Below are 55,778 nucleotides of genomic sequence, written 5' to 3'. Positions count from 1 at the left end.
GCTCCCCGCGCTACGGCCTCTACGGGATCGAGGGGGTCGTCCGGCAGGCCGTCGGCGGCGAGCTCGTCGTCGCGGACGTCTTCCTCGGCACGGGGACCGAGATCCAGAGCATCGCCCTGGCTCCGGACGCCGACGAGGTCGGCGGGGAGCGCTCGGCCGAGGGACTCGAGCACGGGGATCCGGTGCGCGTGGCGTTCTCGACTCCGGCGCTCGGGTCGTTCACGATCACGGGCCCGCTGACGGCCGGCGGCCGCGACGGGTTCCTCCTCGTCGGCAGCTGGATCGTCGCGGACGGCGGCGAGCCAGGCCGCCACGTCGACCGCATCGAGCGCCTGACGGACGTCGGCGTCCACGAGAAGCACGTCCCCGGGCGCCGCTCCGCGGTCGAGGAGTAGCCCCTCAGCTCTGGCAGTGCGGGCACCAGTAGGTGACCCGCAGCTGCAGCTCGTCGTCGCCGAGCTCACCGCGCTCGATCGGAGTGCCGCAGCGCCGGCACGGCTTGCGGTCGCGGCCGTAGACCCAGAGCTGCTGGCCCGGGCGCAGGTTGCCGGTCGTCGTGCGCTCGATCCGCTCGCGGTTCACGGTGATGAGCCGCTTCGCGAGCGCGATGGTGCGCACGAGGTCGCCGCTCCCGCCGACCGGGCGCGTGGGCAGCACGCCGCGCAGGAAGCACAGCTCGGCGCGGTAGACGTTGCCGAGTCCGGCCATGATCCGCTGGTCGAGCAGCGCGAGCCCGATCGGCCGCTCCGGATCGGCGGACAGGCGTCGCAGCGCCTCGTCCGCGTCCCAGTCGGCGCCGAGCAGATCGGGGCCGAGATAGCCGACCACGTCCTCCTCGGCCGAGCGCGGGACGATCTCGAGGAGCCCGAGCTCGAAGCCGACCGCCTGCCAGTCCTCGGTCTCGAGGACGATCCGGGCCTGGAACGCCGGCCGGTGCCACTTCGGCCGCTCGCCCTCGCCGCGGGAGTAGAGGTGCCAGCTCCCCTCCATCTTGAGGTGGGAGTGGATCAGCGCGTCGCCGACCCGCATCAGCAGGTGCTTGCCGCGGGGGACGACCTCGTCGATCGTCTCGCCGGTGAGGTCGACCGTCGCGTACTTCGGCACGCGGACGTCGCATCGGGTGAGGACCTCGCCGTCCAGCGCCTCGGCGAGGTTGTGGGCGGATCGGTAGACGGTGTCACCCTCGGGCACGCGGGCTCCCTCCGGCGCTCACGAGCGCATCCTCAGGCCGCGCGGATTCGCGACGAAGCCGGCGGCGACGAGGGCGTCGCCGAAGGGCGTGCCGAGCGCGAAGACGCCGTCGATCTTCTCGACGGTCAGCTTCTCGACCCCGCGGGAGCGGACCAGCTGCGAGAGGGAGGCGGCCGCGTCGGCGAGGGCCGCCTCGTCGGCGGTGAAGGTGAGGGCGGTCTTGCCGCCGCGCTCGAGGTAGACCGCGAGCGCTCCGTCGACGACGGCGACCAGCGCGCCGGCCTTCCGACCGGGGCGGTGCCCCTCGCCCTGCGGCCACGGCAGAGCGGCGCCGAACGGATTGGCGGGGTCGGTCGCCGCCAGCGCGAGCACCGGGCGTGAGCGCTCCTGCGCCTCGTCCTGCGGGGCGAACGTGCGGAGCCGGTCGACGCTGCCGGCTGTGCCGAACTGCGCTGCTCCCAGCTTCTCGATGAAGTAGCCCCTCCGGGCGCGGCCCTGCTGCTCGAAGCCGCTCAGCACCTTGTAGGCGAGGGCGAAGCCGCCCAGGACGCCCTCGGCCTGCACGGAGCCGCGGGTGACGATCCCGTACCGCTCGAGCAGCGTCTCGCCGAGCGCGTGCCCGCGGATCGTCGCGTCCGACTCCGCGAGCGGCACGATCGACCAGCGGCCGCCGGCGGTCGGCGGCCCCACGCGGGTGGCCATCGTGGGGCGGGCGGTCATCCGGCCCCGGGGCGCGCGGGCGCGGGCGGGGGCGCGCGGCTGGCGGTGGGCGCCGCCGGTCGAGCCGACGAGGGTGCGCAGCGGCGCCAGGGTGTCGTTCGTGACGAGCCCGGCCCAGACCAGCTCCCACAGGGCCTCGACGAGGCCCGCGTCGTCGGTGGAGCCGACCGCGTCGGAGAGCTGGCGGAAGAAGTAGCCGCCGCCCGAGCCGAGCACGCCGACGATCTCCTGCTGGAGCTCGGTCAGGGTCACGGACTCGGCGGCGGGGACGGGGAGGGTCAGCCCTGCCGTGTCGGCGAGATGGAGGCTCACCCAGCCGTCGTTGCCGGGCAGGGTGCCCGCGCCGGCCCAGAGGACCTCGCCGGTCGCGGTGAGCTCGTCGAGCATCGCGGGGGAGTAGTCGCGCACCCGGGCGGGCAGGATCAGCGACTCCCAGGCGGACGCGGGGATGGGCGCGCCGGCCAGCTGGTCGATCACGGAGGCCACGCCGTCGATACCGCGGAGCGAGCCGCCGACGTGCTGCCAGGCGGGGAGGAAGCGGGCGTACGCGGCCGCGTCCACCGGCTCCACCTCCTTGCGGAGCGCGGCGAGAGAGCGGCTGCGCAGGCGGCGCAGCACCTCGGCATCGCACCACTCGGTCCCGGTGCCGGTGGGGCGGAACTCGCCCTCCGAGACGCGGCGCTCGCCCGCGAGGCGGCGCAGGGTGTCGGTGACGACCGCGACTCCGAGGCCCAGGCGGGTGGCGACGGCGGCGGCGGTGAAGGGGCCGTGGGTGCGCGCGTAGCGGGCGACGAGGTCGCCGAGCGGATCGCGGACCGGGTCGATGAAGGCGACGGGGACGCCGATCGGCAGGGGCACGCCGAGAGCGTCGCGGAGCCGGGAGGCGTCCTCCATCGCGGCGTACCGCTGCTCACCGCCGAGGCCCACGGGCAGGACGCGCTTGGCCTTCACGAGCGCGGCCACGTCGGCCTCGAGCACCGCGCGCTCGATCGCGGGCGCCTTCGCGACGTCCGCCGAGGCGACCGACTCGTCGACCAGGCGCTCCCCGAGCTCGTCGAGCGTCAGCGGGCCGAGCAGCCGGAGCAGGTCGGCGGCGCCCTCGAGCCCGCGGAGGCGGCGCTCGGGCTCGACGCGCTGCAGCTCGCGCTCGATCTGCGCGAGGACGGCCGGGTCGAGCAGCTCGCGCAGCTCCGCCCGGCCGAGCAGCTCGCCGAGGAGCGTCGCGTCGACCGAGAGCGCCGCCGCGCGGCGCTCGGCGAGCGGGCTGTCGCCCTCGTACATGAAGGCAGCGACGTAGCCGAAGAGCATGGACCGCGCGAACGGACTGGCGGTCGGCGTCTCGACCTCGAGGATCCGCAGCTCGCGCCCGTCCAGCCGTGCGGCGAGCCGGAGCAGGGCGGGCAGGTCGTAGACGTCCTGGAGGCACTCGCGGACGGTCTCGAGGATGATCGGGAAGGTCGGGTAGGTGCGGGCGACGTCGAGGAGCTGCGCCGCCCGCTGCCGCTGCTGCCAGAGCGGGGAGCGCTTGCCCGGGTTGTACCTCGGGAGCAGGAGCGCCCGCGCCGCGCACTCGCGGAACCGGGCGGCGAAGAGGGCGGAGCCGCCGACCTCGCTCGTGACCAGCTGCTCCAGCTCCTCGCGCTCGAACAGGAACAGCTCGGAGCCCGGCGGCTCCGACTCGGTGTCGGGGATCCGCACGACGATGCCGTCGTCCCCGGCCATCGCCGCTCCGTCGACGCCGTGCCGCTCGCGGACGCGGGCGCCGATGGCGAGCGCCCACGGCGAGTGCACCTGCATCCCGTACGGGGAGTGCAGCACCAGCCGCCAGTCGCCCAGCTCGTCGCGGAAGCGCTCGAGCACGAGGGTGCGGTCGTCCGGGATCTGCCCGGTGGCCAGGCGCTGCTCGTCGAGGAAGGAGAGGAGGTTGTTGGTCGCGTACTCGTCGAGCCCGGCCGCCGTGCAGCGCTCGCGCGCCGTCTCGGGGGCGGCGGCGCCCACCTCGCGGGTGAACGCCCCGATCGCCTCGCCGAGCTCGGCGGGGCGCCCCTGCGAGTCGCCCTTCCAGAACGGGAGGCGCCCGGGCTCGCCGAACGCCGGCGTCACGATCACGCGGTCGTAGGTGATCTCCTGGATGCGCCAGCTGGTGGCTCCGAGCGCGAAGACGTCGCCGACGCGGGACTCGTAGACCATCTCCTCGTCAAGCTCTCCGACGCGGTTGCCGGTCGAGCCCGGCTCGCCGACCATGAATACGCCGAAGAGCCCGCGGTCGGGGATGGTGCCGCCGCTGGTGACGGCGAGGCGCTGGGCGCCGGGCCGGCCGGTGAGCGTGTTCGCGTCGCGGTCCCAGACGAGGCGCGGCCGCAGCTCCGCGAACTGGTCGGAGGGGTAGCGGCCCGAGAGGAGGTCGAGGGTCGCCTCGTAGGCGGAGCGGGGCAGGGACACGAAGGGGGCGCTGCGGCGGACGGTGTCGAACCAGTCGTCCACGTCGAGGCTCTCGAGGGCGGTCGCGGCGACGGTCTGCTGCGCGAGGATGTCGAGCGGGTTCGCGGGGACGGCGATCGCCTCGATCAGGCCCGAGCGCATCCGCTCCGTCGTCACGGCGGAGTGGAGAAGGTCGGCCCGGTGCTTGGGGTAGAAGGACCCGCGCGAGACCTCGCCGACCTGGTGGCCGGCTCGACCCACGCGCTGCAGGGCGCTCGCGACCGAGGGCGGCGTCTCGACCTGGACGACGAGGTCGACGGCGCCCATGTCGATCCCCAGCTCGAGGCTCGAGGTCGCGACCACGCAGCGCAGGCGGCCGGACTTCAGGTCGTCCTCGATGATCGCGCGCTGCTCCTTGCTCACCGAGCCGTGGTGGGCGCGGGCGAGCAGCGGCTCCTCGTCGGGCGCGGACTGCCCGCTGCCGCTCGTGCCCCCGGCCGCTCCCATCGCCTCGGCCGGGGAGCGGCGGACGGAGGAGGAGGCCGCCTCGGCGAGCAGGGCCCCGACGGCGACGGGCTCGCCCGCCTCGCGCGCCCGCTCCGCGGCGAGCTCGCGGCGCTCGGCGTAGATCTCGTTGAGCCGGGCGGTCAGCCGCTCGGCGAGACGGCGGGAGTTCGCGAAGACGATGGAGGAGGTGTGCGCGAGGACCCGGTCGACGATCGACTCCTCGACGTGCGGCCAGATCGACCCGCTCTGCGGACCGGTGGCCCCCATCGTCGATCCGTCCTGCGGAGCCGCCGTCCCCAGCTCGGACATGTCCTCGACCGGGACGACGACGCTGAGGTCCCACTGCTTCTCGGACGCCGGAGCCACGATCGCGACCGGGGAGCGGCCGGCGAGGAACCGGGCCACCTCCTCGCGCGGGCGCACCGTCGCCGAGAGGCCGATGCGCTGCACCGGCTTCGGGAGCAGGGCGTCGAGCCGCTCGAGGGAGACGGCGAGGTGCGCCCCGCGCTTGGTCGACGCGACCGCGTGGACCTCGTCGACGATGACCGTCTCGACGCCGCGGAGCGACTCGCGCGCCGCCGAGGTGAGCATGAGGTAGAGCGACTCGGGGGTCGTGATCAGGATGTCCGGCGGCGTCTTCTGCAGCACGCGCCGCTCGGCGGCGGGCGTGTCTCCCGACCGCACCCCGACGGTGACCGTGGCCGGCGCGCTGCCGATGCCCTCGGCGCTCAGCCGCAGCGCCGTCTGGGTGACGCCGACGAGCGGCGAGCGGAGGTTGCGCTCGACGTCGACGCCGAGAGCCTTCAGCGGCGAGACGTAGAGCACGCGCGTGCGGTGCTGCGGATCCTCCGGCGGCGGGCCCTGCACGAGCCGGTCGATCGCCCAGAGGAAGGCCGAGAGCGTCTTGCCGGAGCCGGTGGGAGCGACCACGAGGGCGTGCGCTCCGCTCGAGATGGCCGACCAGGCGCCCTCCTGGGCGGCGGTCGGCGCCGGGAACGCGCCCTCGAACCACGCGCGCGTGGCGGGGGAGAAGCGCTCGAGGACGTCCGGCATGCACCCATCCTCCCTGCCACCTCCGACATTGCCGGGGCCGCGGCCCGGGGGCGAGCCCTTGACGCGGGGGAGTCCGCCCGTCAGGCGAAGCCGAGACGCACGAACGTGCTGATGTCGGCGAGCTCGTCCTGCCCGACTCCATGGGCGACGCCCTCGTAGACCCGGGCGTCGAGCGCCGTGTGCTCCGGGAACCAGGCCGCCGCGTCCCGCACGAGCTCCTCCGGGATCACCGTGTCGAGCGTCCCGCGGCCCCAGAACACCGGCGGACGCTCGCGGGCGAGCCGCTCGTCCGCGTCGTCGCCCTCGGCGAGCGGGACCACGAACCCGGACAGGGCGACCGCGAAGGCGAAGCGGCCAGGCGCGCGCCGCAGCAGCTGCACCGCCAGCGCGGCGCCCTGGGAGAAGCCCAGCAGCCCCACCGGACCCGGGTGCTCCAAAGCGTCGAGCCACTCGATCACGCCCGCCGCCGCCGCCTCGACGGCCTCGGGATCGGCCCGCGGCTCGTCAGGCACCAGCGGCACCCGGAGGGGCCACCACGCGTTCGCCCCGCCGCCCAGGGCGAGAGGCGCCCGGAGGGACGCGAGGACCGGCTCCAGCGGCAGGTAGGCGCCGAGCGAGAACAGGTCCCCCTCGTGCGAGCCGTAGCCGTGCAGCAGCACCAGGAGGGGCCTGCCGACGCGGTCGCGCTCGGAGGAGGACCACAGCACCGCGTTCGCGTCGATTCCCATCGCACCATCATCCCCCTGAGTGCGGGATCGCCGCCGCCGGTCGGAACACCAGCCGCGAAGGGTGAGAATGGCTGCATGAGCGTGCGCACCCCTGACCCGAACTCCGGGTGGCTGTCCGACGACGAACTCGCCGAGATCCGCCGGCGGCTCCCGCTGCTGTACGTGGAGGCCGTGCCCGTCCGGGTCGACGGGCTCGGGCAGGTCACCGAGGTCGGTGTGCTCCTGCGCGCGACCCCCTCCGGCCAGATCACCCGCACGATCGTCTCGGGCCGCGTGATGTACGGCGAGACGCTGCGCGACGCGCTGTTCCGCCACCTCGAGAAGGATCTCGGCCCCATGGCCTTCCCCCTCCTCCCCGCGAGCCCGCTCCCCTTCCACGTCGCCGAGTACTTCCCGATGCCCGGCATGGGACCGTTCACCGACGACCGCCAGCACGCGGTCTCCCTCGCCTACGTCGTTCCCGTCACCGGCACCTGCGACCCCCGCCAGGACGCCCTCGAGCTCACCTGGATGACCCCCGACGAGGCCTGCTCCGACGCGATCTCCGCCGAGATGGAGGGCGGGCGGGGCGCGCTGATCCGCGCCGCGCTCGCTTCCGTCGGCCGCCTGTCCTAGCGGCGCGGATCGGCCGCGGCGCTCCCTTCTGCGCGCCGATAGCGGCGCGCCGCGGTCGGCTCGCAAGCATGGCGGGCCGGCTGGAGCGTCGGGCGTACGCCTGGATTCGCCGGCATGCGGCTCGGCCGACCGGCTCGCGCCACGGGACCTTCGTGACCGGGCGAGGCGAGGCGGCGCCCCTGCCCGATGACGGCGCAGCAGGCAATCGCCTGATCAGGACGCGGCGAGGACTTCCGGAGCTCCCTGCGCGGGACTCCGCTCGAAGAGGTGAAGCGTGAACGACGAAGGGCCGGGGCCCGCGACCAGTAGTCGCGGGCCCCGGCCCTTCGTGATGTCGGCGTCCTGATCAGGACGAGCGTTGGCGTGCGATCACCGAACGCTCAGCCCCCGGTCGCGACATGCTCTGCGTATCGCAACCGTGCTTGAAGCCGACTGCGGTGCGCCGCTCCGCGGCGCACAATCGGACTCAGCCCTGCGCGCGGCGGCCGCCGCGGCGGGCGCCGCCGCCGGCGGACTCGCGGGCGGGAGCGGCCGAGGCCGCTCCGCCGGTCGCGGTGCTGTAGAACGAGCGCGATCCGCCCGAGGTCGAGGGGGCGCCGGCGGCCGAGCGGCTGCGGCCTCCGCGGGCGCCGCCGCGGGCGGGTCCCTCGGCGGCGGTGCGGTCGCGGCGGGGGCGGTCGCCTCCGCCGGTCGCGGCACCCGTCGAGCGTCCGCCGCGGGGTGCGGCGGTGCCCTCGGTGCGGGCCGCGCGCTTGCGCTGCGCGTTGGCGCCCTGCGAGCGTCCGCCCTGCGACTGGCCGCGGACGGGCTCGACGGCGGCGCTGGGGGTGACGTACGGAGCGACGTCGCCGACGAGCTTCGCGACGGCGGCCGAGTCGGCCGTCACCTGCTGGGGCGCGACCTGGATCGCGGCCTTGCGGAGGAGGGTCTTCACGTCGCTGCGCTGCGTGGGCAGGACGACGGTGACGACGTCTCCCTCGCTGCCGGCGCGGGCGGTGCGGCCCGAGCGGTGCAGGTACGCCTTGTGCTCCATCGGCGGGTCGACGTGGATGACGAGCTCGACGTCGTCGACGTGCACGCCGCGGGCTGCGACGTCGGTGGCGACGAGGACCTTGACGGTGCCGGCGCCGAACGCGGCGAGGTTCCGGTCGCGGGCGACCTGCGAGAGGTTGCCGTGCAGGTCGACCGCGGGGATGCCCTGGCCGGTGAGCTGCTTGGCGAGCTTCTTCGCGTGGTGCTTGGTGCGCATGAAGAGGATGCGGCGGCCGGTGCCGGACGCGAGGGTCTTCACGAGCGCGTTCTTGGCGTCGAGGCCGTCGACCTCGAACACGTGGTGGGTCATCAGCGCGACGGGGGAGTTGGCCTCGTCGACCGAGTGGAGCACCTCGTTCTGGAGGTACTTCTTGACCAGCTTGTCCACGCCGTTGTCGAGCGTCGCGGAGAACAGCAGGCGCTGGCCGCCGCGGGGGGTCTTGTCGAGGATGCGCGTGACGACCGGCAGGAAGCCGAGGTCGGCCATGTGGTCGGCCTCGTCGAGGACGGTGATCTCGACGGCGTCGAGGTTCACGAAGCCCTGCTTCATCAGGTCCTCGAGGCGGCCCGGGCAGGCCACGACGATGTCGACGCCCTGCTTGAGCGCGGCGACCTGGCGCTGCTGCGAGACGCCTCCGAAGATCGTGGTGGTGACGATGCCGTACGCGTCGGCGAGGGGCTGCATCGCGGCGGTGATCTGCGTGGCGAGCTCGCGGGTCGGCGCGAGGACGAGTCCGAGCGGGCGGCCGGGGCGGCGGCGTCCGCCGGCGAGCGAGCCGCCGAGTCGGGCGATCATCGGGATGGAGAAGGCGAGGGTCTTGCCGGAGCCGGTCTTGCCGCGGCCGAGGACGTCGCGTCCGCCGAGGGTGTCGGGCAGCGTGTCGACCTGGATCGGGAAGGGCTCGGCGATGCCGCTCGCGGTGAGCGCGGCCACGAGGGGGGCCGGCACGCCGAGGGCGCTGAAGGAGAGGGGGGTGTTCGACATGAAGTGGTGCCTTTCGGGGGCATCATGCCGATCGAGGACGCGCGGGCGGTGGCCGGGGCGCGGGTGATCGGCGTTCGGGCGAAGGTGACGGTGGTCACATCCGTTCGCCGTACGATTCGGTGCGCGCGGCCGGGGGCCTCATGCACGTGCGCCAGATGGTCGGGACGGATCCTCGACGGTCAGAGTCCTAGGGGACAAGGGGCGTTCTACGACGCGGGGGAGCGCAGTCGCTGCGCTCGCACCATCCCACTCTAGTGGATGCCGATCCATCCGCGCATCGCGGCCTGCACGCGGGAGCCGTCGCGGTCGCTCAGCTTGGTCCCGACGAAGTCGCCCGCCCAGTCCGAGGTCTGCACGCGGAAGGCCGGCTCCGGGTCGCGCAGGGTCTTCAGGATGACAGCGGCGACGTCGGACGGGTCCTGCGCGTGGGTCGAGGAGAAGGACGACGCGGCGCGGTCGAGGTAGGCGCCGAGCGCCGGCGAGTAGGGGCCGGCCTGCGCGAGCATCGCCGCCGCGTCGATGCCGACGTTCTCGACGAAGCTGCTGCGGACCGCTCCCGGCTCGATCAGCGACACGTGGACGCCGACGGAGGCGGCGACCGGGGCGAGCGCCTCGAAGAACCCCTCGACCGCGAACTTCGCCGCGCAGTAGTCCTCGTTGAACGGCTGCCCGATCGCGCCGCCGACGCTCGAGACGGTGACGATGCGACCGCGGGACGAGCGCAGCATCGGCATCGCGGCGCGGGTGACCGCGACGGTGCCGAAGAAGTTGACCTCCATCACGCGGCGCAGCTCCTCCGGATCCTCCAGCTCGAGGGTGCCGAGGTGGCCGGCTCCGGCGTTGTTCACGAGGGCGTCGAGACCGCCGAGCTCCTCCTCCACGGCGCGGAGGCAGCCGGCGACGGAGTCCGCGTCGGTCACGTCGAGCGCTCGCAGGTCGAGCTCGACGCGTGCCTCGGCGGCGGCGGCGCGCAGGCCCTCCGCCCGCTCCGGATCCCGCACGGTGGCGACCACCCGCCAGCCCGCGCGCGCGGCCTCGATCGCGGTGGCGCGGCCGATGCCGGTGGAGGTTCCGGTGACGAGGAGGACGGGACGGGGCATGCGGCTTTCCTGCTTTCCGGCGCACGACGGCGCCGCCCGGAGGCTATCGGCCGCCCCTCCGAGAACGTCCAGGGTCGGTGTCAGCCCCGGTAGCGCTCGCCGACCGGCACCTCGACCGGCAGCCGGTTGCCCGCCTGGGCGAGCGGGCAGGCCCAGGCCGGGTCGTAGGCGCAGGAGGGGTTGTAGGCGAAGTTGAAGTCGAGGACCAGCGTCCCCGGGGCGGAGCCCGGGCCGAGGTCGGCGCCCTTCACGGTGTCCAGGAGGTAGCGGCCGCCGCCGTAGGTGCCGCCGGGTGTCCCCGCGAGGGCGTCCTTGACCGGCAGGAACAGTCCTCCTCCGTAGGACGCGAGGCGCCAGACGTCGAGGCTGCCGGCGTCCGGCACCTCGACCGTGCCGATCAGCTCGAAGGGGACGGTGCCGTCGGTGCCGGTCTCCACGTCCATCCGCCGCGCCTCCTCGGCCGGAGCCACCTCGAGCTCGAAGCGCCAGGCCGCGTCGTAGGGCGCGATCGGCAGCGAGCGGAAGTGCGCGCGGTCGGCCGGGAGGAGGGGGGTGGAGGGGTGCTGCGCGAAGAGCGCGTTGCGCCCGCGGATCCAGGACGCGTGCGCGGCGAGCAGGTCCACGTTCGAGAGCCGGCGCACCTCCGCGTAGAGGGCCTGGACGTGGCGGCGCCAGTCCGACACCTCGACCGCGGTCGTGAGGCGGCGGCGGGGCGAGACGCCGTCGTCGTCCTGCTCCTCCTCGTCGGCGGAGGGCCACTGGAGGCGCAGGAGCTCCGAGCGCGACAGCTCGGTCTCCTCCTCGGCGACGCCGTCGGGGCTCATGCGGCGGACTCCCCGCGCGGGCGGGTGTCGGCACCGAGATCGTGGCGCCAGGACGGGGCGAGGGAGCGGATGCGGATGCCGCGCCACTGCCAGAACGCCCACATCGACGGCCAGAGCGCGGCCGAGGCGAGGCCCGCCGAGAACTCGAGGCGGTCGCGGAAGAGCGTGCGCCCGTCAGGGAGCGGGGCCACGGCCATGCGGTGGTCCCACGCGGTGATGAGGCGGAGGGAGCCGGTGAGGGGCCCGCCGCTGTCGCGCAGGATCCGCACGTCGGGCATCGAGGGGACGCGGCGGTAGGAGAGGTCGATCTCCTGCGCGCCCATCGGCACGATCCCGAGGGCATCCATCGCGACCTCGTGGGAGCCGAGCCCCCAGGTCGGGCGGAAGCCGCCCTCGTCCAGCGACGCGGCGGTCAGGAGCGGGGACATCACCTCCCGGAACACGGCCGGACTCTGCAGGGCGCGCCAGGCGGAGTCGGCGTCGGTGTCGAGCACGTGCTTGAGCATCACCTTCACGAGGGACATCCTCCTCCGCCCGCCCCTGCGCGGGAACCGGGTGCGCGCGGAGCCCCGGACGTGTATGCGCCTCCGGGGCTCGCTACCGTGTCAGGGTGACCGCTCCCGCCGCCTCCGTCGACCAGTCGACCTACCAGATCCGCTTCGAGTGGGGGGCCCGCGCCCTCCGCGTGCTCGCCCCCGCCCACGTCACGGTGCTCGTCGACGCTCTGCCCGGAGGCGAGAGCCCCGACCTCGGGGGAGTGGAGGGCCGCGTCGTCCGCGCGGGCCTGACCGACCGCTCGGCCGTCGCCCGCTGGATCCTGGAGCGCCAGCACGAGAACGGCGGGCGCACCAGCGTCAACGTGATCGCACTCGGCGACGTCGACGACAGCGGAGCGGCGCGGTTCGCGATGGAGGACCAGCTGGCGGCCGGCGCCGTCGTCGACGCGCTCATCGGGCTGGGCATCGACCACGTCTCGCCCGAGGCCGCGGTGGCCTGCGCGTCCTACGAGGGCCTGCGCCGGGCGTGCGCGCATCTGCTCACCGCGTCCGAGTCCGGCCGCCTGCTCGCCGCCGAGGGGCGGGCGGACGAGGTCCGCGCCGCCGCCCGGGTCGACACCGTCGACGAGGTGTCGGTCCTCCGCTGACCCGCCGCTCCGGCGGGCGCGGCCTCCGAGCGGTGCAGGGCGTCCGCGGAGCGCACAAGCCCCTGCGGATCCGAGCCGCCGCCTCGACCACTCGCCCGCCCCCGGCGTAGCGTTCGGCGGAGGCGGTCCCTCCGCCCCCCGCCCCGACCGAAAGCTGGCCCGCATGAAAGCCGTCCTCAACGACGTCGTCCTCGCCGACGCCCCCGACTCCGACCTGATCTCGATCGAGGGCAACTGGTACTTCCCGCCGTCGAGCATCGCCGAGGGCGTGCTCGTCGAGAGCCCCACGCCCTACACCTGCCCGTGGAAGGGCGAGTGCCAGTACTTCTCGGTGCAGACCGGCGACGGCCTGCAGAAGGACAAGGCCTGGTCGTACCCGCACCCCTACCCGACGGCGTTCGACCGCGTCGGCAAGGACTTCTCGGGCTACGTCGCCTTCGACCGCTCGGTCCGCGTCTCCGACTGACCCGTCCCGCCGCGGCGCCGCTCCCGGTGCCGCGGCGGTGCGTCAGCCGCGCGGGGCGGCGGCGCGCGCGCGGTAGGCCCGGACCTTCGACCGGTTCCCGCAGCGCTGCATCGAGCACCAGCGGCGCGACCCGGCTCGGGACGTGTCGAGGTAGAGCATCCGGCACTCCGGATCCGCGCAGCGCCGCAGCCGTCCGGTCGCGGCCGGACCCAGCAGCCCCACGGCCTCCCGGGCGATGGACGCGAGCGCCTGCCTGCCCGCCGCGTGGAGCCGTCCTGCCTGCCGCGATCCGCCGCTCAGCACCGGCGGGATATCGGGCATCGCCGCGACCAGGTTGACCACGTCGACGTCGCGCGGGTCGGGCGCGGTGCCGGCCTCGGCCGCGACGGCCAGCCGGGCGATCGCGCCCCGGAGCATCAGCGCGTCGTCGAGGCGCGCGTCCCGGCTCTCGGGGCCGACCGCCTCGAAGCGCTCGGCGAGCCAGGCGGCCAGGGCGGCGTCGGAGTCGAGGTGCTCGGCCGCTCCCGGAGGCAGTGCTCCGGTCGTGGCGAAGTCGAGTGCGAGGCTTCCGGAGTCGAACCACCAGCGCCGGCCGTCGGCCTCGGGGAGCCACTGCCCGGTGACCGGCGTGCGCCCGCCGTGCGGGGCCTCGTCCGGGGTCACGGCGCCGGGACCGGTCGGCGCCGCCACTGGATCGCGTTCGCGGCCTCGAACCGGCGCGCGCAGCGGCCGCAGGCCAGGGGCCGGGTGGGCCGGCGATGGCGGTAGAAGAGGTGTCCGCCCGGGCAGGTGCCGACCCACGGCGCGAGCTCGTCCGCGGTCGGGTTGCTGTGGGTGCGCGATCCCGTGTACCCGAGCCGCGCCGCGATCCGCCGCCACTGCGGTCCGTGCCCGGCGTCGGGCCCCGCGAGCGCGTGAGCGACCTCGTGCAGGAGTGTCTGCCGGACCTCCTCGTCGCTCCAGCGGGCTGCGAGGTGGCGCGAGACCGTGATCCGGCGGCGCGTCCAGTGGCAGGCGCCGCCGCGGGTGCGCGCGTGGTCGAGCGCGAAGGACCAGGAGGGGTCGAGGTGCTCCTCGATCAGCGCGTCGGCCCAGCGGGCCACGTCCTCGAGGTCGGCCACCGGTGGCGCTGCCTAGGACTCGTCGCCGTCGGCGCGGCGTCGGCCGCGGGCGGTGCCGTCGGTGCGGGCTTCGCGGTCGGTCCCGTCCTGGAACTCGGAGGCGGCGGCGTAGCCCAGGCGCGCGACCTCGAGCTCCTCCTCGGGGACCCCGACGCGCTCGCCGAGGGCGGTCGCGGCGTCGAAGTCGCGCATGGCCCGGCCGTACTCGCCCAGCTCGAAGAAGGTGAGGCCGCGGTGCTTGAGCGCGAAGGAGTGCTCGAGGTGCCACTCGTGCGTGCGCGCCTCCTCGACGCAGAGCGCGAGCTCCGAGAGGGCCTCGTCGGTGCGGCCCCGCAGCTGCATGAGGCGGGCGCGGCGGACGCGGGCGGTGAGCAGCTCGGCGCGGTCGCCGGAGAAGCGGGTGCGGCGGACGGCCTCGTTCGCGAGGTCCCACGCCTCGTCGACGCGCCCGAGCAGGCGCAGCAGCTCCGCCTTCTCGGTGAGCGCGGCGAGGCTGCGCAGCGCGCCGATCTCCTCCAGGCGCTCCTGGGCGGCGTCGACGTCGATCTCCTCGTGGAGGGTCGCGGGGTCGTGGCGGATGATGATGCTCAGGGCGATGCTTCCTCGTGGAGTGCGGATCCGGATCGTCGCGCGCGGCGGACGAGAGGACGGTCGGGGTCGCTGACCCCGGCGTCGAGTGTACCGGCGGGTCCCCGGACGGCGCCCCGACGCGCGGCCCGGGTCAGCCCCGTCGCACCTGGAAGACGCTCCGCGCCGGCAGCGGCGACGGGGTGGCGGTCTCGTCCGTGACGACGAGGGCGCCGGCGATGAAGTTCTCGAGCTCCCGCCCCTGCACCAGCTTGGAGGGCGCGGGGTCGGAGGCGAGGCGCCGCGGCAGGCCGTCGAGCGGCAGCGGATCGGCCGAGGCGAGCATCACCACGTTCCCGAAGCGCTTGGCCTTGAGCATCTGGGTGTCGGTCATGATCGCGGTGTGCGCGAAGACGGAGGCGAGCGTCGCGGCCTGGGCGCGGGCGAAGGCGAGCGCGCCGCCGTCGGCCACGTTCACCGCGACCAGGCCGCCGGGGGCGAGCAGCGGCGCGATCGCCCCGTAGAACTCGGCGCTGGTCACGTGCGCGGGAGTGCGCGCGCCCGAGAAGATGTCGACGACGACCACGTCGACCGTGCCGCGCAGCCCGGGCGGCAGCTTGCCGAGCACCTCGCGGGCGTCGCCCTGGCGGATGCGGATCTGCGCCCCGCGGGGGAGCGGGAGCGCCTCGCGCACCAGCTCGACCAGAGCGCCCTCGATCTCGACGACCTGCTGGCGCGAGCCCGGCCGGGTCGCGGCGACGTAGCGGGGGAGGGTCAGCGCTCCGGCGCCCAGGTGGAGCGCCGTGACGCTCTCGCCCTCGGGGGCGACGAGGTCGATCGCGTGGCCGATCCGGCGGACGTACTCGAACGAGAGGTGCGTCGGATCCGCGAGGTCGACGTGCGACTGCGGAGTGCCGTCGACGACCAGGGTCGCCGCCTCGGGCGAGTGGCGGTCGGGCTCGATCCGCGCGGTGTACCCGCTGGCGAGCACGGCGCGGGGGTGCTCGGAGTCGTCTCCGCGTCGGCGGCCGGTGCGTTCCTGCATCCGACCAGTCTGCCGCGGCGGCGGGACGGCGGGGCTCCGCGCCCGGCCCGGTCGGATCGATCCGGGAGGCCGTGGCCTCGTATACCGGACCCCGCGGGGCGGCGCAAGCATCCGCACTTGCGCGGCGTGGCGCGATGCGGCTATATTCGTACTTTGCGCTCCCGAGTACCCATGCCCTCATATCGCGGTCGGCAGGTCACCGGAACCCGGCATCAGATGGTGGATGCCGTTGCCACACTCTAGCCCCGCCCCCAAGACCGAGTCGCCTCGGTCCGCACGGCGTGCGGGCAGGGGTGGCGGCCCGTCCGGCGGGAGCCCACTCCACACATCCCACAGATTGAGACCCGCGAGGGTCTACGGAGGTTCCTTCCTTGGCTGCTGCGTCCACCGCGACCACCACCTCACCCAAGAACGGACGCGGAGCTTCGCGTCTCTCGTTCGCCAAGATCAGCGACACCCTGACCGTTCCGGATCTGCTCGCGCTGCAGACCGAGAGCTTCGACTGGCTCGTCGGCTCGGAGGCGTGGAAGACCCGCGTCGCCGAGGCGAAGGCCGCCGGCCGGGAGGACCTCCCCGCCAACTCCGGCCTCGACGAGATCTTCGAGGAGATCTCCCCGATCGAGGACCTCAGCGAGACGATGCAGCTGAGCTTCACGAACCCGTACCTCGAGCCCGAGAAGTACACGATCGAGGAGTGCAAGGAGCGCGGCAAGACCTACGCCGCTCCGCTGTACGTCGAGGCCGAGTTCATGAACCACCTCACGGGTGAGATCAAGACCCAGACGGTCTTCATGGGCGACTTCCCGCTGATGACCGAGAAGGGCACGTTCATCATCAACGGCACCGAGCGTGTCGTCGTGTCCCAGCTCGTGCGAAGCCCCGGCGTCTACTTCGAGCGCCAGCAGGAGAAGACGTCCGACAAGGACATCTACTCCGCCCGCGTCATCCCGAGCCGCGGCGCCTGGCTCGAGTTCGAGATCGACAAGCGCGACCAGGTCGGCGTGCGCATCGACCGCAAGCGCAAGCAGTCGGTCACCGTGTTCCTCAAGGCCCTCGGCCTGACGAGCGAGGAGATCCTCGAGCAGTTCGCCGGCTACGAGTCGATCGAGCTGACCCTCGAGAAGGACAACATCCTCACCAAGGAGGACGCACTCCGCGACATCTACCGCAAGCTCCGTCCGGGCGAGCAGGTCGCCGCCGAGGCCGCCCGCGCGCTGCTGGACAACTTCTACTTCAACTCCAAGCGCTACGACCTCGCGAAGGTCGGCCGCTACAAGATCAACCGCAAGCTCGGCATCGACAAGGCGCTGTCCGACTCGGTGCTCACGGTCGAGGACATCATCGCGACCATCAAGTACCTGGTCGCCCTGCACGACGGCCGCACCGCCCTCCCCGGCGTGCGCGACGGCGAGTCGGTCGAGCTGCGTCTCGACGTCGACGACATCGACCACTTCGGCAACCGCCGCATCCGCGCGGTCGGCGAGCTGATCCAGAACCAGGTCCGCACCGGACTGTCCCGCATGGAGCGCGTCGTCCGCGAGCGCATGACCACGCAGGACATCGAGGCGATCACCCCGCAGACCCTGATCAACGTGCGCCCCGTCGTCGCCGCGATCAAGGAGTTCTTCGGAACCAGCCAGCTGTCGCAGTTCATGGACCAGAACAACCCGCTCGCGGGTCTGACCCACAAGCGCCGCCTGTCGGCGCTCGGCCCCGGCGGACTCTCCCGCGAGCGCGCCGGCGTCGAGGTCCGCGACGTCCACCCCTCGCACTACGGCCGCATGTGCCCGATCGAGACCCCGGAAGGCCCGAACATCGGCCTGATCGGATCGCTCGCGTCCTTCGCGCGCATCAACTCGTTCGGCTTCATCGAGACCCCGTACCGCAAGGTCGTCGACGGCACCGTCACCTCGCAGATCGACTACCTCACCGCGTCCGAGGAGGACGAGTACCTGGTCGCCCAGGCGAACGCCCCCCTCACGAAGGACTTCCGCTTCGCGGAGGGCAAGGTCCTGGTCCGCCCCAAGGGCGGAGAGGTCGAGCTCGTCGACGCCGAGCGCGTCCACTACATGGACGTCTCGCCGCGCCAGATGGTCTCGGTCGCGACCTCGCTGATCCCGTTCCTCGAGCACGACGACGCGAACCGCGCGCTCATGGGCGCGAACATGCAGCGTCAGGCCGTCCCGCTGCTGCGCAGCGAGTCGCCCGTCGTCGGAACCGGCATGGAGGGCTTCGCGGCCATCGACGCCGGCGACGTCATCACCGCCGAGAAGGCCGGTGTCGTCCAGGAGGTCTCCGCCGACTCCGTCACCGTCCAGCTGGACGAGGGCGGCACGCAGACCTACTTCCTCCGCAAGTTCGACCGCTCCAACCAGGGCACCTCGTACAACAACCGCGTGGTCGTCTCGGCCGGCGAGCGCATCGAGGTCGGCGAGGTCGTCGCCGACGGCCCCGCCACCGAGAACGGCGAGCTCGCGCTGGGCAAGAACCTGCTCGTCGCGTTCATGCCGTGGGAGGGCCACAACTTCGAGGACGCGATCATCCTCAGCCAGAACCTGGTGAAGGACGACGTCCTCTCCTCGATCCACATCGAGGAGTACGAGGTCGACGCCCGCGACACCAAGCTCGGCAAGGAGGAGATCACCCGCGACCTCCCCAACGTCAGCCCGGAGCTCCTGGCCGACCTGGACGAGCGCGGCATCATCCGCATCGGCGCCGAGGTCCGCCCCGGCGACATCCTCGTCGGCAAGGTCACGCCCAAGGGCGAGACCGAGCTCTCGGCCGAGGAGCGCCTGCTCCGCGCGATCTTCAACGAGAAGAGCCGCGAGGTCCGCGACACGTCGCTGAAGGTGCCCCACGGCGAGCAGGGCACGATCATCGGCGTCAAGGTGTTCGACGCGCAGGACGGCGACGACGAGCTCGGCTCGGGCGTCAATCAGCGCGTGGTCGTCTACATCGCCCAGAAGCGCAAGATCACCGAGGGCGACAAGCTCGCCGGCCGCCACGGCAACAAGGGCGTCATCTCGAAGATCCTGCCGGTCGAGGACATGCCGTTCCTCGCCGACGGCACCCCGGTCGACATCGTCCTCAACCCGCTCGGCGTCCCCGGCCGCATGAACTTCGGCCAGGTCCTCGAGATCCACCTCGGCTGGATCGCGAAGCAGGGCTGGAAGGTCGAGGGCCAGCCGGAGTGGGCCGCGCGCCTGCCCGAGCACGCCCGTGAGGCGGCGCCCGGCACCAAGGTCGCGACCCCCGTCTTCGACGGCGCGGCGGAGGAGGAGCTCGCAGGGCTCCTCGACTCCACCACCCCGACCCGCGACGGAGAGCGCCTGATCGGCTCGTCCGGCAAGACGCAGCTGTTCGACGGCCGCTCCGGGGAGCCCTTCCCGGACCCGGTCTCGGTCGGCTACATGTACATCCTGAAGCTGCACCACCTCGTCGACGACAAGATCCACGCGCGCTCGACGGGCCCGTACTCGATGATCACCCAGCAGCCGCTCGGTGGTAAGGCACAGTTCGGCGGACAGCGCTTCGGCGAGATGGAGGTGTGGGCCCTCGAGGCCTACGGCGCCGCCTACGCCCTCCAGGAGCTCCTCACCATCAAGTCGGACGACATCCTCGGCCGCGTGAAGGTGTACGAGGCCATCGTCAAGGGCGAGAACATCCAGGAGCCCGGCATCCCGGAGTCCTTCAAGGTCCTCATCAAGGAGATGCAGTCCCTGTGCCTGAACGTCGAGGTCCTCTCGGCCGACGGCACCGCGGTCAGCCTGCGCGACACCGATGACGAGGTCTACCGCGCCGCGGAAGAGCTCGGCATCAACATCTCCTCCCGGTTCGAGTCGTCCTCCGTCGACGACATCTGATCCGCGCCAGCATCTGACGACCTCCCGTCTCTGACGAGACACCCTGTTTTCCGACAAGGAGAAAACATTGCTCGACGTAACCACTTTCGATGAGCTGCGCATCGGCCTCGCAACGGCCGATGACATCCGTCGCTGGTCGCACGGTGAAGTGAAGAAGCCCGAGACCATCAACTACCGCACCCTGAAGCCCGAGAAGGACGGCCTGTTCGGCGAGCAGATCTTCGGACCCTCTCGCGACTGGGAGTGCTCCTGCGGCAAGTACAAGCGAGTCCGCTTCAAGGGCATCGTCTGCGAGCGCTGCGGCGTCGAGGTCACCAAGTCCTCGGTCCGCCGCGAGCGGATGGGCCACATCGAGCTCGCCGCCCCCGTCACCCACATCTGGTACTTCAAGGGCGTCCCCTCGCGCCTCGGATACCTGCTGGACATGGCGCCGAAGGACCTCGAGAAGGTCATCTACTTCGCGGCGTACATGATCATCGACGTGGACGACGACGGCCGTCACGCCGACATGCCCGGGCTCGAGAACGAGCTCCGGCTCGAGATCAAGACCCTCTCGGACCAGCGCGACTCCCGCATCGCGGACCGCCTGGCGCGCCTGGAGACCGACCTCGCCGCCCTGGAGGCGGAGGGCGCCAAGAGCGACCAGAAGCGCCGCACCAAGGACGGCGCCGAGAAGGAGATGGGCCAGATCCGCAAGTCCTTCGACGAGGACATCGCGCGGCTCGAGAGCGTGTGGGAGCAGTTCCGCACCCTCAAGGTCGGCGACCTCAAGCCCGAGGACGCGGTCTTCAACGAGCTCGTCGACCGGTACGGCGTCTACTTCGAGGCCTACATGGGCGCCGAGGCGATCAAGAAGCGCCTCGAGCAGTTCGACCTCCAGGCCGAGGCCGAGACGCTGCACCTGCAGATCGCCGAGGGCAAGGGTCAGAAGAAGATCCGCGCCATCAAGCGCCTGCGCGTCGTCAACTCGTTCCTCGCCACCGGCAACTCGCCGGCCGCGATGGTCCTCGACGTCGTCCCGGTCATCCCGCCGGAGCTGCGCCCGATGGTGCAGCTCGACGGAGGCCGGTTCGCGACCAGCGACCTGAACGACCTCTACCGTCGCGTGATCAACCGCAACAACCGACTCCGCCGCCTGCTCGACCTCGGTGCCCCCGAGATCATCGTGAACAACGAGAAGCGCATGCTCCAGGAGGCGGTCGACGCCCTCTTCGACAACGGCCGCCGCGGCCGCCCCGTCACCGGAACCGGCAACCGCGCCCTGAAGTCCCTGAGCGACATGCTCAAGGGAAAGCAGGGTCGCTTCCGCCAGAACCTGCTGGGCAAGCGCGTCGACTACTCGGGCCGCTCGGTCATCATCGTCGGCCCGCAGCTCAAGCTGCACCAGTGCGGTCTGCCCAAGCAGATGGCGCTGGAGCTGTTCAAGCCGTTCGTGATCAAGCGCCTGATCGACCTGTCGCACGCGCAGAACATCAAGGCCGCCAAGCGCATGGTGGAGCGCTCGCGCCCGCAGGTGTGGGACGTGCTCGAGGAGATCATCCGCGAGCGCCCCGTCCTACTGAACCGCGCGCCCACGCTGCACCGTCTCGGCATCCAGGCCTTCGAGCCCCAGCTGGTCGAGGGCAAGGCGATCCAGCTGCACCCGCTCGTCTGCGCCGCGTTCAACGCGGACTTCGACGGCGACCAGATGGCCGTCCACCTGCCGCTGTCCGTCGAGGCCCAGGCCGAGGCGCGCATCCTGATGCTCGCGTCGAACAACATCCTCAAGCCCTCGGACGGCCGTCCGGTCACCCTGCCCACGCAGGACATGATCATCGGCCTCCACCACCTGACGACGATCCGCGAGGGCGCCGCCGGCGAGGGCCGCGCGTTCTCCTCCGTCTCGGAGGCGATCCTCGCGAAGGACCAGGGCTCGCTGCACCTGAACTCGAAGGTCAGGATCCGCATGTCGGACGTGTACTTCGCGCAGGGTCAGGCACCCGAGGGCGTCGAGATCGACGAGAACGGCAAGGTCACCGCGCCGGTCCTCCTCGAGACCACGCTCGGCCGCGCCCTCTTCAACGAGGCGCTGCCGGTCGACTATCCCTACTTCGAGCAGGTCGCCGACAAGACGACCATCTCCGGGATCGTCAACGACCTCGCGGAGCGCTACCCGAAGGTGGAGGTCGCCGCCTCCCTCGACCGGATCAAGGACGCCGGCTTCTACTGGGCCACCCGCTCGGGTGTCACCGTGGCGCTGTCCGACATCCTCACGCCTCCGTCGAAGCCCGAGATCATCGCGGGCTACGAGAAGAAGGCCGCGAAGGTCGAGTCCGAGTACGACAAGGGTCTGACCACTCAGGCCGAGCGCCGCCAGGAGCTCGTGAAGATCTGGACCGAGGCGACCGACGAGGTCGCCAAGGCCATGCGCGCGAACTTCCCGACGGACAACACCATCAACCGCATGGTCACCTCCGGTGCCCGCGGCAACTGGCTGCAGGTGCGCAACATCGCCGGCATGCGAGGCCTGGTGAACAACCCGAAGGGCGAGATCATCGCCCGACCGATCATCTCCTCGTACCGCGAGGGCCTGTCGGTCGCCGAGTACTTCATCGCCACGCACGGTGCCCGCAAGGGCCTGGCCGACACCGCGCTCCGCACCGCGGACTCGGGCTACCTGACGCGTCGACTCGTCGACGTCTCGCAGGACGTCATCATCCGCGAGGAGGACTGCGGCACCTCGAAGGGCCTCGACCTGCCGATCATGCTCCAGGACGCCACCGGCGCCTGGATCAAGGACTCCAACGTCGAGAACTCCGTCTACGCCCGTTCGCTCGCCACCCCGGCGTCGAACGAGGCCGGCGAGCTCGTCGCCGAGGCCGGCGAGGACGTGGGCGACGTGCTCATCGAGAAGCTGGTCGGAGCGGGCGTGCGCCACATCAAGGTGCGCTCCGTCCTGACCTGCGAGTCCGCCGTCGGCGTCTGCGCGGCCTGCTACGGCCGCTCGCTCGCCACCGGCAAGCTCGTCGACATCGGAGAGGCCGTCGGCATCATCGCGGCCCAGTCGATCGGCGAGCCCGGCACGCAGCTCACGATGCGCACCTTCCACACCGGTGGATCGGCCTCGGCCGACGACATCACGCAGGGTCTTCCCCGCGTGCAGGAGCTCTTCGAGGCCCGCACCCCCAAGGGCGCGTCGCCGATCGCGGAGGCCGCCGGCCGGATCACCATCGAGGACACCGACCGTGCCCGCCGCGTCATCCTCCAGCCGGACAACGGCGACGAGGCGGTCATCTACCCGGTGCTCAAGCGCTCGCAGCTCCTCATCGAGGACGGCCAGCACGTCGAGCTCGGGCAGCAGCTGCACGTCGGAACGGTCGACCCCAAGGAGGTCCTGCGCGTGCTGGGCGTCCGCGAGGTCCAGAAGCACCTGGTGGGCGGCGTCCAGGGCGTCTACCGCTCGCAGGGTGTGCCGATCCACGACAAGCACATCGAGGTCATCGTGCGTCAGATGCTCCGCAAGGTCACCGTGGTCGACCACGGCGACACGGAGCTGCTGCCGGGCGAGCTCGTCGACCGCTCGCGCTACAGCGAGGTCAACCGTGCGGCTCTGACCGAGGGCAAGCGGACCGCGTCCGCCCGCCAGGAGGTCATGGGCATCACCAAAGCCTCGCTCGCGACCGAGTCGTGGCTGTCGGCCGCGTCCTTCCAGGAGACCACCCGCGTCCTCACGCAGGCGGCCATGGAGGGCAAGCGCGACCCGCTGATGGGCCTGAAGGAGAACGTGATCATCGGAAAGCTGATCCCGGCGGGAACCGGTCTGCCCAAGTACCGGAACGTGTCGGTCGAGGCGACCGAGGAGGCGAAGGCCGAGCGGTACCCCAACCGCATCTTCGCCGACGACGCCGCGTTCAGCGACGCCGACCTCTCGTTCGTCGACTTCGACTCGTTCTCGAGCGACGGCTACGAGCCGGGCAACTACAGCTGATCCAGGTGAGCTGAACGATCGAAGGCCCCGTCGGGACACCGGCGGGGCCTTCGTCGTGCCCGGCCCGCGGTCACCCGCACGGGGGGGCCGCCCGTTCGCGACGAGCGTCCTCCCCCGCAGGAGCGGGGTGATTGACTCGATGCGTGCTCGTCGGGTCGAGCCTGTACCCGTTCCCCGTCCTGGTCGCGGCACGTGAGGAAACGCGCGGATGAGACTCGTGATCGTCGTGCTGGCCGCACTGCTCGTGGTGGTCGGCGTCGTCGTGGTGCCCGCGGGGCGGGCGGAGGCGGCAGAGGCGGTCGCACCCTCGTCCTGCGGCGTCGCGGAGCTGGCTCCCGTGCTCGCGGGCGACGACGTCCGGCCGCGCTCCGCCGCCGCGCTGGTCCCCATCGTGATGCTGCACGGCTGGCTGGGCACGGCGACGCACGACGCCGACCGCACAGGGGCCTTCTCCCATCTCGTCGACATGGTGTCGTCGGAGTCGGCGACCGCTCCACTCGACGCTCCCGAGCCGTCCCTCCTCGGCCGGCTGCAGCAGATCGACGGCGCCGCGGTCTACACCTTCGACTACCGCCGGCTCGCCGCGCGCTGGGTCACCGACCCGGGGATCAGCGACGCGCTCGCCTCCTCGATCGCCTGTCTCGTCTCCGCGACCGGGCACCGCGCCGTCGTCGTCGCGCACTCGATGGGAGGGCTCGCCGCCCGCCAGGCGCTGAGCGGCTCGGTCGACGGGACCGCCGTCGCCTCGATGGTCTCGTCCGTCCTCACCTTCGGCACCCCGAACACGGGATCCGACGTCGCGGAGCGCCTCGGACGAATGGTCGACGACTCCGGCCAGGTCAGCCCCGCGGTGATCGCAGGACTGGACCCGCAGAGCCGGCTGAGCGTCTCGGCGATGCTCGCCTCCTGCGGGGACGCCGTCTCGGAGGACGCCGAGCACGCGGGGGAGTGCACGGGAGTGCCGATGATCGACGCCCTCGCCTCGGCGGCGGGCAAGGGCCTGCGGACGGGATCGACCGAGCTCGGCTCCCTGCCTCCCTGGCCCGCCGGCGTGCACGTGACGGCACTGGTGGGTGACATCCAGGTGACCGCCGCGGTGGCGCTCGGCCTCGCCACCGCGCCGGTCGACCTCGGCGACATCATGGTCGCAACCGGATCGGCGACGGCCGGAGTCGACGACTACGTAGTCTCGACCTGCCGCTACACCTACCTCGCCGCGGCGGACGTGCCGTCCCTCGTCGCCGAGCTCTCGCCGTTCGCGCGGCTCGGCGATGCTCTGCGCTTCGCGAAGCTCGTGGTCGACGTCGACGCGAGCCCGTGCCACCACGCGCGGCTGACCCGGAACGTCGACCTCGTCGAGCACGCCACCGGCGTCGTGTCGGACGTCGTCGCGGGCGAGCTGTCCGCTCCGCACGCCTCTCGAGCGCAGACCGCGGCGAGGGCGCTCCCGGCGGCGGAGGAGTCCCGGAGGCGGTCCTCGTGACCGGTCGGCGGACACCGCCGAGGAGACACCATGTCGCGTCAGTTGACGGACGTCTGTCGGGAAGCATACGGTCGGACCGGCCCATGGGGAGGCCGCCTGGGGGACAGGCAGCGCGGCCCGCGCGGCACCCGAGCCGTATGCGCGGGCCGCGCCCGTCTCCGATCTCCTCTCACGTTCCGCGCTCCCTCCGGGTACGCTCGGCTGGACAGTAGATGTCGGAGGCTCCTCCGTGCATCCCGGCGCCGGAGGCCTGATGAGCGACGACCCCCTCGATGCGGAGGAGCCGGCGCGTCCTCCCCGCCTGACCCGCGAGCAGGTCCGCACCCGCCTGCTGGACGCCGCTCTCGCGGTCGTCCGCGCCGAGGGCCTGCGCGTCGGAGTCTCCCACCTGCCCCTCGAGGACGTCATCCGCTCGGCGGGTGTTCCGCGCAGCACCGTGTACCGGATCTGGCCCACTCGCCAGGCGTTCTACGACGAGCTGATCGCCGCGATCCCGGAGCGGGTCCTCGCCACCCGCCTCGACCAGCCGTCCCTGCGGGCCGGGAACTCCCACCTCCACCACAGCCTCGACCCCGAGCCGACCCCGGCGCAGCGCCGCGAGGCCCTGATCGCCTCCGTCCGGGTCGCCGTCGATGCGAACGTCGACAACGTCTTCTCGTCGCAGCACTGGCGCAACTTCATCGCTCTCGCCGGCGCGGTGGGCTCGCACGAGGAGCCGGCACGGACCGCCATCGGATCCGCTCTGCGGTCCCGCCAGCTGCACTTCATCGACAACATGGCGAAGTACTACGAGCACACCCTCGCCGAGGCGGGGCTCCGGCTGCGCCCGGACCGCGGCTCCGCCGCTCTCGCCTCCGCCGTCTCGGCCCTGATCGAGGGGCTGTGCATCGCGCGGATCGCGGCACCGGAGCTGGTGACCGGCCCGCTCGACCCGGCCGATCCCGACGGACCGTCGCTGGCGGTGGTATCGGTGCTGCTGCTGATCGACGGGTTCACCGAACCGGACGAGTGATCCGGGTCGCGGAGTCCGCTCAGTCCTCCACGACCGGCTCCAGCATCCCGTCGACGATCGAGCGGATCGTCCAGGCCGCCAGGGTCCACTCGACCGGCTCGCCGTCGAGGCCGGGGGCGGTCACCGGAGCGTCGAGGTCGTCGTCGAGGAGACGGCCGCGGTGCGCGAGCCCGTCGATCACGATCGCGGTGAGGTGGGCGAGCTGGAGCGTCGTGAATCCCGGGCGCATCGTCCCGCCGAAGACCTGCAGGGTCTCCTCGTAGAAGTCGCGCATCCGGCGAGTGAGCATGCCCTCGATCCGCTTCGCCGTGGCGCGCACGGCGACGCGTGCAGGCCCCTCCTCCATCGAGAAAGTGCAGGCGAGCAGCGCGTTGTACGAGGACCAGTCGGCGGAGCGGCGGAGCGACTCGGCATTGGCCCGCGCGCCGATGCGGATGGTCTCCCAGGCGACCCGGCGGCGGCCGGCGGCCGTGGAGAGCAGATCGGTGGAGCGCTCGTAGACCTCGCGCATCTCCTGCTGGGCCTCGGGATCGGCGCCCTCCGCGTACCGGTCCCGCACGAAGACCTCGCCGACCAGGTCGGCCACGAACTCCTCGCGCGTGCTCCAGATCCGGTAGACGGAGCTGCGCGGCACGCCGGCCAGGCGGATGTACTCCTCCATGGGCAGGTGCGCGAAGCTCACCGTGAGGCCGTGGTCGGAGACGACGTCGCGCGCCGTGGCGATCATGCGGCTGCGCACCTGCTCCGCGGGGATCCTCCGGGCCCGCCGGGAGCCCTCTGCGCTGTCGTCCATGGAGAGGGACACTAGCCGGAGACGGTGCCGCGGGTGGTCCTCCACGCGCTCCGTGAGCCGATCCGGAGCGCTCTGGGGGCGTCCTCCCACTGAGACGGAATGTCCCATCACCTGCACGATGACGTCGCGGACCGCTACGGTGCAGCCGGGGCGGACCCGAACCTGCCCCTGCTAGGGGAACCCCGTGACCGGATTCGATCGGTTCACGCTGGCCGTCGTCGACGGACCAGCGATCGAGCGCGCCGCGCTGCAGGCGCTGCTCGCGCAGCTGCTGCCGCAGTTCTCGCACGACGAGGAGGGCGTCGACCGCATCGCGGTCCTCGACCTGGACGGCGTGCCCGGCGAGGAGGTGGCCGACACCCTCGAGCGTGCGGCTACCCGGACCGTCGGCCTCGTCGTGCTCTCCTCCTCCGACTCCCTGGAGCCGGTGCGGGCCGTGCTGCGACGGGAGAGAGCGGCCTACGTCTGGAAGGGCGACGACCCCAGCGAGCTCGCCGCGGCGGTCGTCTCCGTCGCCTCCGGCCGCACCTGGATCTCGGACACCGCCCGCCACCGGCTCGTGCACGGGCGCGAGGAGCGCCGCCCGGTGCTGAGCCCCCAGGAGAGCCGTGTGATGCGCGCCTACGGAGCGGGTGCCGCGGTCCGCACCGTCGCGGTCGACCTCAGCGTCGCCGAGCACACTGTCCGCACCTACATCAAGCGGATCCGCGCCAAGTACCTCGAGACCGGCGTCACTCTCGACTCACGGGTCGACTTCTACCGCCACCTCGGCGACCACGACGTCGCCATCCGCCGCGGCGGAGACCGGGTGCGGGCCGGCGCGCAGCAGGCGGCCGGCGACGTCGTCGGCGAGCGCCGAGCCTGAGGCGAGCAGGATCGCGTTCCCGCCGGTGCGCCCCTCGACGAAGGCCGTCGATCCGACCGCTGCGGTGACCGGGAGCAGCTCCCGGACGACCCCGCGCAGGCGGTCCAGCCTCCGGTGGTCGGCGTCGTCGGCGACGTTGACCGCGAGGAGCCCGTCGGCGCCGACGCGGGCGGCGAGCGGAGCGAGGACGGACGCGCGGTAGAACGCCTCCGGGATCTCGTCCCCGTCGTAGACGTCGAGCACGACGAGGTCGGCGCTCCAGGGCGGCAGGGGCCCTGCGGCGTCGGCCGTGAGGAACCGGACGCGCGCGCCGCGGGGGAGCGGCGCGTGCTCGAGCACGAACTCCACGAGTCCCGCCGCGCTCTCCACCGCGAGCTGCTCGGAGCCCGGCCGGGTCGCGGCGACGTACCGGGCCAAGGCCAGGGCTCCGGCTCCGAGGTGCAGCACGCGCAGCGGCTCGCCGGGCGGGGCGGCGGCGTCGACCACCGCGCCGAGGCGCGCGAGGTACTCGAGGTGCAGAGCCCGGGGATCGCCCGGATCGATCAGCGACTGCTCCGCGCCGTCGACCGTGAGCAGCAGCGCCTCCGGCCGCACGGGATCCGGCCCCAGCACGGCTGTGCGGCCTCCCGGCAGCAGGAGGGACGGAGGCATCCCGTCACGCTAGCGCTCCTCGCGCGATCCGCCCCGCCGCCGCTACGGTGACAGGCATGGCCGCCCTGATCCTGCTCGACGTCGACGGCGTCCTGAACCCCTCCGTCCGCAGCGATCGCGCCTCGGGCTCGCACCGCCTGGAGCTCGAGCCGGAGCGGGCGGCGCTCGTCGCCCGCCTGGCCGCGGTCGGCACGATCGTGTGGGCCACGACCTGGCCGCCGCGCTTGACGCGGGTCCTCGCCCAGGACCTCGGGCTGCCGGCGGGTACGGAGGCGATCGTCTTCGACGGCGGCCTCCCGCGCGACCCGCGGTTCCCGGGCCGGACGGGCAAGCTCCAGCCCGTCGCGGTGTGGCTGGAGGCGGCCGCCGAGCGCGGCGCGATCGACGCCGTGGTGTGGATCGACGACAACCTCCACGAGGACGCCTACGACTGGGCCCGCGAGCAGAGCACCCCCTTCCACCTGGTGCGTCCGGAGTCGGCGACGGGCCTCACGAGCGACGAGGTCGCCGGTACCGAGCACTTCCTGGCCGGACTCCCGGCGTCACACGGCGACATCCGGGAATAGGGCCGCCCCCTCCACTGGTTATCGTCACTCCGGGCGGTTCCGCCGAGCAGCGGTCCGCCCCGGGACGACCCGTCCCCTCGTCGATCCCCGCGCCGCATCCGGCGCAGCGGGACCGCCACGACTCCGTGATGCACCGAAGGACAACACCGTGACCCTCTCCGCCCGCACCTCCCTGCGCGTCCTGCTCGGCACGACCGCCGCCGCCGCCGCCCTGGTCCTCGCCGGCTGCGCGCCCGCCTCGACCGACGACGTGGTCTCCGGCTCGAGCGGCGAGGGAACCGCCTCCGCGAGCTCCGGTCTGACCCTGGCCGAGGTCGAGGACTCGGGGAAGCTCACCATCGGCACCGAGGGCACCTACCCGCCCTTCTCCTTCCACGCCGACGGCGGGACCGGAGCTCTCACCGGCTACGACGTCGACGTGATCACCGCCGTGGCCGAGAAGCTGGGCGTCGAGCCCGACTTCCAGGAGACGCAGTGGGACGCGATGTTCGCGGGCCTGGACGGAGCGCGCTTCGACGTGATCGCGAACCAGGTCTCGATCAACGACGAGCGCGAGGCGAAGTACGACTTCTCGGAGCCGTACTCGGTCAGCCCCGGCGTCGTGATCGTCCCCTCGAGCGACACCTCGATCACCGACCTCGCCGGCCTCTCCGGCAAGACCACCGCGCAGTCGCTCTCGAGCAACTGGTACACCGTCGCGCAGGAGAACGGCGCCGAGGTCGAGGGCGTCGAGGGCTGGGCGCAGGCCATCGCCCTCGTCGAGCAGGGCCGCGTCGACGCGACCGTGAACGACCGCCTCACCTGGCTCGACTGGTCCACGACCTACCCCGACCAGGCCGCGGGGCTCAAGGTCGCCGTCACCACCGACGACACCTCCGAGAGCGCCTTCACCTTCCCGAAGGGCTCGGACGACCTCGTCGAGGCCGTCGACTCCGCCCTCGACGAGCTGCGCGAGGACGGCACCCTCGCCTCCATCTCCGAGCGCTACTTCGGAGCCGACGTCTCCCAGTAGCCCCACCCCGAGGCGGCTCCTCCCCTTCCGGGAGGGGCCGTCTCGTGCGTGAGCGGTCCCGTCGCGGGGGAGCGGCGGAGCGGCTCAGGCAGCGGGTCCGCCCGCAAGGGCGCCCGCCCCGGCGCGAAGCGTGCCAGCATTCCCCAGGAGGCGGACACGATCCGCCCCCGACGCCACCACCCGATCGAGCCGACCGCGGATCCTCCCGCGAAGGCGGGAGAACACAATGGACCTCGTCCTCCGGTCGTTCTGGCCGATCCTCTCCGGGGGCATCGTCGGGACGATCCCGCTCGCGCTGGCGAGCTTCGCCATCGGGCTCGTGCTCGCGCTGGCGGTCGCCCTGATGCGGCTCTCGCGGGTGCGGATCCTCTCCTGGATCGCGCGCGCCTACATCTCCGTCATCCGGGGCACGCCGCTCCTGGTGCAGCTGTTCGTGATCTTCTACGGGCTGCCGAGCCTCGGACTGAAGATCGACCCCTGGCCCAGCGCCACCATCGCGTTCGCCCTCAACGTGGGCGGCTACGCGGCGGAGGTGATCCGCGCGGCGATCCTCAGCGTCCCGAAGGGGCAGTGGGAGGCGGCGCACACGATCGGCATGAGCCGCTCGCTCTCGCTGCGGCGCATCATCCTCCCGCAGGCCGCGCGCGTCTCCGTCCCGCCGCTGTCGAACACCTTCATCTCGCTGGTGAAGGACACCTCGCTGGCCTCCCTCATCCTGGTGACCGAGCTCTTCCGGCAGGCGCAGAAGATCGCCACCGCGTCGAGCGAGTTCATGCTCCTCTACCTCGAGGCCGCTCTGATCTACTGGCTCATCTGCCTGGTGCTCTCCAGCGGCCAGGGCCTGCTCGAGAAGCGATTGGACCGCTATGTCGCCCGCTGACACTCCGACCGACGCCCGGCCCGTGCTCAGGGCCCGCGGCCTCCGCAAGTCGTTCGGCGGGGTGGAGGTGCTGCGCGGCATCGACCTGGAGATCCGCCGCGGCGAGGTCGTCGCCCTGATCGGGCCGTCCGGCTCGGGCAAGACCACCGTCCTGCGCTCGCTGAACAGCCTCGAGGTGCCGGACGGCGGGGTGGTCGAGCTCGCCGACGGCAGTGTCCTCGACTTCGACCGCGGCGTCGGACGGAAGGCGCTGACCGGGCTGCGCGACCACTCCGCGATGGTCTTCCAGCACTTCAACCTCTTCCCGCACCTGACCGTCCTCCAGAACGTGACGGAGGGGCCGCTGCGAGTGCAGCGCCGTCCCGCGTCCGAGGTGGTCCCGGAGGCGGAGCGCCTGCTCGAGCGCGTCGGCCTCGGCGGCCGGGGGAGCGCTTACCCCTTCGAGCTCTCCGGCGGTCAGCAGCAGCGCGTGGGCATCGTCCGGGCGCTCGCGCTGCGGCCCGATCTGCTCCTCTTCGACGAGCCCACCTCGGCGCTGGACCCGGAGCTGGTCGGCGACGTGCTCTCGCTGATGCGGGAGCTGGCGGGGGAGGGCTGGACCATGCTCGTCGTGACGCACGAGCTCGAGTTCGCCCGGCAGGTGGCCTCGGAGGTCGTCTTCATGGCCGACGGCGTGGTCGTCGAGCGGGGCGCCCCTGCGCAGATCCTCCGGGAGCCGCGGGAGCCTCGCACCCGGCAGTTCCTGCACCGCCTCCTCCACCCGCTCGAGTAGACGGTCGGCGCTGTCCCCCGTCGACGGGGAGCCGCGCGGCGCACCGGGCGCGGCGGAAGGCGTGCCTATGCTGTCCGGGTGACCTGGAGCAGCGACGCCGAGACCACGCGGATCCCCTCCGCGACCGAGACGTCCGGCGGAACCGGACCCCAGCCGACCCGGGAGTACGTCTGGCCCGAACCAGTGACGGGCCGGCAGCCGACCGTCGAGCCCGTCGCCCCGACCGTCGCGGCATCAGCCCCCAGCGCCCTCGGGCCGGTCGAGGCCGAGCCCGAGCCGGTCCGGCGCTCCGGCAACCGCCTCGCGGGCCTCGCGCTCGCCCTCCTGACGACCGCGGTCTTCGCCGTCCTGTACCTCGTCGCCCTGACGGCGATCCGCCTGCTGGTCGACCGCGTCGGCGGCGACCCGGTCGCCCTCGCGCTCGACGCTGCGCCGACCGCGCTCTTCCTCGCCCCGGTGGCCGCGTTCCTCGTCGGCCTGGCGCTGATCGTGCTGGTCGTGAACCGCGCGGGCTGGTGGGCCTACGTCCTCGCCGGCTTCCTCGTCGCCCTCCTCACGGCCGCGGCCGCGCTGGTCGGCGGCTGGAGCGCCGTCGGACCGCTCGCCCTGCCGATCGACCGCTCCCTCGCGCTCGACTACGTCCGCGATCCCGCCGTACTCGCGGCGGTCCTCGCCGCCGGCGTCCTCGGCCGGGAGGCGAGCGTCTGGGGCGGCGCCGCGATCGCTGGCCGTGCCCGGGGCGTCAAGCGCCGCAACGCCGAGCGCGAAGCGGCCGCGCAGTCGTGACTCCGGAGGGGCAGGGGCAGGGCCGCGGAGCCGGCCTGGGCTACGGCCTCGCGCTGGCCGGCTTCGCCGCGTTCCTCTACCTCGCCCTGGTCGTCTGCGCGTTCGGGGTCCTCAGCCTCCTGCTGGACCAGGACGTCGTGCCCGAGCGCGACGCCGGTCCGCTGCTGGGGCCGGTGTCGGTGGCGGTCTGCGTCGTCGCCGTGCTGGTCGCGATGGTGACCCTCGCCGCCCGTCCCGCCGTCCACCGCGTCCTCGGCCCGTCGCTGCTGACCGGGGTCGTCGTCTACCTGCTCTTCCTCCTCACCGGCGGAGCGCTCTACGGGCTCGGCCGCCAGGAGCCGGGGGAGATCCTCGGCTGGATCCTCGACCACGCCCCCACTGTCTTCGCGATCGCGACCGGCGTGCTCGCGGCCGCCGTCCAGCTCCTGTTCCTCCTGCTCCTGGCCCGTCGCGACGCCGGCGGCCGCAGCCCCCACTGGGGCTGGGAGGGCGACGAGCGGGAGTGACGGCGGAGTCCCGGCGCGGCTCGTCGCGGCGCTGCGGCATCTCCCAGGGCGAACGCCGCTCGGTTGACCGGCCCCGTCACTCCCCGTAATATTCTTCGGGTGTGCGCTTTGCCGTGCGCTCGTGTCGTGCCTCCGGGTCGATGCGGTCGCCGCACTTCGCTCCACCGGGTCCGCGAGGATCCGCGGGTTCGTCCGATCGGGCGGCCCCCACGGCATACCCCTCACCCTCCCGGTCCCGCTCGCGGGGCCGCGGGGTGCGTCGGGTCCAGATGAACTCGGCCGTTCCCGGAGACGGGAGGGCCGAATGTCGACCATCGATCCGCTGTCACCGTGCAGCATTCAAGGAGCAAAACCAGTGCCAACGATTCAGCAGTTGGTCCGCAAGGGACGCACGCCGAAGGTCACCAAGACCAAGGCGCCCGCCCTGAAGGCCAACCCCCAGCAGCGCGGCGTCTGCACGCGCGTCTACACGACCACGCCCAAGAAGCCGAACTCGGCCCTCCGCAAGGTGGCCCGCGTGAAGCTCTCCAACGGCACCGAGGTCACCGCCTACATCCCCGGCGAGGGCCACAACCTGCAGGAGCACTCGATGGTGCTCGTGCGCGGCGGTCGCGTCAAGGACCTCCCCGGTGTCCGCTACAAGATCGTTCGCGGCGCCCTGGACACCCAGGCCGTCAAGAACCGCAAGCAGGCTCGCAGCCGGTACGGCGCGAAGATGGAGAAGAAGTAATGCCTCGTAAGGGCCCCGCTCCCAAGCGCCCCGTCGTCGCAGACCCCGTCTACGGCGCCCCCATCGTCAGCCAGCTCGTCAACAAGATCCTCCTGGACGGCAAGAAGGGCCTCGCCGAGCGCATCGTCTACGGTGCCCTCGAGGGCGTCGCCGGCAAGAACGGCCAGGACGCGGTCGTCACCCTCAAGAAGGCGCTCGACAACGTCCGCCCGACCCTCGAGGTCCGCAGCCGCCGCGTCGGCGGCTCGACCTACCAGGTCCCGGTCGAGGTCAAGCCCCACCGCGCCAACACCCTCGCGCTCCGCTGGCTCACCAGCTACGCGAAGGCCCGTCGCGAGAAGACGATGACCGAGCGTCTCATGAACGAGATCCTCGACGCGTCGAACGGTCTGGGCGCCGCTGTCAAGCGTCGCGAGGACACCCACAAGATGGCCGAGTCGAACAAGGCCTTCGCGCACTACCGCTGGTAGCGCACCCCGCGGCCGCCCCCGGGCGACCGCGACCACCGGGCCCGCGGCGTCACCGCTGCGGGCCCGGTCCCGGCGGCGGATCGCCCGATCCCCGCGACCGGGCGACCGCCACCACCAGAATCCCAGCCATTCGGCCATGAACCCGGTGCGCTGGCTCCATCACCTATCGGAGGAACTCCGTGGCACAAGATGTGCTCACCGACCTGAACAAGGTCCGCAACATCGGCATCATGGCCCACATCGATGCCGGCAAGACCACCACCACCGAGCGCATCCTGTTCTACACGGGTATCACGCACAAGATCGGCGAGGTCCACGACGGCGCCGCGACGATGGACTGGATGGCGCAGGAGCAGGAGCGCGGCATCACGATCACGTCCGCCGCGACGACCTGCTTCTGGAACAAGAACCAGATCAACATCATCGACACCCCCGGTCACGTCGACTTCACGGTCGAGGTCGAGCGCTCGCTCCGCGTCCTCGACGGCGCCGTCGCCGTCTTCGACGGCAAGGAGGGCGTCGAGCCCCAGTCCGAGACCGTCTGGCGTCAGGCCGACAAGTACGACGTCCCGCGCATCTGCTTCGTCAACAAGATGGACAAGCTCGGCGCCGACTTCTACTACACGGTCGACACGATCATCAAGCGCCTCGGCGCGAAGCCGCTGGTCATCCAGCTGCCCATCGGCGCGGAGTCCTCTTTCGAGGGCGTCGTCGACCTGGTCGAGATGCGCGCGCTCACGTGGCGCGGCGACTCGAAGGGCGACGTCGCGCTCGGCGCGAAGTACGAGATCGAGGAGATCCCGGCCGACCTCGCCGACAAGGCGGCGGAGTACCGCGAGAAGCTCCTCGAGACCGTCGCGGAGACCTCCGACGAGCTGCTCGAGAAGTACTTCGGCGGCGAGGAGCTCACCGTCGCGGAGATCAAGGGCGCCATCCGCAAGATGACCGTCAACTCCGAGATCTACCCGGTGCTCTGCGGCTCGGCGTTCAAGAACCGCGGCGTCCAGCCGATGCTCGACGCTGTCGTGGACTACCTCCCCTCCCCGCTCGACGTCCCCGCCATCGAGGCGCACGACGTCCGCGACGAGGAGAAGGTCATCATGCGCCACGCGGACTCGACCGAGCCCTTCTCGGCGCTCGCGTTCAAGGTCGCCGTGCACCCGTTCTTCGGCCGCCTGACCTACGTCCGCGTCTACTCGGGCAAGCTCGACTCCGGCGCCCAGGTCATCAACTCGACCAAGGGCAAGAAGGAGCGCATCGGCAAGATCTTCCAGATGCACTCCAACAAGGAGAACCCGGTCGACTCGGTCACCGCCGGCCACATCTACGCCGTCATCGGCCTCAAGGACACCACCACCGGTGACACCCTGAGCGACCCGGCCGCGCAGGTCGTGCTCGAGTCGATGACCTTCCCGGAGCCCGTCATCGAGGTCGCCATCGAGCCCAAGACGAAGGCGGACCAGGAGAAGCTCGGCACCGCGATCCAGAAGCTCGCGGAGGAGGACCCCACCTTCCGCACCGAGCAGAACCAGGAGACCGGTCAGACGGTCATCAAGGGAATGGGCGAGCTGCACCTCGACATCCTGGTCGACCGCATGAAGCGCGAGTTCAACGTCGAGGCCAACGTGGGCAAGCCCCAGGTCGCGTACCGCGAGACGATCCGCCGCACGGTCGAGAAGTACGACTACACCCACAAGAAGCAGACGGGTGGCTCCGGCCAGTTCGCGAAGGTCCAGATCACCATCGAGCCGATGGAGGTCGAGGCCGACAAGACCTACGAGTTCGTCAACGGCGTCACCGGTGGCCGCGTCCCGCGCGAGTACATCCCCTCCGTCGACGCGGGCATCCGCGACGCCATGCAGGTCGGCGTGCTCGCCGGCTACCCCATGGTCGGCGTGAAGGCGACCCTGGTCGACGGAGCGGCGCACGACGTCGACTCCTCCGAGATGGCGTTCAAGATCGCCGGCTCGATCGCGTTCAAGGAGGCCTCGCGCAAGGCGCAGCCGGTCCTCCTCGAGCCGCTCATGGCCGTCGAGGTCCGTACTCCCGAGGAGTACATGGGCGACGTCATCGGCGACATCAACTCGCGTCGCGGGATGATCCAGTCGATGGAGGACGCCACCGGCATCAAGGTCATCCGGGCCAACGTCCCGCTGTCCGAGATGTTCGGCTACATCGGAGACCTGCGCTCGAAGACCTCGGGCCGCGCCGTCTACTCGATGACGTTCGAGACCTACGCCGAGGTCCCCAAGGCCGTGGCCGAGGAGATCGTCCAGAAGAACAAGGGCGAGTAGCTCCGCCCCTGGGCCGTCGCCGTTCCCCGGAACGGCGGCGGCCTGGTAGTGTCGTGCGGGTTTGCTGCCGAGTGCAGCGCGCCCCCTGTCGCAGCGGGACGGCCGCACGACCACTGCCGGTAACATACGTACACAAAACCCCCGCAAGTCCTCCTGTCCTCGTGCCGCCCCGTGCGGCCGCCCGGATGCGGATGCTTGCACCTAAGTCCTGAGGAGGACCCACAGTGGCTAAGGCCAAGTTCGAGCGGACCAAGCCGCACGTCAACATCGGAACCATCGGTCACGTCGACCACGGAAAGACCACGCTCACCGCGGCGATCTCGAAGGTTCTGGCGGACAAGTTCCCGTCCGCGACCAACGTCCAGCGTGACTTCGCGTCGATCGACTCCGCTCCCGAGGAGCGCCAGCGCGGCATCACGATCAACATCTCGCACGTCGAGTACGAGACGCCGAAGCGCCACTACGCGCACGTCGACGCCCCGGGTCACGCCGACTACATCAAGAACATGATCACCGGCGCGGCCCAGATGGACGGCGCAATCCTCGTGGTCGCCGCCACCGACGGCCCGATGGCTCAGACCCGTGAGCACGTCCTCCTCGCCAAGCAGGTCGGCGTCCCCTACCTCCTCGTCGCGCTGAACAAGGCCGACATGGTGGACGACGAGGAGATCCTGGAGCTCGTCGAGCTCGAGGTCCGCGAGCTCCTCTCGTCGCAGGGCTTCCCCGGCGACGACGCCCCCGTCGTGCGCGTCTCCGGCCTCAAGGCCCTCGAGGGCGACGACACCTGGACCCAGTCGATCCTCGACCTGATGGACGCGGTCGACGAGTCCATCCCGGACCCGGTGCGCGACAAGGACAAGCCGTTCCTCATGCCGATCGAGGACGTCTTCACGATCACCGGTCGTGGAACCGTCGTCACCGGCCGTGCGGAGCGTGGAACCCTCGCTCTGAACTCCGAGGTCGAGATCGTCGGCATTCGCCCGACGCAGAAGACCACGGTCACCGGAATCGAGATGTTCCACAAGCAGCTCGACGAGGCCTGGGCCGGCGAGAACTGCGGTCTGCTCCTCCGCGGCACCAAGCGCGAGGACGTCGAGCGCGGCCAGGTCGTCGTCAAGCCGGGTTCGGTCACGCCGCACACGGACTTCGAGGGCACCGCGTACATCCTGTCCAAGGATGAGGGTGGGCGTCACAACCCGTTCTACGCGAACTACCGTCCGCAGTTCTACTTCCGCACCACCGACGTCACCGGCGTCATCACGCTGCCCGAGGGCACCGAGATGGTCATGCCCGGCGACACCACCGACATGACGGTCGCGCTGATCCAGCCGATCGCCATGGAGGAGGGCCTCGGCTTCGCCATCCGTGAGGGTGGACGCACTGTGGGTGCCGGTACGGTCACCAAGATCATCAAGTAGGTCCGTCCTACTGATCTCTCGAGAGGGGTCGTCCGCTTCGGCGGGCGGCCCCTCTCGTCGTTCCCGGGGACGCCCGGCTAGCGTGGCGGCATGCCCTTCGTGAAGAGCGACCCCCGTGCCCTCCCGCAGTTCTTCGAGTGGGAGGCGGCCGGCCTGGACTGGCTGCGCGAGGCGGACGGCGGTGCGCGCTGTGTCGGGGTGGAGAGGGTGTCGCCCGGGCGCATCGAGCTGGAGGAGATCCGCTCCGCGCGACCCTCCGCCGAGTCGGCTCGGGCCTTCGGCGCCGCGCTCGCCCGGACGCACGACGCCGGAGCCGCGGCGTTCGGAGCGCCGCCCCCGGGATGGACCGGCCCCGCGTACATCGGCCGCCGCGGGATGCCGTGCCGCCCGGACGACTCGTGGGGGCGCTTCTACGCGGAGCAGCGGGTGCGGCCGTTCCTCGGCCCTGCCGTGGAGGCGGGCAACCTCACGGCAGCCGAGTCGCGGCTCGTCGAGCAGGCTCTGGACCGGGTGGCGGCCGGAGCCTTCGACGATGGTGCGGGGCCCGCCAGGATCCACGGGGACCTCTGGACCGGCAACGTGCTCTGGTCGGCGGACGGCGCCGTCCTGATCGACCCCGCCGCTCACGGGGGCCACCGCGAGACCGATCTCGCGATGCTGGCACTCTTCGGCGCTCCGCACCTCGACGCCGTCCTCGAGGGCTACCGCGAGCAGCATCCGCTGGAAGCCGGCTACGAGGAGCGGGTGCCGCTCCACCAGCTGCACCCGCTCGCCGTCCACGCCGCCGGTCACGGTCCGTCCTACGGCCGCGCCCTGGCCGACGCGGCGGAGCGGGTGATCGCACTGGCCGGCTGACCGGCGCGCCCGCACCGTTCCCCCAGCCGGGAGCGCCACACTGAGGCACGCGCCGCCCTGTGCGCGTTTACAAGGAGGCATCATCGTGGATCTCGGGAAACTCGGACGCCAGGCCGGCGAACTGCTCAACAGCCGGAAGGCCCAGGACGCGTTGCGGAGCGAGAAGGCCGAGCAGGTCTCCGACCAGACCCTCGAGAAGGCGGGCGAGATCGCCAGCCGCCTCACCAACGGCAAGTACGACGACCGCATCGAGGACCTGAAGCGCCAGGCCGACAAGCGGATCGGCAACGAGTAGCGGCTGCCGTCCGACTGCTCCTCCCCGCCGTCAAGCGGGTGCGGGCCTCGGATCCGCCGTCCTATCGTCGGGTCGATGGCTGACACTCGCGCGCAACGACTCCGCAGGACCGATTCGAGCGGGCGCGGCTACACCCGGGTGCGCGCGGGCTCCGGCTTCAGCTACCGCGACCCGAAGGGCGCGACCGTCGCCGACAAGGAGCTGCGCGCGCGCTTCGACCGTCTCGGCATCCCGCCGGCCTGGACGGACGTCTGGATCGCCCCGTACCCCAACGGGCACATCCAGGCCACCGGCGTCGACTCCGCCGGCCGCCGCCAGTACATCTACCATCCGACCTGGCGCGAGCAGAAGGACCGGATCAAGTTCGACCGGGCGCTGCGGCTCGCGGAGGCCCTGCCCGGGGCGCGCCGAGCCGTGACCATCGCCCTCCGCTCGGACGGACCCAGCCGTGAGCGCGCGCTGGCCACCGCCTTCCGGATGCTCGACACCGGATCGCTCCGCGTCGGCAGCGAGAGGTACGCGAAGGAGCACGGCAGCATCGGCCTCTCGACGCTCCTGTGCGCGCACGCCACGACCCACGGGGACCGGGTCGCCCTCGCCTTCCCCGGGAAGAGCCATCAGGCGTGGACGAGCGAGATCCTCGACCACGACCTCTCGCGCGTCGTCCGTGCTCTCAAGCGTCGCGGGCCGAACGCCCGCCTGCTCGCCTGGAAGGACGGGCGGGAGTGGCGGCCGATCTCGGCGCCCGAGATCAACGACTACGTGCGCGAGCGCGCCGGCGACGACTTCACGGCGAAGGACTTCCGCACTCTGCACGGCACGGTCGCGGCCGCGCTGAGCCTGGCGAAGTCGGGCCCGCAGGCCACACAGCGCGCTCGGAACTCCGCGATCGCCCAGGCGATGCGCGACGCCTCGGACGTGCTCGGGAACACGCCGACGGTCGCCCGCGCCAGCTACGTCGACCCGCGGCTTCTGGACCACTTCCGCGCCGGCGAGACCATCGACGCGTCGCGCCCCGCGTCGGCCGAGACCGCCGTCCGGGCGCTGCTCTTCGAGTAGCGGGGGAGGCCCTCCGGCCCGCGCTGCTGCTCGGAGCGACCGGCTCCCAGGGGCCGTCACGACGTGCTCGCGAAGGAGCCCTCCGGCGCGACACGCCCGGGTTGCAGGGGTGGGGCATCTGTGGGAGACTCTTCTAGTTCAAAATTTCCTCTCGGGCGGCGTGCTGCTCGGAGGGGGACACTGCCAGGCAGTGCCGAGACGGCATCGCGGAGGCTCGACCCGAGAGGGCGGCCACGCGGATGCGACGTCGAGGCGGCGGGTAGCAGAACGACAACAACCGACATCTCAACGGTCTCTCCGTGCGTCGTGCGTTCTGCACGCCGATCGGAGCGCCCCAGGGGTGCGGTGCTTTTGACAGAAGAACACTGGTTGCACTTTTCCGGGTCACCGGAGTTCCTTCGCGAGCGCGTCCAATGCGAGACGAGTCCGGCTCCGGCCGGGGGAGTCGCGTACGACGCAATAACAAGAGAGTGAGAGATCACACATGGCGGGACAGAAGATCCGCATCCGACTGAAGTCGTACGACCACGAGGTCATCGACACGTCGGCGCGCAAGATCGTCGACACGGTCACCCGTGCCGGTGCAACGGTGGTCGGCCCCGTGCCGCTGCCGACCGAGAAGAACGTGGTCTGCGTGATCCGTTCTCCCCACAAGTACAAGGACAGCCGCGAGCACTTCGAGATGCGCACCCACAAGCGCCTCATCGACATCATCGACCCGACGCCCAAGGCCGTCGACTCGCTCATGCGCCTCGACCTGCCGGCCGACGTCAACATCGAGATCAAGCTCTAAGGAGGAGTGCCACCATGTCTGTCACTGTTTCCCCCACGCTGAAGACCAGCAAGGGCCTCCTCGGCACCAAGCTCGGAATGACCCAGGTCTGGGACGAGAACAACAAGCTCGTGCCGGTCACCGTCATCGAGATCAGCCCCAACGTCGTGACCCAGGTCCGCACGGAGGAGAAGGACGGCTACACCGCCGTCCAGCTCGCCGCCGGTGCGATCGACCCGCGCAAGGTGAACAAGCCCGCCGCCGGTCACTTCGACGCCGCGGGCGTCACCCCCCGCCGCCACCTCACCGAGGTCCGCACCTCCGACGCCGCCGACTACTCGGCAGGCCAGGAGCTGACCGTGGACGCCGTCTTCGAGGCCGGCACCAAGGTCGACGTCGTCGGCACCAGCAAGGGCAAGGGCTTCGCCGGCGTCATGAAGCGTCACAACTTCAAGGGCGTCTCGGCTTCGCACGGTTCGCACCGCAACCACCGCAAGCCCGGCTCCATCGGCGCCTCCTCGACCCCCAGCCGTGTCTTCAAGGGCATGCGCATGGCCGGTCGCATGGGTGGCGAGCGCGTCACCGTGCTCAACCTCAAGGTGCACTCCGTCGACGCCGAGAAGGGCCTGCTGCTCGTCAAGGGCGCCGTCCCCGGTGCCCGCGGTCGCCTCGTGTTCGTTCGCAACGCCGTGAAGGGAGCGTAGTTCCATGGCTACCTCTGTCGACATCATCGACGTCAAGGGCCAGAAGGCGGGCTCGGTCGAGCTCCCCGCCGCGCTCTTCGACGTCCAGACCAACATCCCCCTCATCCACCAGGTCGTCGTGGCCCAGCTCGCCGCGGCGCGCCAGGGAACCCACAAGACGAAGAACCGCGGTGAGGTCTCCGGAGCCGGTCGCAAGCCGTTCAAGCAGAAGGGAACCGGTCGCGCTCGTCAGGGCTCGATCCGCGCCCCGCACATGACCGGCGGTGGCGTGGTCCACGGACCGACCCCCCGCAGCTACGCGCAGCGCACCCCCAAGAAGATGATCGCCGCGGCTCTGCTCGGCGCTCTCTCGGACCGCGCCCGCGGTGCCCGCATCCACGTGGTCGAGTCCCTCGCCCTCGGCGACACCCCCCGGACCAAGGACGTCCTCGTCCTGCTCGACGCCCTCTCGGTGTCGCGCAACGTCCTCGTGGTGCTCGAGCGCGACGACTACATCGCCGAGCTCTCGCTCCGCAACGTGCCGTTCGTGCACATCCTGCCGGCCGACCAGCTCAACGCGTACGACGTGCTCGTCTCCGACGACATCGTGTTCTCGAAGGGCGCGCTCGACGCGTTCATCGCGGCCAAGTCGGGCGTCGAGTCCAACAAGGAAGAGGTGAACGCATGAGCCAGTCCGCCGCGTTCAACAAGGACCCCCGCGACGTCATCATCTCCCCGGTGGTCTCGGAGAAGTCCTACGGCCTGATCGACGAGGGCAAGTACACCTTCGTGGTCGACCCGCGTTCGAACAAGACCGAGATCAAGCTCGCCATCGAGAAGATCTTCGGCGTCGAGGTCGCGTCGATCAACACGCTGAACCGCCAGGGCAAGACCCGCCGCACGAAGTTCGGCACCGGCAAGCGCAAGGACACCAAGCGCGCGATCGTCACGCTGAAGTCCGGCTCCATCGACATCTTCACGAGCGTCGGCTGAGCCGAAGAAGCGTAGAGGAAACAGACAATGGCTATTCGTAAGTACAAGCCCACGACCCCCGGTCGCCGCGGCTCCAGCGTTGCCGACTTCGCCGAGATCACCCGCTCGACGCCCGAGAAGTCGCTCCTGCGCCCGCTGTCCAAGACCGGTGGCCGCAACAACTCCGGCCGCATCACGACGCGTCACATCGGTGGTGGCCACAAGCGCCAGTACCGTCTGATCGACTTCCGTCGCAACGACAAGGACGGCGTCAACGCCAAGGTCGCTCACATCGAGTACGACCCCAACCGCACGGCGCGCATCGCGCTGCTCCACTTCGTGGACGGCACCAAGCGCTACATCCTGGCCCCGAACAAGCTCTCGCAGGGCGACGTCGTGGAGTCGGGCGCCGGCGCCGACATCAAGCCCGGCAACAACCTGCCGCTGCGCAACATCCCGACCGGTACGGTCATCCACGCCATCGAGATCAAGCCGGGAGGCGGCGCCAAGCTCGCCCGCTCGGCCGGCACCTCGGTCCGCCTCGTCGCCAAGGACGGCCCCTACGCGCAGCTCCGCCTGCCGTCGGGCGAGATCCGCAACGTCGATGCGCGCTGCCGCGCCACGATCGGCGAGGTCGGCAACGCCGAGCAGTCGAACATCAACTGGGGCAAGGCCGGCCGCATGCGCTGGAAGGGCGTCCGCCCGACCGTCCGCGGTGTCGCGATGAACCCGGTCGACCACCCGCACGGTGGTGGAGAGGGCAAGACCTCCGGTGGACGCCACCCGGTCAGCCCGTGGGGTCAGTCCGAGGGACGCACCCGTCGCCCCAACAAGGAGAGCGACAAGCTCATCGTTCGCCGCCGCACCGCCGGTAAGAAGCGCAAGTAGGAGTTGTAGAAGATGCCTCGCAGTCTCAAGAAGGGCCCCTTCGTTGACGACCACCTGCTCCGCAAGGTGTTCACGGCCAACGAAGCCGGCAACAAGAACGTCATCAAGACCTGGTCGCGCCGTTCGATGATCATCCCGGCGATGCTGGGTCACACCATCGCGGTCCACGACGGTCGCAAGCACATCCCCGTGTTCGTGACCGAGACCATGGTCGGCCACAAGCTCGGCGAGTTCGCCCCCACTCGGACCTTCCGCGGTCACGAGAAGGACGACAAGAAGGGCCGTCGCCGCTGACGCGGCGACGAGAAGGAGGAGAGAAATGGTGGAGTCGATCGCACGCGTGCGACACATCCGCGTCACCCCCCAGAAGGCTCGCCGTGTCGTGAACCTGATCCGCGGGAAGCAGGCTCAGGAGGCACTGGCCATCCTGAAGTTCGCGCCGCAGGGTGCGTCCGAGCCCGTCTACAAGCTCGTCGCCTCGGCGATGGCCAACGCTCGCGTCAAGGCCGATGCCTCGAACGAGTACCTCGACGACCAGGACCTGATCGTGTCCCGCGCCTTCGTCGATGAGGGAACCACCCTCAAGCGATTCCAGCCCCGTGCTCAGGGTCGTGCCTTCCGCATCAACAAGCGCACCAGCCACATCACCGTCGTGCTGGCCACTCCTGAGGAGGGGACCAAGTAATGGGTCAGAAAGTAAACCCCTACGGTTTCCGTCTGGGAATCACCACCGACCACGTGTCGCGCTGGTTCTCCGACAGCACCAAGAAGGGCCAGCGGTACAGCGACTACCTCGCCGAGGACGTCAAGATCCGCCGACTCCTCGCCACGCAGCTCGACCGTGCGGGCGTCGCCCGCATCGAGATCGAGCGCACCCGTGACCGCGTCCGCGTCGACATCCACACCGCCCGCCCGGGCATCGTGATCGGCCGCCGCGGCGCCGAGGCCGAGCGCATCCGCGCCGACCTCGAGAAGCTCACGGGCAAGCAGATCCAGCTCAACATCCTCGAGGTCAAGAACCCCGAGGCCGAGGCTCAGCTGGTCGCCCAGGGCATCGCCGAGCAGCTCTCCGCCCGCGTGGCCTTCCGCCGCGCGATGCGCAAGGGCCTGCAGGGTGCTCAGCGCGCCGGCGCCAAGGGCGTCCGCATCCAGGTCTCCGGCCGCCTCGGCGGCGCCGAGATGAGCCGCTCGGAGTTCTACCGCGAGGGACGCGTGCCGCTGCACACCCTCCGCGCGAACATCGACTACGGCTTCTACGAGGCGAAGACCACCTTCGGCCGCATCGGCGTGAAGGTCTGGATCTACAAGGGCGACATCACCAACAAGGAGCTCGCCCGCGAGCAGGCGAACAGCAAGTCGTCGCGCCCCGAGCGCAGCGACCGTCCGCGCCGTGCACCCCGCCAGCAGAGCGAGGCGCCCGTCGCAGCAGGAGTTGAGGCATAACCATGTTGATTCCGCGTCGAGTCAAGCACCGCAAGCAGCACCACCCGGGCCGGTCCGGCCAGGCCACCGGTGGCACCAAGGTGTCGTTCGGTGAGTTCGGCATCCAGGCCCTCACCCCCGCCTACGTGACCAACCGTCAGATCGAGTCCGCTCGTATCGCGATGACGCGTCACATCAAGCGCGGCGGAAAGGTGTGGATCAACATCTACCCCGACCGTCCGCTCACCAAGAAGCCCGCCGAGACCCGCATGGGTTCCGGTAAAGGCTCGCCGGAGTGGTGGGTCGCGAACGTCAAGCCGGGTCGCGTCCTCTTCGAGGTCGCCGGCGTCGACGAGCAGCTCGCTCGTGAGGCCATGACCCGTGCCATCCACAAGCTGCCCCTCAAGGCACGCATCATCAAGCGCGAGGAGGGAGACGCGTAATGGCGATCGGATCCAAGGAGCTCGCCCCCGCCGAGCTCGACACCTACGAGGACGAGCGTCTCGTCACCGAGCTGAAGAAGGCCAAGGAGGAGCTGTTCAACCTCCGCTTCCAGTCGGCCACCGGTCAGCTGGACACCAACGGCCGCCTGCGTGCCGTCAAGCGCGACATCGCCCGCATCTACACGGTCATCCGTGAGCGCGAGCTGGGCATCCGCGCCACCCCCGCACCCGTCGAGGCCCCGGCCAAGGCGGAGAAGAAGCCCAAGACCAAGAAGGCCGCCAAGGCCGAGGTCGAGGCGACCGAGTCGAACGAGGAGGCCAAGTAATGGCAACCGTCAATGACAGCGCCGGCCACGAGTCGGCCGCCCACGACGTGAAGGAGGCGGGCGCTCGCGGATACCGCAAGACCCGTCGCGGCTACGTCACCAGCGACAAGATGGACAAGACCATCGTCGTCGAGGTCGAGGACCGGGTGAAGCACCCTCTGTACGGCAAGGTCATCCGCCGTACGTCCAAGGTCAAGGTCCACGACGAGCTGAACTCCGCCGGCATCGGCGACTCCGTCGTCATCAGCGAGACCCGTCCCCTCAGCGCCACCAAGCGCTGGCGCCTGGTCGAGATCCTCGAGAAGGCCAAGTAGGCCGCGGCCTACTTGAGTTAGCAGGAGAGACACATGCTTCAGCAAGAATCCCGAGTCAAGGTCGCCGACAACACCGGCGCCAAGATGCTCCTCACCATCCGCGTCCTCGGAGGCTCCGGCCGCCGCTACGCGGGCCTCGGTGACATCATCGTCGCCACCGTCAAGGACGCGATCCCCGGTGGCAACGTGAAGAAGGGCGACGTGGTCAAGGCCGTCATCGTCCGCACCATCAAGCAGACCCGTCGCGCCGACGGCTCGTACATCAAGTTCGACGAGAACGCCGCCGTCATCCTCAAGAACGACGGGGACCCCCGTGGCACCCGCATCTTCGGACCGGTCGGTCGCGAGCTCCGCGACAAGAAGTTCATGAAGATCGTCTCGCTGGCACCGGAGGTTATCTAGTCATGGCCAAGATCAAGAAGGGTGACCTCGTCCAGGTCATCTCGGGCGCTACCCAGGCCCGCGGTGGAGACCGCGGCAAGCAGGGCAAGGTCCTCGAGGTGCTGGTCGAGCGCAACCGCGTCGTCGTCGAGGGCGTGAACTTCGTCAAGAAGCACGTCCGCGTCGGCCAGACGCAGCGCGGCTCGAAGGAGGGCGGCATCGAGACCGTCGAGGCCTCGATCCACATCTCCAACGTCGCGCTCGTCGACCCGAAGACCAAGAAGCCGACCCGGGTCGGCCACCGCAACGTGGCCGTCACCAAGGACGGCGTGACCAAGACCGTTCGCGTGCGCTACGCGAAGGCGTCGGGTGAGGAACTGTAATGACTGACACCACCGCAGTGGCTGCGAAGGTTCAGCCGCGGCTCAAGGCCAAGTACCAGGCCGACATCATCCCCGCTCTCAAGGAGCAGTTCGGCTTCGGCAACGTCCACCAGGTCCCCGGCCTGGTCAAGGTCGTCGTCAACACCGGTGTCGGTGAGGCCGCCCGCGACGGCAAGATCATCGACGGCGCGGTCAAGGACCTCACCGCCATCACCGGTCAGAAGCCGCAGGTCACCAAGGCCCGCAAGTCCATCGCGCAGTTCAAGCTGCGCGAGGGTCAGGCCATCGGCGCTCACGTCACCCTCCGGGGCGACCGCGCCTGGGAGTTCCTGGACCGCCTGCTCTCGGTGGCGCTGCCCCGCATCCGCGACTTCCGCGGGCTGTCGGACCGCCAGTTCGACGGCAACGGCAACTACACCTTCGGCATCACGGAGCAGTCGATCTTCCACGAGATCGACCAGGACCGCATCGACCGCGTCCGCGGCTTCGACGTGACCGTCGTGACCACCGCCAAGACCGACGACGAGGGTCGCGCGCTGCTCAAGCAGCTCGGCTTCCCGTTCAAGTCGTCGGACAACGCGTAAGCAGCAAGCCTCGAGGCCGGGGGACGGTGAGAACCGCCCTCCGGCCTCGTCGTGCGTCCGCCGCCGGACCGGTCCGTCCGGAGCCGGCGGCGGGCGCCACGCGGGATCCCCGGATCCCGTGCACGATCGGCCCTCGACCGCAGGACCTCGGCCATGTAGCATGGCTCGTTGGCCTGCGTTCGCGCGGCCGCATGGGCGTCGACGTCGTCGGCGCCGTCCCACACCACAGGTCGTCACTCTTGTAACGGGTGCCGAAACCAGGCGAGAAAGGCACCATCAGCCATGACCATGACTGATCCGGTCGCAGATCTGCTGACCAGAATCCGTAACGCGAACTCCGCGCACCACGACTCCATCACCCTCCCGGGCTCGAAGCTCAAGGCGAACATCGCCGAGATCCTCAAGACCGAGGGCTACATCGCCGACTGGAAGGTCGAGGAGGCGCGCGTCGGCACGACGCTCTCCATCTCCCTCAAGTACGGCCCGAACCGCGAGCGCTCGATCGCCGGCATCAAGCGGGTCTCGAAGCCCGGACTCCGCGTGTACGCGAAGTCGGCCGAGATCCCCACCGTGCTCGGCGGCCTCGGCGTCGCCATCCTGTCCACCTCGAGCGGTCTCCTGACCGACCGCCAGGCCGAGAAGAAGGGCGTGGGTGGGGAAGTCCTCGCCTACGTGTGGTAACCCCTCATGTCGCGTATTGGAAGACTCCCCATCGAGATCCCGGCGGGCGTCGACGTCTCCGTCGCCGGATCCGCTGTGACCGTCAAGGGCCCCAAGGGCGAGCTGACCGTCTCGGTCGCCAGCCCCATCCAGGTGTCCGTCGAGAACGGCCAGGTGCTGGTCTCGCGTCCCGATGACGAGCGCGAGTCGCGCTCGCTCCACGGCCTCACCCGCACGCTCATCGCGAACGACATCATCGGTGTCACGCAGGGCTACTCCAAGGGCCTCGAGGTCGTCGGAACCGGTTACCGCGTGCTGGCGAAGGGCTCGGACATCGAGTTCGCGCTCGGCTTCTCGCACCCGGTCGTCGTCACCCCGCCCGCGGGCATCTCGTTCACGGTCGAGGGCAACAACAAGCTCACCGTGCACGGCATCTCGAAGCAGGCCGTCGGTGAGGTGGCCGCCAACATTCGTAAGATCCGCAAGCCCGAGCCCTACAAGGGCAAGGGCGTGCGCTACGCCGGCGAGGTCGTTCGCCGCAAGGCCGGAAAGAGCGGTAAGTGATCATGGGACTCGGAACCAGAGGAAAGAGCAAGTCCGCTGCGCGCGGTCGTCGTCACGACCGTCTGCGCAAGAAGGTCGTCGGATCCGCCGAGCGCCCCCGCCTCGTCGTCAACCGCTCGGCCCGCCACGTCTTCGTGCAGGTCGTCGACGACGCTCAGGGCCGCACCCTCGCGTCGGCGTCGACCCTCGAGGCCGACCTGCGCGTGTTCGACGGCGACAAGACCGCCAAGGCCCGCAAGGTCGGCGAGCTCGTCGCCGAGCGCGCCAAGAACGCCGGTGTCGAGGCGGTCGTCTTCGACCGCGGAGGCAACAAGTACGCCGGTCGCGTCGCCGCGATCGCCGATGGAGCACGAGAGGCAGGGCTCAACCTGTGAGCGCCGCAGAGAACAAGGAACCCGAGGTCGCCGCTGTGTCGGAGGCCCCCGTCGAGACCGCTGCGTCCACGCAGCCGCAGCAGGAGGCTCGTGAGCCCCGCCGCGGCGGCCGCGACCGCAACCAGGGTGGCCGCGACCGCGGTGGCCGTGACGCCGAGAAGAGCCAGTTCCTCGAGCGCGTCGTGACCATCAACCGCGTGTCGAAGGTCGTCAAGGGCGGCCGTCGCTTCAGCTTCACCGCGCTCGTGGTCGTCGGAGACGGCAACGGACTGGTGGGCGTCGGCTACGGCAAGGCCCGCGAGGTCCCGACCGCCATCTCCAAGGGCGTCGAGGAGGCGAAGAAGAACTTCTTCCGCGTCCCCCGCGTCGCCTCGACCATCCCGCACCCCGTCCAGGGTGAGGCCGCCGCCGGTGTGGTGCTCCTGCGCCCCGCCGCCGCGGGTACCGGTGTCATCGCCGGCGGTCCCGTCCGCGCCGTCCTCGAGTGCGCCGGCATCCACGACGTCCTGAGCAAGTCGCTCGGCTCGTCGAACACCATCAACATCGTCCACGCGACCGTCGAGGCTCTGAAGCAGCTCGAGGAGCCGCGCGCCGTCGCCGCTCGTCGTGGTCTCGACTTCGACCAGGTCGCGCCGGCACGTCTCGTCCGTGCCGAGGCCGACGCCCTCGCCGCCGCGTCCAACGCGAAGGCAGGTGCCTGATGGCCCAGCTCAAGGTGACCCAGATCAAGTCGAAGGTCAGCGAGAAGCAGTACCAGCGCGACACGCTGCGCTCGCTCGGCCTCAGGAAGATCGGTCAGAGCGTCGTCCGCGAGGACAACGCCCAGAACCGCGGATACGTGAAGACCGTCGCCCACCTGGTGAAGGTCGAGGAGATTGACTAATGGCTGAGACGAAGAAGGCCGCCGCCGCGGAGTCCACGACTCCCGCGCAGGCGACCACCACGAAGGGCGCGGCGGCGCCGGCGACCAAGGAGCACGTGCTCAAGGTCCACCACCTCCGCCCCGCTGCCGGAGCCAAGAAGGCCAAGACCCGCGTGGGTCGCGGTGAGGGCTCCAAGGGAAAGACCGCCGGTCGCGGCACCAAGGGCACCAAGGCCCGCTACCAGGTGCGAGTCGGCTTCGAGGGTGGGCAGATGCCGCTGCACATGCGCACCCCGAAGCTGCGCGGCTTCAAGAACCCGTTCCGGGTCGAGTATCAGGTCGTGAACCTGTCCGCTCTCGCGGAGCTCTACCCCCAGGGCGGCGACGTCACCATCGGCGACCTGGTCGCCAAGGGTGCTGTCCGCAAGAACGAGAAGGTCAAAGTCCTCGGGGACGGCGACATTGCGGTTAAGCTGAACGTCGCGGTCGACAAGGTCTCCAGCTCTGCCGAGCAGAAGATCGTCGCTGCGGGCGGATCCATCAAGTAGCACCAGCAGCTTGTCGGTCGAGCTTGTCACGCCGACTCCCTCCGGGAGCGCGTGGCAAGCTCGACCTGTATCCCGCACCACAGAATTGAGCAGGAGACCTTAGGTAGTGTTTGGCGCCGTTGCGCGGATCTTCCGCACCCCCGACCTCCGCCGCAAGATCGGCTTCACCCTCGCGATCGTGGCGATCTTCCGGCTGGGATCCTTCATCCCTGCTCCGTTCGTCGACTTCAGCGCCGTGCAGGCCTGTCTCGCCGGCAACCAGGGCACCTCGGGTCTCTACGAGCTCGTGAACCTCTTCAGCGGTGGAGCACTGCTCCAGCTGTCGATCTTCGCGCTCGGGATCATGCCGTACATCACGGCGTCGATCATCGTGCAGCTGCTGCGCGTGGTCATCCCTCACTTCGAGACCCTGTACAAGGAGGGGCAGTCCGGTCAGGGCAAGCTCACCCAGTACACGCGGTACCTCACCATCGCGCTCGGCGTCCTCCAGTCGACGACGCTGATCACCGTCGCCCGCTCGGGCGCCCTCTTCGGCAACTCCGGTGTCCCGGAGTGCTCGGCGCTCATCATCACCGACGAGTGGTACTCCATCCTCCTCATGGTCATCACCATGACCGCGGGCACCGGGATCATCATGTGGATGGGCGAGCTCATCACCGAGCGCGGCATCGGCAACGGCATGTCGCTGCTGATCTTCACCTCGATCGCCGCCCAGTTCCCCACCTCCCTGTGGTCGATCGCGCAGTCGCGCGGCTTCGAGACCTTCCTCCTCGTCCTCGGCGTGGGCCTCGTGCTCGTGGTCGCCGTGGTCTTCGTGGAGCAGTCTCAGCGGCGGATCCCCGTGCAGTACGCCAAGCGGATGGTCGGCCGCCGCACCTACGGCGGCAACAACACCTACATCCCGATCAAGGTCAACATGGCCGGCGTCGTGCCCGTCATCTTCGCCTCGTCGCTGCTGTACCTGCCCGCGCTCATCGCGCAGTTCAACCAGCCCGCCGCTGGCCAGGAGGCCCCGGTCTGGGTCACCTGGATCACGAACTACCTCACCAAGGGCGATCACCCGCTCTACATGGCGCTGTACTTCCTCCTGATCGTGGGCTTCACCTACTTCTACGTCGCGATCACCTTCAACCCGGACGAGGTCGCCGACAACATGAAGCGCTACGGCGGCTTCATCCCCGGCATCCGCGCCGGCCGCCCGACCGCCGAGTACCTCAACTACGTGCTCACCCGGGTGACGCTGCCCGGGTCGGTCTACCTCGGCCTCATCGCGCTCGTGCCCCTCGTGGCCCTCGCGCTGGTCGGTGCGAACCAGAACTTCCCCTTCGGCGGCACGTCCATCCTGATCATCGTCGGAGTCGGCCTGGAGACGGTGAAGCAGATCGACTCCCAGCTGCAGCAGCGCCACTACGAAGGACTCCTCCGATGACGTCGCATCCGATTGGCTTCCGTCTCCTGCTGATCGGCCCTCCGGGCGCAGGCAAGGGGACCCAGGCCGCTCGGCTGAGCGACATCCTCCGGGTGCCCGCCATCTCGACCGGGGACATCTTCCGCGCGAACGTCGCCAACGAGACCGAGCTCGGTCTCCAGGCGAAGGCCTACCTCGACAACGGGCGCTACGTGCCGGACGAGCTGACCAACGCGATCGTGCACGACCGCCTCCAGGAGGCGGACGCGTCGACCGGGTTCCTTCTCGACGGCTACCCGCGCACCACGGAGCAGGTCGACGAGCTCGACCGCATCCTCGCTGCGGACGACAACCGGCTCGACGCGGTCGTCCAGCTGACGGCCGATCCCGACGAGGTCGTCGGCCGCCTTCTCAAGCGCTCGCTCGAGCAGGGGCGCAGCGACGACACCGAGGACGTCATCCGGCGCCGACTCGCGCTCTACGAGGAGCAGACCGCGCCGCTCATCGACGTCTACGCGGCCCGCGGGCTCGTGGTCGTGGTCGACGGCCTCGGGCCGGTCGACGAGGTGACCGAGCGGATCGTCGTCGCCCTCGAGGGCCACCGCGTGGGCCGCCTCGACACCCCGGCCGCCTGAGCCGTGGCGTTCCGCTCCTCGCTCTACAAGACGCCCGCGCAGCTGCGGTCGATGCTCGCTCCGGGCCTCGCCACGGCCGCCTCGCTCGACGCGGTCCGCGCGGCGGTCCGCCCGGGCGTCACCACGCTCGAGCTCGACGCGATCGCCGAGGCGGCGATCGTCGCGCTCGGCGGCCACTCGAACTTCCAGCTCGTCCCGGGCTACCGGCACACGATCTGCGCCTCGGTCAACGACGAGGTGGTCCACGGCATCCCCGGCGGGCGCGTGCTCGAGCCGGGCGACCTGGTCTCCATCGACAGCGGCGCCGAGATCGACGGCTGGAACGGCGACTCCGCGATGACGGTGGTCCTGCCCGATCCCTCCCGCCCGGAGGAGGTCGCGGCACGCGCCGAGCTCTCGCGGGTGACCGAGGGATCCCTGTGGCGGGGGATCGCCGCCCTCGCCTCCGCCCGCCATCTCAACGAGGTCGGCGCGGCGATCGAGGAGTACATCGAGGACGAGGCCGAGCGCTCGGGCCGCGTCTACGGCATCCTCACCGACTACATCGGCCACGGCATCGGGCGCACCATGCACGAGGCTCCGCCGGTCTTCAACTACCGGGTGCGCCAGCGCGGCCCCGAGGTGAAGCCGGGACTCGTCGTCGCGATCGAGCCGATGGTCACCGCGGGCAGCGCCGAGACCTTCGTCCGCGAGGACGAGTGGACGGTCGCGACCGAGGACAGCAGCATGGCCGCCCACTGGGAGCACTCCGTCGCCGTGCACCACGACGGCATCTGGGTCACCACGCTCGCCGACGGCGGCGCGGCCGGCCTCGCCCCCTACGGGATCGTGCCGACGCCCTTCGCGTAAAGGCCCCCAGCTCAGAGCTCCTCCGATCCGATGCGGAGGGAGGGTGCTGTCGTCCTCTCGCGACTGGCTCGGGTCTGGCGGGCGCCCGCAGGGCGCGGGATGGCGCGAGAGGGCGACAGCACCCTCTCGATCCCTGTCTGAGCGGACAGTCAGCTGTCGATCACCCGCACCAGCTCCTCGATGAAGCCGCCGAAGTCCGTGGAGCGCCGGATGAGGCGCTGCACCTCCGCCCGGTCGGCGAACACCTCGACGAACTGGTCGAACACCGACTGGAAGGTGCTGCGGCCGGCCGAGGCGAACGCGATCATCGCGATCACGTTCACCCGCTGCTCGCCCCACTCCATCGCGGTGTCGTTCACGACGATCGCGATGGAGGTGCGGTGGGCGCTCATCGCCATCGCGTGCGGGACCGCGAGGTTGTCGGTGAACGCCGTGGAGCTCATCCGCTCGCGCTCGATGGCGCCGTCGACGTAGTCCTCGTCGATGATGCCGCCGGCGATCATCCGCTCGCCCAGCATCCGGATCATCGCCGCCTCGTCGCGCGCGTGCACGTTGCGGAAGAACAGCTCCTCGTCGAAGAACTGCAGCAGCTCGTCCTTGATCTGCGCGCGGCGGCGGTGCCGGCGGACGCGGGCGATGGCCCGGCGCACCGTCTCGACGTCGTGGTCGGTGAGGAACGGCTGCACGACCACGACGTCGTCTGACGCGGGGCGCTCGTCGATCGTGGTGATCACGAGGTCGGCGGTGAGCCGGTCCCAGTCGACGTCGCTCCGCGTGATCAGCGAGCGCACCTCCACCTCGGTGCCGAGCGAGCGCTCGACGCGCAGGCGCAGCATGTGAGCGAGGTCGTAGTAGTTGGGGCAGACGATCACGCAGGACAGACGCTCCTCCCGCCGGGACACCCGCTCGAGGAACGAGCCGACGTGGAGGGCGATGTAGGCGATCTCGTCCTCGTTGACCACGACGCCCCGCCGGCGCTGCAGCCCGCTCGCCAGGAACACGGCGATCTCGTAGGTCATCGGGTAGCTGGTCTTGATCGAGCGGGTGAGCGGGTTGCGGGAGTAGCCGCCCTCGGCGGCCCGGGCGATCAGGTTCCGCACGTGCAGGGCGAGGCGGACGATGAAGCCCTCGTCGTCGAGGTCGACCAGGTACTCGCGGTTGACGTCGGCGACGAGCTCGCGGACGACGGCGAGGTCCTCCGGGTCGAGGTAGTTCTCGACCACGGCGGCGACCGGCTCGTTCTGCCCGGGCGTCGCCACCCGCGTCGTCATCAGGATCGCGAGCTGGGCGAGCTCGGCGTCGGTCAGGCGCGTCGCGAAGTGCCGCTCCACCAGCTCCGCCAGCAGGGCCGCGAGCTCGCCGTGGATCGCGGGGGAGGGGCGGGAGCCGGAGGGGTCCCCGATGCCCCGGGCGACGCGGTCGACGGCGATCGCGATGTGGAGGAGGACGCTGTTCACGCCGTAGTCGTTGATGTAGTAGCCGCGGGTCTCGAGCTCGGCCAGCAGCTCGGTCTTGAAGGCGCCGAGGCCGGGGGAGGCGAATTCGCGCTGGACGTCGTCGAGCGTGAAGACGCCCTGCGCGCTCTCGTCGCGGAACATCCGCGAGATCAGGCGGCGGCGGGCCTCCTCGCTGCCCTCGAGGCGCACCGACGGGCCGCGCCGGACCAGCCCGAGGCCGGCCTCGTCGGCGAGGGCCTTCACCCGGCGCAGATCGGCGTCGACGGTCGACTCGCTCACCGACAGCGCGTCGGCGAGGGCGAAGACGTCCAGGCCCTCGTCGGAGTCGACCAGGCGTCGGACGATGCTGTACAGCCGGTCACGCGGTGTGTCGGGCTCGACGTCGCGGCTGCGCTGCGCCTCCAGGTAGGCCGCGTACGCCTCGCGCGCGAGCCGGTAGCCGTTCGCGGAGGACTCGACCGGTTCCAGCGGGGCGGCCTGCGCCTTCACCGCGGTGACGTAGCTCCGGACGCTGCGGGTGGTGACCCCGAGCCTGTCGGCGAGCTCGTGCGCCGTCACCCAGCCGTCGGCGCGGGAGAGGTACTCCAGCAGTCGTTCGCGGTTGTCAGGCATCAGGCTCCAGGCGTGCGGTCGGGGCGGGCGCCGGGAGCGCCACGACCCTGCCGCGGGCCCGCAGGACGCGGGCGGCGAGTCGTACGTCCCGTCAGTCAATCACCCCGGCGACGCGCCCGGGAGCCCCCGCGCCGCGGGTGGAAGGGGCCGTCTTCCGCCCCCGCGGAAGATTGTCTGCTGGAGGGTGCCGCCCCTCCGAGGGGATGCTTGGATGAATCACGACCCGGACGCGAGGAGGCGAACGAGGTGCGGAAGATCCTGATCGTCTGCGGTGCAGGCGCGTCGAGCACGTTCCTGGCCCACCGGCTGCGAGCGGGCGCGAAGGAGCGCGGCATGGATGCCGTGTTCCGCTCCGAGACCCTCACCGGTCTCGACCACTCCCTCCCCGAGGCCGACGTCCTCCTCGTGGGGCCGCACCTCGAGTCGCAGTTCGACGGACTCCGCCACCGTGCGGAGCTCGTGGGAGCCGCGGCCGCCCTCCTCCCGCCCGATGTCTTCGGAGCGCACGGTGCCGATGCCGTGCTCGAGACCCTGCCCGTCCTCTTCGCCGCTCGCGCGGTCGTCGCAGGCGCGGACGGGGACTCCTCCACCCGCCCGGTCCGTCCGGGCGAGCCCGACTCCGGGCACCACTGATGCAGTCGCGACTGCAGGATCAAGGAGAAACGTTCATGGTCGAGCGCACCGTGCAGGTTGCATCGTCGAAGGGCCTCCACGCCCGCCCCGCCTCGCTCTTCAGCCAGGCCGCGGCGAAGTCGGGTCAGAAGGTCCTCGTCGCCAAGGGCGACGCGACCCCGGTCAACGCCGCGTCGATCCTCGGGATCATCTCGCTCGGCATCGAGCACGGC

60 protein-coding genes (1 of these 60 running past the window's edge) are annotated in these 55,778 nt (G+C 71.0%); 47 read left to right on the top strand and 13 right to left on the bottom strand.

All coding sequences use genetic code 11. The features are described 5' to 3' along the window. Positions 1-395, top strand: partial view of a hypothetical protein gene (locus C5C35_RS12520; RefSeq protein WP_104233937.1) — the 3' portion only. It extends 115 nt beyond the left edge of the window; the window shows 395 of its 510 coding nt (coding positions 116-510); the start codon falls outside the window, past its left edge; its stop codon occupies positions 393-395. 4 nt (positions 396-399) lie between these two features. Here C5C35_RS12520 and C5C35_RS12515 read toward each other — a convergent pair whose 3' ends face one another. From C5C35_RS12515 to C5C35_RS12505, 3 genes are all read right to left on the bottom strand, one after another. Further along, on the bottom strand, positions 400-1,191 hold the full coding sequence (locus C5C35_RS12515; protein ID WP_104263215.1) for a DNA-formamidopyrimidine glycosylase family protein: 792 nt from the start codon (positions 1,189-1,191) through the stop codon (positions 400-402). Between the two features lie 18 nt (positions 1,192-1,209). Then, on the bottom strand, positions 1,210-5,892 hold the full coding sequence (locus tag C5C35_RS12510; RefSeq protein WP_104263214.1) for an ATP-dependent helicase: 4,683 nt from the start codon (positions 5,890-5,892) through the stop codon (positions 1,210-1,212). A gap of 80 nt (positions 5,893-5,972) precedes the next feature. Beyond that, a complete protein-coding gene (locus C5C35_RS12505) occupies positions 5,973-6,620 on the bottom strand; it encodes an alpha/beta hydrolase (protein WP_104263213.1) in 648 nt (215 codons plus the stop codon). A gap of 75 nt (positions 6,621-6,695) precedes the next feature. Between C5C35_RS12505 and C5C35_RS12500 the strand changes: the two genes are divergently transcribed. After that, positions 6,696-7,235 (top strand): NUDIX hydrolase family protein, encoded by a 540-nt coding sequence (locus tag C5C35_RS12500; protein ID WP_104225113.1) that lies wholly within the window; start codon positions 6,696-6,698, stop codon positions 7,233-7,235. 466 nt (positions 7,236-7,701) lie between these two features. On the opposite strand, the gene C5C35_RS12495 is transcribed toward C5C35_RS12500, so the two are convergent. The 4 genes from C5C35_RS12495 to C5C35_RS12480 form a co-directional block, all read right to left on the bottom strand. Next, positions 7,702-9,252, bottom strand: a complete 1,551-nt coding sequence (locus tag C5C35_RS12495; protein WP_104263212.1) for a DEAD/DEAH box helicase — start codon at positions 9,250-9,252, stop codon at positions 7,702-7,704. A 251-nt stretch (positions 9,253-9,503) separates the two neighbouring features. Beyond that, complete coding sequence (locus C5C35_RS12490) at positions 9,504-10,352, bottom strand: SDR family oxidoreductase (RefSeq protein WP_104233932.1); 849 nt, start codon at positions 10,350-10,352, stop codon at positions 9,504-9,506. A gap of 80 nt (positions 10,353-10,432) precedes the next feature. Further along, positions 10,433-11,176 (bottom strand): DUF1684 domain-containing protein, encoded by a 744-nt coding sequence (locus C5C35_RS12485; RefSeq protein ID WP_104260906.1) that lies wholly within the window; start codon positions 11,174-11,176, stop codon positions 10,433-10,435. Further along, a complete protein-coding gene (locus tag C5C35_RS12480) occupies positions 11,173-11,700 on the bottom strand; it encodes a hypothetical protein (protein ID WP_244248113.1) in 528 nt (175 codons plus the stop codon). The genes C5C35_RS12485 and C5C35_RS12480 overlap by 4 nt, the downstream gene beginning before the upstream one ends. A gap of 86 nt (positions 11,701-11,786) precedes the next feature. On the opposite strand from C5C35_RS12480, the gene C5C35_RS12475 reads away from it, so the two are divergent. Further along, positions 11,787-12,320 (top strand): 2-phosphosulfolactate phosphatase, encoded by a 534-nt coding sequence (locus tag C5C35_RS12475; RefSeq protein ID WP_104263211.1) that lies wholly within the window; start codon positions 11,787-11,789, stop codon positions 12,318-12,320. A gap of 163 nt (positions 12,321-12,483) precedes the next feature. After that, the gene (locus C5C35_RS12470) at positions 12,484-12,786 is read left to right on the top strand and encodes a DUF427 domain-containing protein (protein WP_104224584.1); all 303 of its coding nucleotides are present in this window, start codon (positions 12,484-12,486) and stop codon (positions 12,784-12,786) included. 42 nt (positions 12,787-12,828) lie between these two features. On the opposite strand, the gene C5C35_RS12465 is transcribed toward C5C35_RS12470, so the two are convergent. The 4 genes from C5C35_RS12465 to C5C35_RS12450 all read right to left on the bottom strand — a co-directional run bounded on the left by C5C35_RS12465 (position 12,829) and on the right by C5C35_RS12450 (position 15,519). Next, on the bottom strand, positions 12,829-13,476 hold the full coding sequence (locus C5C35_RS12465; RefSeq protein WP_258069059.1) for a CGNR zinc finger domain-containing protein: 648 nt from the start codon (positions 13,474-13,476) through the stop codon (positions 12,829-12,831). After that, positions 13,446-13,907, bottom strand: coding sequence for a SprT-like domain-containing protein (locus tag C5C35_RS12460; protein WP_104263210.1), 462 nt, complete (start codon positions 13,905-13,907; stop codon positions 13,446-13,448). Before C5C35_RS12460 ends, C5C35_RS12465 begins: the two co-directional genes overlap by 31 nt. Positions 13,908-13,919: 12 nt before the next feature. Then, positions 13,920-14,249 (bottom strand): hypothetical protein, encoded by a 330-nt coding sequence (locus tag C5C35_RS17015; protein ID WP_181027192.1) that lies wholly within the window; start codon positions 14,247-14,249, stop codon positions 13,920-13,922. Between the two features lie 379 nt (positions 14,250-14,628). Continuing rightward, positions 14,629-15,519 (bottom strand): spermidine synthase, encoded by an 891-nt coding sequence (locus tag C5C35_RS12450; protein WP_104238078.1) that lies wholly within the window; start codon positions 15,517-15,519, stop codon positions 14,629-14,631. 371 nt (positions 15,520-15,890) lie between these two features. Between C5C35_RS12450 and rpoB the strand changes: the two genes are divergently transcribed. From rpoB to C5C35_RS12430, 4 genes are all read left to right on the top strand, one after another. Next, positions 15,891-19,382, top strand: a complete 3,492-nt coding sequence (rpoB, locus tag C5C35_RS12445) for a DNA-directed RNA polymerase subunit beta (RefSeq protein WP_104263209.1) — start codon at positions 15,891-15,893, stop codon at positions 19,380-19,382. Positions 19,383-19,449: 67 nt separating this feature from the next. Next, on the top strand, positions 19,450-23,349 hold the full coding sequence (locus C5C35_RS12440; RefSeq protein WP_104224580.1) for a DNA-directed RNA polymerase subunit beta': 3,900 nt from the start codon (positions 19,450-19,452) through the stop codon (positions 23,347-23,349). A 208-nt stretch (positions 23,350-23,557) separates the two neighbouring features. Further along, complete coding sequence (locus C5C35_RS12435) at positions 23,558-24,832, top strand: triacylglycerol lipase (protein WP_104224579.1); 1,275 nt, start codon at positions 23,558-23,560, stop codon at positions 24,830-24,832. A gap of 253 nt (positions 24,833-25,085) precedes the next feature. Further along, the gene (locus C5C35_RS12430) at positions 25,086-25,844 is read left to right on the top strand and encodes a TetR/AcrR family transcriptional regulator (protein ID WP_146084605.1); all 759 of its coding nucleotides are present in this window, start codon (positions 25,086-25,088) and stop codon (positions 25,842-25,844) included. 19 nt (positions 25,845-25,863) lie between these two features. On the opposite strand, the gene C5C35_RS12425 is transcribed toward C5C35_RS12430, so the two are convergent. Next, positions 25,864-26,637: a TetR/AcrR family transcriptional regulator gene (locus C5C35_RS12425; protein WP_146084604.1), complete on the bottom strand. Its 774-nt coding sequence runs from the start codon at positions 26,635-26,637 to the stop codon at positions 25,864-25,866. Between the two features lie 184 nt (positions 26,638-26,821). On the opposite strand from C5C35_RS12425, the gene C5C35_RS12420 reads away from it, so the two are divergent. From C5C35_RS12420 to map, 37 genes are all read left to right on the top strand, one after another. After that, a complete protein-coding gene (locus tag C5C35_RS12420) occupies positions 26,822-27,502 on the top strand; it encodes a LuxR C-terminal-related transcriptional regulator (RefSeq protein ID WP_104224576.1) in 681 nt (226 codons plus the stop codon). Between the two features lie 707 nt (positions 27,503-28,209). After that, on the top strand, positions 28,210-28,719 hold the full coding sequence (locus tag C5C35_RS12415) for an HAD domain-containing protein (protein ID WP_104263206.1): 510 nt from the start codon (positions 28,210-28,212) through the stop codon (positions 28,717-28,719). A gap of 148 nt (positions 28,720-28,867) precedes the next feature. Beyond that, positions 28,868-29,731: an amino acid ABC transporter substrate-binding protein gene (locus C5C35_RS12410; protein ID WP_374953121.1), complete on the top strand. Its 864-nt coding sequence runs from the start codon at positions 28,868-28,870 to the stop codon at positions 29,729-29,731. A gap of 226 nt (positions 29,732-29,957) precedes the next feature. Then, positions 29,958-30,611 carry an amino acid ABC transporter permease gene (locus tag C5C35_RS12405; RefSeq protein WP_104224574.1) on the top strand — a complete coding sequence of 218 codons (654 nt, stop codon included), beginning with the start codon at positions 29,958-29,960 and terminating at the stop codon, positions 30,609-30,611. Beyond that, a complete protein-coding gene (locus C5C35_RS12400) occupies positions 30,598-31,383 on the top strand; it encodes an amino acid ABC transporter ATP-binding protein (protein ID WP_104247594.1) in 786 nt (261 codons plus the stop codon). The genes C5C35_RS12405 and C5C35_RS12400 overlap by 14 nt, the downstream gene beginning before the upstream one ends. A 78-nt stretch (positions 31,384-31,461) precedes the next feature. Next, on the top strand, positions 31,462-32,169 hold the full coding sequence (locus tag C5C35_RS12395) for a hypothetical protein (protein ID WP_104263205.1): 708 nt from the start codon (positions 31,462-31,464) through the stop codon (positions 32,167-32,169). Beyond that, positions 32,166-32,675: a DUF6121 family protein gene (locus C5C35_RS12390; RefSeq protein WP_104263204.1), complete on the top strand. Its 510-nt coding sequence runs from the start codon at positions 32,166-32,168 to the stop codon at positions 32,673-32,675. Before C5C35_RS12395 ends, C5C35_RS12390 begins: the two co-directional genes overlap by 4 nt. 355 nt (positions 32,676-33,030) lie before the next feature. Then, on the top strand, positions 33,031-33,405 hold the full coding sequence (rpsL, locus tag C5C35_RS12385) for a 30S ribosomal protein S12 (protein WP_011186743.1): 375 nt from the start codon (positions 33,031-33,033) through the stop codon (positions 33,403-33,405). Further along, the gene (gene rpsG, locus C5C35_RS12380; protein WP_068251443.1) at positions 33,405-33,875 is read left to right on the top strand and encodes a 30S ribosomal protein S7; all 471 of its coding nucleotides are present in this window, start codon (positions 33,405-33,407) and stop codon (positions 33,873-33,875) included. The genes rpsL and rpsG overlap by 1 nt, the downstream gene beginning before the upstream one ends. A 179-nt stretch (positions 33,876-34,054) precedes the next feature. Further along, positions 34,055-36,169 carry an elongation factor G gene (gene fusA, locus C5C35_RS12375; RefSeq protein WP_104224571.1) on the top strand — a complete coding sequence of 705 codons (2,115 nt, stop codon included), beginning with the start codon at positions 34,055-34,057 and terminating at the stop codon, positions 36,167-36,169. Positions 36,170-36,393: 224 nt separating this feature from the next. Continuing rightward, a complete protein-coding gene (tuf, locus tag C5C35_RS12370) occupies positions 36,394-37,587 on the top strand; it encodes an elongation factor Tu (RefSeq protein ID WP_104224570.1) in 1,194 nt (397 codons plus the stop codon). 90 nt (positions 37,588-37,677) lie between these two features. Then, positions 37,678-38,442, top strand: a complete 765-nt coding sequence (locus C5C35_RS12365) for a fructosamine kinase family protein (protein ID WP_104260913.1) — start codon at positions 37,678-37,680, stop codon at positions 38,440-38,442. Positions 38,443-38,527: 85 nt separating this feature from the next. Continuing rightward, a complete protein-coding gene (locus C5C35_RS12360; protein WP_159939075.1) occupies positions 38,528-38,737 on the top strand; it encodes an antitoxin in 210 nt (69 codons plus the stop codon). 75 nt (positions 38,738-38,812) lie between these two features. Then, positions 38,813-39,796: a DNA topoisomerase IB gene (locus tag C5C35_RS12355; RefSeq protein WP_104247600.1), complete on the top strand. Its 984-nt coding sequence runs from the start codon at positions 38,813-38,815 to the stop codon at positions 39,794-39,796. Between the two features lie 484 nt (positions 39,797-40,280). Further along, positions 40,281-40,589 (top strand): 30S ribosomal protein S10, encoded by a 309-nt coding sequence (gene rpsJ / locus C5C35_RS12350; RefSeq protein ID WP_005050520.1) that lies wholly within the window; start codon positions 40,281-40,283, stop codon positions 40,587-40,589. Between the two features lie 14 nt (positions 40,590-40,603). Beyond that, entirely contained in the window at positions 40,604-41,272 is a 669-nt protein-coding gene (gene rplC, locus C5C35_RS12345; protein WP_104224566.1) for a 50S ribosomal protein L3, read from the top strand. Positions 41,273-41,276: 4 nt separating this feature from the next. Next, a complete protein-coding gene (gene rplD, locus C5C35_RS12340; RefSeq protein WP_104224565.1) occupies positions 41,277-41,939 on the top strand; it encodes a 50S ribosomal protein L4 in 663 nt (220 codons plus the stop codon). Further along, entirely contained in the window at positions 41,936-42,244 is a 309-nt protein-coding gene (gene rplW, locus C5C35_RS12335) for a 50S ribosomal protein L23 (protein WP_068209445.1), read from the top strand. The genes rplD and rplW overlap by 4 nt, the downstream gene beginning before the upstream one ends. Positions 42,245-42,271: 27 nt before the next feature. After that, positions 42,272-43,111 (top strand): 50S ribosomal protein L2, encoded by an 840-nt coding sequence (gene rplB, locus C5C35_RS12330; RefSeq protein ID WP_068251462.1) that lies wholly within the window; start codon positions 42,272-42,274, stop codon positions 43,109-43,111. Positions 43,112-43,123: 12 nt separating this feature from the next. Next, positions 43,124-43,405, top strand: a complete 282-nt coding sequence (rpsS, locus tag C5C35_RS12325; protein ID WP_055787078.1) for a 30S ribosomal protein S19 — start codon at positions 43,124-43,126, stop codon at positions 43,403-43,405. A 25-nt stretch (positions 43,406-43,430) separates the two neighbouring features. Continuing rightward, complete coding sequence (gene rplV / locus C5C35_RS12320; RefSeq protein WP_077221988.1) at positions 43,431-43,796, top strand: 50S ribosomal protein L22; 366 nt, start codon at positions 43,431-43,433, stop codon at positions 43,794-43,796. Further along, positions 43,796-44,554, top strand: coding sequence for a 30S ribosomal protein S3 (gene rpsC, locus C5C35_RS12315; protein WP_068209439.1), 759 nt, complete (start codon positions 43,796-43,798; stop codon positions 44,552-44,554). Before rplV ends, rpsC begins: the two co-directional genes overlap by 1 nt. A gap of 2 nt (positions 44,555-44,556) precedes the next feature. Continuing rightward, complete coding sequence (gene rplP / locus C5C35_RS12310; protein ID WP_068209436.1) at positions 44,557-44,976, top strand: 50S ribosomal protein L16; 420 nt, start codon at positions 44,557-44,559, stop codon at positions 44,974-44,976. Next, complete coding sequence (gene rpmC / locus C5C35_RS12305; RefSeq protein ID WP_104224564.1) at positions 44,976-45,302, top strand: 50S ribosomal protein L29; 327 nt, start codon at positions 44,976-44,978, stop codon at positions 45,300-45,302. The genes rplP and rpmC overlap by 1 nt, the downstream gene beginning before the upstream one ends. Beyond that, positions 45,302-45,616, top strand: coding sequence for a 30S ribosomal protein S17 (gene rpsQ / locus C5C35_RS12300; protein WP_104224563.1), 315 nt, complete (start codon positions 45,302-45,304; stop codon positions 45,614-45,616). The genes rpmC and rpsQ overlap by 1 nt, the downstream gene beginning before the upstream one ends. Before the next feature lie 33 nt (positions 45,617-45,649). Next, positions 45,650-46,018: a 50S ribosomal protein L14 gene (rplN, locus tag C5C35_RS12295; protein WP_104224562.1), complete on the top strand. Its 369-nt coding sequence runs from the start codon at positions 45,650-45,652 to the stop codon at positions 46,016-46,018. A 2-nt stretch (positions 46,019-46,020) separates the two neighbouring features. Further along, complete coding sequence (rplX, locus tag C5C35_RS12290; RefSeq protein WP_104224561.1) at positions 46,021-46,380, top strand: 50S ribosomal protein L24; 360 nt, start codon at positions 46,021-46,023, stop codon at positions 46,378-46,380. Beyond that, positions 46,380-46,964 (top strand): 50S ribosomal protein L5, encoded by a 585-nt coding sequence (gene rplE, locus C5C35_RS12285; protein ID WP_068209425.1) that lies wholly within the window; start codon positions 46,380-46,382, stop codon positions 46,962-46,964. Before rplX ends, rplE begins: the two co-directional genes overlap by 1 nt. Before the next feature lie 282 nt (positions 46,965-47,246). Then, a complete protein-coding gene (gene rpsH / locus C5C35_RS12280) occupies positions 47,247-47,645 on the top strand; it encodes a 30S ribosomal protein S8 (protein ID WP_068209423.1) in 399 nt (132 codons plus the stop codon). 6 nt (positions 47,646-47,651) lie between these two features. Further along, positions 47,652-48,188, top strand: coding sequence for a 50S ribosomal protein L6 (gene rplF, locus C5C35_RS12275; protein WP_104224560.1), 537 nt, complete (start codon positions 47,652-47,654; stop codon positions 48,186-48,188). Positions 48,189-48,190: 2 nt separating this feature from the next. Next, positions 48,191-48,562, top strand: a complete 372-nt coding sequence (gene rplR, locus C5C35_RS12270) for a 50S ribosomal protein L18 (RefSeq protein ID WP_056037296.1) — start codon at positions 48,191-48,193, stop codon at positions 48,560-48,562. After that, positions 48,559-49,263, top strand: coding sequence for a 30S ribosomal protein S5 (gene rpsE, locus C5C35_RS12265; RefSeq protein WP_104224559.1), 705 nt, complete (start codon positions 48,559-48,561; stop codon positions 49,261-49,263). Before rplR ends, rpsE begins: the two co-directional genes overlap by 4 nt. Further along, positions 49,263-49,445, top strand: coding sequence for a 50S ribosomal protein L30 (gene rpmD, locus C5C35_RS12260; RefSeq protein WP_181024623.1), 183 nt, complete (start codon positions 49,263-49,265; stop codon positions 49,443-49,445). The genes rpsE and rpmD overlap by 1 nt, the downstream gene beginning before the upstream one ends. Beyond that, the gene (rplO, locus tag C5C35_RS12255) at positions 49,445-49,972 is read left to right on the top strand and encodes a 50S ribosomal protein L15 (protein ID WP_104226755.1); all 528 of its coding nucleotides are present in this window, start codon (positions 49,445-49,447) and stop codon (positions 49,970-49,972) included. Before rpmD ends, rplO begins: the two co-directional genes overlap by 1 nt. Positions 49,973-50,078: 106 nt before the next feature. Then, positions 50,079-51,401, top strand: coding sequence for a preprotein translocase subunit SecY (gene secY / locus C5C35_RS12250; RefSeq protein WP_104224557.1), 1,323 nt, complete (start codon positions 50,079-50,081; stop codon positions 51,399-51,401). Continuing rightward, on the top strand, positions 51,398-52,015 hold the full coding sequence (locus C5C35_RS12245; protein ID WP_181028829.1) for an adenylate kinase: 618 nt from the start codon (positions 51,398-51,400) through the stop codon (positions 52,013-52,015). Before secY ends, C5C35_RS12245 begins: the two co-directional genes overlap by 4 nt. 3 nt (positions 52,016-52,018) lie before the next feature. After that, on the top strand, positions 52,019-52,864 hold the full coding sequence (map, locus tag C5C35_RS12240; RefSeq protein WP_104226753.1) for a type I methionyl aminopeptidase: 846 nt from the start codon (positions 52,019-52,021) through the stop codon (positions 52,862-52,864). A gap of 149 nt (positions 52,865-53,013) precedes the next feature. Here map and C5C35_RS12235 read toward each other — a convergent pair whose 3' ends face one another. Continuing rightward, the gene (locus C5C35_RS12235; RefSeq protein ID WP_104263203.1) at positions 53,014-54,933 is read right to left on the bottom strand and encodes a BglG family transcription antiterminator; all 1,920 of its coding nucleotides are present in this window, start codon (positions 54,931-54,933) and stop codon (positions 53,014-53,016) included. A gap of 207 nt (positions 54,934-55,140) precedes the next feature. Here C5C35_RS12235 and C5C35_RS12230 point away from each other — a divergent pair, with 207 nt between their 5' ends. Further along, positions 55,141-55,566, top strand: a complete 426-nt coding sequence (locus C5C35_RS12230; RefSeq protein ID WP_181065531.1) for a PTS sugar transporter subunit IIB — start codon at positions 55,141-55,143, stop codon at positions 55,564-55,566. 35 nt (positions 55,567-55,601) lie between these two features. Further along, positions 55,602-55,778: HPr family phosphocarrier protein (locus tag C5C35_RS12225; RefSeq protein ID WP_104255706.1), on the top strand; the 177-nt coding region annotated here is incomplete at its 3' end.

The organism is Rathayibacter sp. AY1F8 (genome assembly GCF_002932165.1).
Taxonomy (GTDB): domain Bacteria; phylum Actinomycetota; class Actinomycetes; order Actinomycetales; family Microbacteriaceae; genus Rathayibacter.
The sequence above is the reverse complement of the archived record's forward strand: the minus strand, read 5'-3'. Positions and strand labels throughout refer to the sequence as shown.

Excerpts from the sequence above, each read along its gene's own strand:
- rplC (WP_104224566.1), top strand. The coding sequence starts at position 40,604 with ATGTCTGTCACTGTTTCCCCCACGCTGAAGACCAGCAAGGGCCTCCTC.
- C5C35_RS12425 (WP_146084604.1), bottom strand. The coding sequence starts at position 26,637 with ATGGACGACAGCGCAGAGGGCTCCCGGCGGGCCCGGAGGATCCCCGCG.
- rplN (WP_104224562.1), top strand. The coding sequence starts at position 45,650 with ATGCTTCAGCAAGAATCCCGAGTCAAGGTCGCCGACAACACCGGCGCC.
- C5C35_RS12470 (WP_104224584.1), top strand. The coding sequence starts at position 12,484 with ATGAAAGCCGTCCTCAACGACGTCGTCCTCGCCGACGCCCCCGACTCC.
- rplV (WP_077221988.1), top strand. The coding sequence starts at position 43,431 with ATGGTGGAGTCGATCGCACGCGTGCGACACATCCGCGTCACCCCCCAG.
- rpsH (WP_068209423.1), top strand. The coding sequence starts at position 47,247 with ATGACCATGACTGATCCGGTCGCAGATCTGCTGACCAGAATCCGTAAC.
- rplP (WP_068209436.1), top strand. The coding sequence starts at position 44,557 with ATGTTGATTCCGCGTCGAGTCAAGCACCGCAAGCAGCACCACCCGGGC.
- rpsS (WP_055787078.1), top strand. The coding sequence starts at position 43,124 with ATGCCTCGCAGTCTCAAGAAGGGCCCCTTCGTTGACGACCACCTGCTC.
- rplR (WP_056037296.1), top strand. The coding sequence starts at position 48,191 with ATGGGACTCGGAACCAGAGGAAAGAGCAAGTCCGCTGCGCGCGGTCGT.
- C5C35_RS12235 (WP_104263203.1), bottom strand. The coding sequence starts at position 54,933 with ATGCCTGACAACCGCGAACGACTGCTGGAGTACCTCTCCCGCGCCGAC.
- rpsC (WP_068209439.1), top strand. The coding sequence starts at position 43,796 with ATGGGTCAGAAAGTAAACCCCTACGGTTTCCGTCTGGGAATCACCACC.
- C5C35_RS12505 (WP_104263213.1), bottom strand. The coding sequence starts at position 6,620 with ATGGGAATCGACGCGAACGCGGTGCTGTGGTCCTCCTCCGAGCGCGAC.
- C5C35_RS12435 (WP_104224579.1), top strand. The coding sequence starts at position 23,558 with ATGAGACTCGTGATCGTCGTGCTGGCCGCACTGCTCGTGGTGGTCGGC.
- C5C35_RS12510 (WP_104263214.1), bottom strand. The coding sequence starts at position 5,892 with ATGCCGGACGTCCTCGAGCGCTTCTCCCCCGCCACGCGCGCGTGGTTC.
- C5C35_RS12450 (WP_104238078.1), bottom strand. The coding sequence starts at position 15,519 with ATGCAGGAACGCACCGGCCGCCGACGCGGAGACGACTCCGAGCACCCC.
- C5C35_RS12415 (WP_104263206.1), top strand. The coding sequence starts at position 28,210 with ATGGCCGCCCTGATCCTGCTCGACGTCGACGGCGTCCTGAACCCCTCC.
- rplF (WP_104224560.1), top strand. The coding sequence starts at position 47,652 with ATGTCGCGTATTGGAAGACTCCCCATCGAGATCCCGGCGGGCGTCGAC.
- rpsQ (WP_104224563.1), top strand. The coding sequence starts at position 45,302 with ATGGCAACCGTCAATGACAGCGCCGGCCACGAGTCGGCCGCCCACGAC.
- rplX (WP_104224561.1), top strand. The coding sequence starts at position 46,021 with ATGGCCAAGATCAAGAAGGGTGACCTCGTCCAGGTCATCTCGGGCGCT.
- C5C35_RS12480 (WP_244248113.1), bottom strand. The coding sequence starts at position 11,700 with ATGTCCCTCGTGAAGGTGATGCTCAAGCACGTGCTCGACACCGACGCC.
- C5C35_RS12495 (WP_104263212.1), bottom strand. The coding sequence starts at position 9,252 with ATGTCGAACACCCCCCTCTCCTTCAGCGCCCTCGGCGTGCCGGCCCCC.
- C5C35_RS12405 (WP_104224574.1), top strand. The coding sequence starts at position 29,958 with ATGGACCTCGTCCTCCGGTCGTTCTGGCCGATCCTCTCCGGGGGCATC.
- C5C35_RS12245 (WP_181028829.1), top strand. The coding sequence starts at position 51,398 with ATGACGTCGCATCCGATTGGCTTCCGTCTCCTGCTGATCGGCCCTCCG.
- C5C35_RS12485 (WP_104260906.1), bottom strand. The coding sequence starts at position 11,176 with ATGAGCCCCGACGGCGTCGCCGAGGAGGAGACCGAGCTGTCGCGCTCG.
- rplB (WP_068251462.1), top strand. The coding sequence starts at position 42,272 with ATGGCTATTCGTAAGTACAAGCCCACGACCCCCGGTCGCCGCGGCTCC.
- rplO (WP_104226755.1), top strand. The coding sequence starts at position 49,445 with ATGGCTGAGACGAAGAAGGCCGCCGCCGCGGAGTCCACGACTCCCGCG.
- rplW (WP_068209445.1), top strand. The coding sequence starts at position 41,936 with ATGAGCCAGTCCGCCGCGTTCAACAAGGACCCCCGCGACGTCATCATC.
- rplE (WP_068209425.1), top strand. The coding sequence starts at position 46,380 with ATGACTGACACCACCGCAGTGGCTGCGAAGGTTCAGCCGCGGCTCAAG.
- rplD (WP_104224565.1), top strand. The coding sequence starts at position 41,277 with ATGGCTACCTCTGTCGACATCATCGACGTCAAGGGCCAGAAGGCGGGC.
- C5C35_RS12365 (WP_104260913.1), top strand. The coding sequence starts at position 37,678 with ATGCCCTTCGTGAAGAGCGACCCCCGTGCCCTCCCGCAGTTCTTCGAG.
- rpmC (WP_104224564.1), top strand. The coding sequence starts at position 44,976 with ATGGCGATCGGATCCAAGGAGCTCGCCCCCGCCGAGCTCGACACCTAC.
- rpmD (WP_181024623.1), top strand. The coding sequence starts at position 49,263 with ATGGCCCAGCTCAAGGTGACCCAGATCAAGTCGAAGGTCAGCGAGAAG.
- rpsJ (WP_005050520.1), top strand. The coding sequence starts at position 40,281 with ATGGCGGGACAGAAGATCCGCATCCGACTGAAGTCGTACGACCACGAG.
- rpsG (WP_068251443.1), top strand. The coding sequence starts at position 33,405 with ATGCCTCGTAAGGGCCCCGCTCCCAAGCGCCCCGTCGTCGCAGACCCC.
- C5C35_RS12490 (WP_104233932.1), bottom strand. The coding sequence starts at position 10,352 with ATGCCCCGTCCCGTCCTCCTCGTCACCGGAACCTCCACCGGCATCGGC.
- C5C35_RS12400 (WP_104247594.1), top strand. The coding sequence starts at position 30,598 with ATGTCGCCCGCTGACACTCCGACCGACGCCCGGCCCGTGCTCAGGGCC.
- C5C35_RS12430 (WP_146084605.1), top strand. The coding sequence starts at position 25,086 with ATGAGCGACGACCCCCTCGATGCGGAGGAGCCGGCGCGTCCTCCCCGC.
- C5C35_RS12500 (WP_104225113.1), top strand. The coding sequence starts at position 6,696 with ATGAGCGTGCGCACCCCTGACCCGAACTCCGGGTGGCTGTCCGACGAC.
- C5C35_RS17015 (WP_181027192.1), bottom strand. The coding sequence starts at position 14,249 with ATGCAGCTGCGGGGCCGCACCGACGAGGCCCTCTCGGAGCTCGCGCTC.
- C5C35_RS12355 (WP_104247600.1), top strand. The coding sequence starts at position 38,813 with ATGGCTGACACTCGCGCGCAACGACTCCGCAGGACCGATTCGAGCGGG.